This window comes from Pseudomonas sp. KBS0707 (assembly GCF_005937945.2).
In the GTDB taxonomy this organism is placed as follows: domain Bacteria; phylum Pseudomonadota; class Gammaproteobacteria; order Pseudomonadales; family Pseudomonadaceae; genus Aquipseudomonas; species Aquipseudomonas amygdali.
Genome location: NZ_CP041754.1, coordinates 3,560,001 through 3,617,671, shown reverse-complemented (window position 1 = coordinate 3,617,671; position 57,671 = coordinate 3,560,001). Strand labels below are relative to the sequence as shown.

The window sequence follows — 57,671 nt, the reverse complement described above, 5'->3', positions numbered from 1 at the left end:
ATCAACAAGAAAGTCGACGCCCTGATCGTCAGTCCTGTCGACAGCGCTGCCACTGCACGGATCACCAAGGACGCGGTCGCCGCAGGCATCCCGCTGGTCTACGTCAACCGCCGCCCTGACGATCCGAAACTGCCAGCAGGCGTCGCCACCGTTACGTCGGATGACATGGAGGCAGGTCGACTTCAGGCGCAATACATCGCCGACAAACTGAAAGGCAAGGGCAGTGTCATGATTCTTCTGGGTGACCTGGCCAACAACTCCACGCAAAACCGCACCAAGGGCATCAAGGAGGTGTTGGCCAAGTACCCGGACATCAAGATAGATCAGGAGCAGACCGGCATCTGGCTACGCCAGAAGGGCATGGACCTGACCAACGACTGGCTTACCCAGGGCCGTAAATTCAACGCGGTGCTGGCCAACAACGATGAAATGGCCATTGGCGCGGCGATGGCGCTGAAGCAGGCAGGCGTGGATGTGGATAAAGGCAGCGTGTTAGTCGCCGGTGTCGACGGTACGCCAGACGGGCTCAGCGCCGTTACCAAGGGCGACCTCGCAGTCTCCGTTTTTCAGGACGCCAAGGGCCAGGCCGACGGGGCGATTGATGCCGCCGTGAAAATGGCGAAAAAGGAAAAGGTCGAGCCCCAGGCGATCATCATCCCTTATCGCCTGATTACGCCTGAAAACGTCGCCACCTTCAAATAACAGCAATCGGCAGGCCAGGGAGGATCGTTCCTCCCGCAGCCTGCCGCTTGAGGAGTTGTGATCATGTTCGGTTCAGCTACTGCCAACCCGCCCGCACAACGCGATCTGCCGTCCAGTGACAGCGATAGCCCGACGCCGGATGCCCAGCCGCCTTATCTGCTTGAAATCAGCCATATCAGCAAGGGCTTCCCCGGTGTCATCGCGCTCAACGACGTCCAACTGCGTGTGCGCCCTGGCAGCGTGCTGGCGCTGATGGGCGAGAACGGTGCCGGAAAGTCAACGCTGATGAAAATCATCGCTGGCATCTACCAGCCGGACTCGGGCGAAATCCGCTTGCGTGGCAAGCCGATTCGCTTCGAGACGCCACTTTCGGCCTTGCAGGCCGGCATTGCGATGATCCATCAGGAGCTGAACCTGATGCCGTTCATGAGCATCGCCGAGAACATCTGGATCGGTCGCGAACAGCTCAACGGTCTGCACATGGTCGATCACCGGGAAATGCACCGCTGCACTACCGAACTGCTGGAGCGCCTGCGCATCAGGCTCGATCCCGAAGACCTGGTGGGCAACCTGAGTATCGCCGAGCGGCAGATGGTCGAGATCGCCAAAGCTGTGTCATATAACTCGGACGTGCTGATCATGGATGAGCCGACTTCGGCCATCACCGAAACCGAAGTCGCTCACCTGTTTTCGATCATCAACGACCTGCGCGCTCAGGGTAAAGGCATCATCTACATCACCCACAAGATGAACGAAGTCTTCGAGATTGCCGACGAAGTAGCGGTTTTTCGCGACGGCGCCTATATCGGCCTGCAGCGCGCCGAAAGTATGGACGGCGACAGCCTGATCACCATGATGGTGGGGCGTGAGTTGACCCAACTGTTTCCCGAGCGGGAAAAGCCGCCAGGCGAAGTGCTGCTTTCAGTCAGCAACCTGTGCCTGAACGGCATTTTCAAGGACGTGAGTTTCGATTTGCGTGCCGGAGAGATTCTTGGCATTGCCGGATTGATGGGGTCGGGCCGGACCAATGTGGCCGAGACCCTGTTCGGCATAACCCCCAGCGACAGCGGCGAGGTACGCTTTGATGGCACTACGGTACACATTGCCGACCCGCATCAGGCCATTGAACTGGGTTTTGCGCTGTTGACGGAAGACCGCAAGTTGACTGGGCTGTTTCCATGCCTGTCGGTGATGGAAAACATGGAAATGGCCGTGCTTGCCAACTATGCCGGCAACGGTTTCGTGCAACAGAAGGCACTGCGTGCGCTGTGCGAGGACATGTGCAAAAAACTTCGGGTCAAGACCCCGTCACTGGAGCAGTGCATCGACACCTTGTCGGGCGGTAACCAGCAGAAGGCGTTGCTGGCACGCTGGCTGATGACCAATCCCCGGCTACTGATTCTGGATGAGCCCACCCGCGGCATCGACGTAGGGGCCAAGGCGGAAATCTATCGCCTGATCTCCCTGCTCGCCAGTGAAGGCATGGCCGTCATCATGATCTCTTCAGAGCTGCCGGAAGTCCTCGGTATGAGCGACCGGGTGATGGTCATGCACGAAGGCGAAATGATGGGCATCCTCGATCGAGGCGAAGCGACCCAGGAAAAAGTCATGCATCTGGCCTCCGGCCACAAGGTTCATTGAGTTCGCACTACAGGGCTCGGTAGAAGAAGAACAAAAGGGGAACGAACATGAGCAACGCGATTTCGCAAAACAAACCAGCCTTGGCACCGACCAGGAACAAACGGCGGCTGCCAACCGAGCTGAGTATTTTTCTGGTGCTGATCGGTATAGGTCTGATCTTTGAGCTGTTTGGCTGGATCGTCCGTGATCAGAGCTTTCTGCTCAACTCCCAGCGTCTGGTACTGATGATCCTTCAGGTGTCGATCATCGGCTTGCTGGCCATCGGCGTGACTCAGGTGATCATTACCACAGGCATCGACCTGTCGTCCGGTTCGGTGCTGGCACTGTCAGCGATGATTGCCGCGAGCCTGGCGCAAACCTCGGACTTTTCCCGGGCGGTATTTCCTTCCTTGACCGACCTGCCCGTGTGGATTCCGATCGTGGTCGGGCTCGGAGTCGGGCTGCTGGCGGGTGCCATCAACGGCAGCATCATTGCCATAACCGGTATTCCGCCATTCATTGCCACGCTGGGCATGATGGTCTCCGCGCGTGGCCTGGCGCGCTTCTACACCGAAGGTCAGCCGGTGAGCATGCTCTCTGACTCCTACACGGCTATCGGACAGGGCGCGATGCCGGTGATCATCTTTCTGGTGGTGGCGGTGATCTTCCACATTGCCCTGCGTTACACCAAGTACGGCAAATACACCTACGCCATCGGCGGCAACATGCAGGCTGCGCGTACTTCCGGGATCAACGTCAAGCGCCACCTGGTTATCGTCTATAGCATCGCCGGGCTGCTGGCCGGGCTGGCAGGGGTGGTTGCCTCGGCACGTGCCGCAACCGGGCAGGCCAGAATGGGCATGTCCTATGAACTGGACGCTATCGCTGCCGCAGTCATCGGCGGCACCAGCCTGTCCGGTGGAGTAGGGCGAATCACCGGCACTGTGATCGGTGCGCTGATTCTCGGCGTAATGGCCAGTGGTTTCACCTTTGTCGGCGTAGACGCTTATGTTCAGGACATTATCAAAGGCCTGATCATTGTAGTGGCGGTGGTAATCGATCAATATCGCAACAAGCGCAAGACCAAGCGCTGATATTCAATAATCTGCATCAAAGGGCCTTTTCAGGCCCTTTTGTGCGTTGAATGTTGCAGGAACCGATTAGCTGTCAGCAGGTCAGAGCCTCATCAAGCAGCATGCTGGCCGTGTCTTTCGCCCGCATTTCAAGGGTTTTACGGCAATTGTTGTACAAAAATCCTTCAATTGTGTTGCCGAGCCCGCTAGCCGGCCTTAGACTGCCGCCCCTCGTAAATTGAGTGCCAGGTGGCGCTTGGAGATTATTGGTTTGCACGGCAACGTCAAGCCGCTCCTCAATGCACGTTTTTTTATAGAGAAATAAATGACAAAGGAAAAGTTGCTGGCCATGCCGGCCGATGACTACATGAACGCCGAGCAGCACGCTTTCTTCGTCGAGCTGTTGCAGGGCATGAAGGTCGAGATCCACGAGCGAATCGAGCAGAGCCGTATTGCGATCGAGAGCCTGGACACGCCTGCCGACCCTGCAGACGCCGCTTCGGTTGAAGAGGAGCGTCACTGGCTGGTCAATGTGATCGACCGCGACCAGCGCATGCTGCCCCAGTTGGAAATGGCCCTCTCGCGTATTGCCGACGATACCTTCGGCTGGTGCGATGACAGCGGTGAGCCAATCGGCCTGAAACGCCTGCTGATCAGCCCGACCACCAAATATTGCATCGAGGCGCAAGAGCGCCACGAGCAGATCGACAAGCACCAGCGCCAGGCCTGATACGCAGGCAGCAGCTGAGTGACCGAACAGGGAGGCAAGCGATTGCCTCCCTGTTTTGTTGTGCCCGGAATTTGTCCAAAACGTATTGCTCGCTACGACCAACGGGGCATGGCATAAGGCCGTTATCTAGCGTTTAATAAACGTAATAATGATAAATACAGATGGGGTGACGCAGCATGGCCGAGAACCTATCCATGGCAGCCGGATTACCACTGGCCGATGCTCGCGGCGCTGCGTCGAAGTGGTGGGTGCCAGCGGTGCAAAGTGTCGTGTTGTGCCTGCTCTTCGCCGCCATGAGCGTTATCGGTTTGTCTCTTTATATCGTCATTCCCGCAGCGCTGCTGGTCGCCTGGCTGCCGCTTTTGTTGCGCAGAAGGCAGCCTGGCCTGCAAGTCGAGGCAAGTGACAGTGATATCGCGCTGCTGACCCGCGACCTGTCGCGCACCACTAGCCACAACGCACTGTCGGCTGCTCAGGTGGCATTTTCTGTCGGGCAACTGGCGGGCAAGGTGCAGTCGCAGCTGGGTGCTGCCGGACAGATAGTCAACAGCGCCGAACAGATGATTGCGACCGAGCAGCAGACTGCCCAGTTGAGTCAACAGGCATTGGTTGCAGCCAGTGAGGCGCGCCAGCGCAGCGAATCGGGAAGCGGCGTTCTGAATGAGTCCATCGAGCGCATGCACCTCTTGAGCAAGCGTGCTGTCGGCAGTCGTGAGTTGATCGAGGCGTTGAGCCAGCGCAGTGAAGAAATCCAGCGTGTGACGCTGGTCATTCAATCTATCGCCAGCCAGACCAACCTGCTGGCGCTCAATGCGGCCATCGAAGCTGCCCGGGCAGGTGAGCACGGGCGCGGTTTTGCGGTGGTCGCTGACGAAGTACGCGGGCTTGCGGGCCGTACTGCCAGTGCTACCGGGGAAGTCGGGCAGATGGTGGCCGATATCCAGCAACGCACCGCACAGGTGGTGGAGCAGATTCGCGAGCTGTCTTCTGATCTCGATGCGGGGGTCGAGCAGGTCGAGCTGACCGGACAGCATCTGGGCAATATCGCCCGGCTTGCGATTGAGGTGGAAAGCCAGGTCAGCGAAATTGCTCAAGGCGCGAGGAGCAACCAGGACCAGTTGGCCAGCCTGTTCGATGCTGTCGAGCACATGCGCAGTGATCTTGCCGTCAGTGATGAACAAACCCGGCAACTGGCCAAAGCCTCAGTACAGATGGAGGGGCAGGCCGAGACCATCAGCCAGCGGCTGGCTCAGGTCGGTCTGGATGACTATCACCAGCGTATCTATGACCTGGCCCGCGAAGGTGCGCGGCTGATCGCGGAAAAATTCGAGGCTGACATTGTGCAGGGGCGCGTCAGCCTGGATGACTTGTTTGATCGCAACTACAAACCCGTCCCCAATACCTCACCCACCCGCTTTACCACGCGTTTTGATCGCTACACCGATCAAGTATTGCCGGCATTGCAAGAACCGTTGCTTTCGCGCCATGAAGGTCTGGTATTCGCTATTGCCTGCACGCAGCAAGGTTATGTGCCGACGCACAACAACGCTTTCAGTCAGCCTTTGACAGGCGATGCGACGGTGGACAATGCGCGTAATCGAAGCAAGCGCAAGTTCGATGACCGTACCGGCATTCGCTGCGGCAGCCATCAACAGCCTGTCCTGCTGCAAACCTACACGCGGGACACTGGCGAGTTGATGCACGACCTGTCCGTGCCTATTGTGGTCAACGGGCGACATTGGGGTGGTCTGCGCCTTGGGTATAAACCGCAAAGCCGCTGATTTTTTTAAACAGGCGGCTCAGGTTAGATCAAGTATTAAATAACCTGCCCGGCTGGTTTTTCTGTTTGGTGAAATTGCGGGTTCTGAAACCCGTTTGCACAAACGTGTAGGTGTTTGTTTATAAATAATAAATACCTGACGACAGAAGTTGTAGGAATACTCTGAATACGCGCTGCATGACTTGACTGATCACCGTCTTTAAGCAAGCTGTTTAAATCAACGTTATTTACGTTTTGATTTAAGTGCGGCCTTTTCTTGGTCTGCCTCTAAGGATGGAAAAGATATGAGCGATAAATGGAGTGTCGAACAAACAGCAGCAATCTCGGATGTGGTAACGCGGCGTGTTACCGCACGGATCGGAATTTTCTTCGACGGCACGGGAAATAATCGCGTCAACAGCCAGATCGGGGCTGACTGTCAGGCATTGATTGAAATGAATGGTGGTCAGCACATTAAAGAGTGTGCGGGTCGTCATGTTCATCCTGGCAGTAGTTATAGTAATGATCTGAGTAATATAGCCAGGCTGGTTGATCTTTATCGGCTGCAACGTGTCGCCGAAAATGACAGTGCAGGCTTGAAGGTGTACTACCCGATCTATGTAAGCGGGGCGGGTACTACCTCCGGCGGGCGTGATTCGGTATGGCCGGGACAGAGTTTCGGCCGTGGCACCACTGGTGTGATATGCAAAGTGGAAAATGCATTCAGAAAGCTTGAAACGGTATTGAAGGCATTTCCACACGACAACCCGGATTGTGTACTGGAAGCGCTTGAACTGGACGTATTCGGCTTCAGTCGAGGGGCTGCGTCGGCCAGGCACCTGGCCAACGAAATCCTGAAACAGCGGGCAGGAATGCTTGAGCCGATACTTCAAAGCCGCAAAGTCAGGCTGAGTGAGCATTTCAGCTGGCGCAACGGCAGTGTACAGCTCAAGGTTATCGGCCTGTTCGACACGGTCGCCGCCATCGGCAGTTTCAGGGATATGGGCAATACCCGGGACGCGAGCAACAGGAGGGTCAATCTGTACCTGCCGCCGGGTTGTGCCCAACAGGTGCTGCATCTGGTTGCTCGTGATGAATCACGGCGCAACTTCGCGCTTAACAGCGTCCTGCCGGAATGGCCGAAAGAAATCGTTTTACCCGGTGCCCATTCCGATATCGGCGGTGGTTATCCTCCTCAGATGGAAGAAAGCGTGTTGCTCACGCGTCCGCAAAGCAGCCTGGTCAACCGTGACAGCCCGTGTGAGGCGGCGCCTTGCTGGAAGAACGCCCAGGCCCTGTTAAGTGCCATGAGCCGGGATGACTGGATCGACCCGCTGGACAGACAGGCATTTCTGAGGGTTCAGACCTGCGAAAGCAAATGTTATCCGTGCAGAAAAAACCTGAGTGGCATGAAAACGATCGTTGCTGCAGTGGGTATGAACCGCCAGGTCTTTGGTCACTTGTCGAGGGTGTCGTTACAGGTCATGCATGCACTGGCCTGTGATGAGGGGGTACCTTTCGACCCGGTGCCGAACAGCCCTGAATTTCAGCTTCCTCCCGAGCTCGAAGGCATTTCAGCCCGCCTGATCGATTATGCGCGAGGCGGGCCTTACTTACTGGACAGTCATGAAGAGCAGCTATTGCGCTGGCGCTATATCCATCAGTCTGCGCACTGGAACGCAGTGGTGGGCAGAATGGGCACCTTTAGTGACGCTGTTTTTGTGCATGCCCCGCAACCGGGTGGCAGGACATTGCACCCCAATGTCGGCCAGCCCGGTTATCCGCAATAGGAATCAACGCCCGAGTGGTTCACTCGGGCTATTTGTGAAGGCGCACATTCAGTTCGTCGACCACCATCGCCCATTCGGCATCCTCATGCAGCTGTTCCTTTAAAAAGTCAGCCTGCTGCGGCGTCCAGAAGTCGGCATCAATCAGCTTCACGTCGTCAGGCAGTGGGTGCTTGGCGATGAACGCTTCGATGCTCTCATCGTCCGATTCCAGTCCCAATTGGGTGAACAGGTCGTTGATGGTCGTTGTAGTCTGTTCCATGTCATCTCCTCGCCGGGGGATATCCCCGTCTTCATCAGTTCTTATGGGAGTGGCCGACGTATGCAAGAGTTCGATGCATTTGGCCGTGTGAGAAGATGGCCTTTTGTGCTCTGCCTACAAGTGATATGTTTCCAGTATCGCCGAATGCACATTGATCGCCTGGCTGGAACCCGTCCAGCCTTTAAGTCGTGGTCAAGCTGGCCGCCGGTTTCAGGGCTCCAGCGCTTTTGCGACACTGCAGTGTACAAAAGGTATATATCCCGTAGCTGCCATGAGCCGGTAGAATCCGCCACCCGCCTGCACAAGGTTTGCGGTGGCGCTTTCAGCGCTTCCGCGTGCAGCGTGCCGGAAAAAATCCGGTCGCTTGACGCGGTCTATGGATTAACCACTTTCTTGACTGCCCTGACATCAGGCAGCCTCATTTTTATGTTTGAGGGTTTGTACTTTGGCTGTAAGTAATCTGGATACCCATGCCTTGTTCGTGCTCGGCGATCTCCGCGCACAGTTGGTCAAGCAGTTTCAGTCCCGTTTTGTCTACATCACCGAGCAGTCAGCCGAAGGTATTTATATCGCTGAAATCGACACCGAAACCGCTCTGGTCGTCGATGACAAGCCGCGCCTGGAGCTCAAGGTGGGCGATCATTTCCGCGCGTCGGTATTGCCAAGCCGTGAAGGCGGCAAGCTCGAATTGAAATTCCGTGAAATCAAAATGACTGTGTATGGATTGGGCGAATATGCATTCGTCGATATCCCTGAAGGCCACGGCATTGTGTTCAAGGAAGGTCAGGCTGTGGTCATGGTGTTTGCCGCAAAAGAGCAGCTGCAGACCGGTATGAGCAAGGTTCTCAAAGGCGCAGTCGGCAAGGCCGCCAAATGGCGCAAGGGCGAGCTGACCTTCAAGGCCAGCGAGTAACGCTGGCCAGGCTGAAGATTCAGCCGCCTGCCGATTCTCCATTGCCAGTGCCGCTACTGACTTCTGCGGGCACATCGTCACCGGCCATGCGCTTGCGGAACAGCGCCGTACGTGCCAGCAGCAGCGTGGTCACAGGTACGGTGATTGCCAGCAGCACCGGAATCAGCCAGGCGTGAATCACCGGCTCTGCCTTCAGCGCAGAGAAATAGATGATCGACGCCAGCGCAACGCACCAGGCGCCCAGCGTCGACGCGAGGGCTGGCGGGTGCATGCGCTGGAAGAAGTCCTTGAGGCGCAGCAGCCCGAGGGCACCGGTCAAGGCAAACAGACTGCTGGCGATCAGCAGCCCGGCGGTCAGTATCTCAGCCCAGAAGGGCACGGTGTTCGGCAGTCCGGTCATTCGATCACTTCTCCGCGCAGCAGGAATTTGGCCAGAGCGAAGGAGCCGACAAAGCCGAACAGGGCAATCAGCATGGCTGCTTCGAAGTACGTGTCACTGGCGTAACGGATGCCGAGCACCAGCATCATCAGCATGGCAATGATGTACAGGTAGTCCAGCGCCAGCACCCGGTCCTGGGCTGAGGGACCCTTGAGCAGGCGCAGCAGGGTGATCACCATCGCCAGGGCGAAGATCAGCAGGCTGATCAGGATCGCGTTGTCGAGCAATGCACTCATTGAAAGATCTCCATCAACGGTCGCTCATAGGTGGTCTTGAAGTGTTCGATGAATTGCGCTTCATCCTCCAGATCAAAAACATGCATCAGCAGCACACTGCGATCCAGCGCCAGTTCCGACCATACCGTTCCGGGTACGACCGTGGTGACCATCGCCAGCGCGGCGAGGCCATGGGCATCGTGCAGGTCCAGCGGGATACGCACGAAAGCCGAGCGTGGCGGAAGACTTTCGAGCCGCCATACGCTCAAACCGACCTGAAGATTGGACACCACCACATCCCACCCGACCAGGCACAGAAACTTCAGGATTGTGCCAGGTTTGCGGATGCGCACCGGCAGCGGGCGCAGCGGTGCCATCAGCAAGGGCGCGAGCAAGCCCAGCACCGCACCCAGTAGCAGGTGGCCGGGGCTGATCGACAGGTTCAGCACCAGCCACAACAGCCACAGTGCCAGAGAAAGCAGAGGAGCCGGAAACAGGCGCTTCATGGCTGCCCCTCCGAACTGATTTCCTGGCTGGTAGGGCCGGGTATCGGACGTGTGGCAAGGACCGACTGCACATACTGCTTGGGCTCATGCAGCGCGGCGGCGGTGTCCTGGGTATAGCGCAACAAGGGCTCGGCCTTGAACGTCAGCGCAACGCAGAGGCCCAGCAGGATGATGATCGGCAAGCATTCATTGCGGCGCAGCAACGGCGAAGGGCGCTCGTGTGGTGTCCAGAAGCGCTGTGTGCCAAGCCTGGAAAAAGCGATCAGCGACGCCAGCCCGGAGAAGATCAGCAGGCCGATCAGCATCCATGCCGGGGTCGAGAGCGCTTCGTCCTGCGTGACGTCCAGCCCCAGCGGGTTCATCAACGCGCTGAGCAGCGTGAGTTTGCCGATGAACCCCGATAGCGGTGGCATGCCGATAATCAGCAACGCGCAGGCGATAAAGCTCAGGCCCAGAAATGCCATGGTCATGGGTATGACCTGACCGACTACGACTTTCTGCTCGTCGTCCAGGTTGGTGCCGGGTGGCGGATGCAGCGACTCAAGGGTGCGGGGCAGTTGATCCACGTCGTACTCCAGAGGGATCTCGTTGGCCGAGCGGGAACGCTCGACCAATTCGCCCAGCAGGAACATTGCGCTCAGCGCCAGCGTCGAGCTGACCATGTAGAACAGCGCACCCGAAGTCAGGCTCGGCTGGGCAAAACCGACCGCTGACAGCAGAATGCCCGCTGATACCAGTATGCTCAGGCTGGCGAGGCGCTCCAGGCGCTGGGCAGCGATGATTGCAATAGCAGCGGTGAAAATCGTCGCCATGCCGCCGTAGATCAACCAGTCGCCGCCGAAGAATGCCGAGGCCCCGGCCTGACCGGAAAACAGTAGTGTCCACAGGCGTAGCAGGGTGTAAACGCCCACTTTGGTCATGATCGCAAACATGGCCGCTACCGGCGCGCTGGCTGCCGAATAGGCCGGGACCAGCCAGAAGTTCAGCGGCCACATACCTGCCTTGGCCAGAAATGCCGTGGCCAGAATGGCAGCGCCTGCATGCAGCAGGCCCAGATCGGACTCTGCCACTTGCGGGATCTTGATCGCCAGATCCGCGAAGTTAAGCGTGCCGGTTACGCCGTAGATCAGCGCAGCGCCGATCAGGAACAGCGACGAAGCCAGCAGGTTGATCGAAATGTAATGCAGGCCGGTCGACACCCGCGCCCGGCCGGAGCCATGCAGCATCAAGCCGTATGACGCTGCCAGCAGCACTTCAAAGAATACGAACAGGTTGAACAGGTCGGCGGTCAGGAATGCGCCATATAGCCCCATAAGCTGGATCTGGAACAGTGCGTGGAAACTGGCACCGGCCCGGTCCCAGCGCGCCAGCGCGAACAACAGGGCGCAGACACCGATTATGCCGGTCAGCACCAGCATCAGTGCCGACAGGTGATCTACCACCAGCACGATACCGAAAGGCACACCCCAGTTGCCTGGCAGGTAGACACCGATCGAACCACTGCTGCCGCTGTGCTGCACCCAGAGAAACAGCACCACGGAAATGCCTAGCCCGAGGATGCTGGAAAACAGATTGATACGTCCCTTGAGCGGCCGATGCTTTTCGCCCAGCCAGAGCATCAGCCCTGCGGTCAGTAACGGCAGCAGGATCGGCGCAATGATCAGTTGATTCATCCAGCTCATGCCTTGGGCTCCCGGCCATCTACATGGTCGGTGCCGGTCAGGCCTCTGGAGGCGAGCAATACCACCAGAAACAGCGCGGTCATGGCGAAGCTGATGACAATGGCGGTCAGTACCAGCGCCTGCGGCAGTGGATCAGTGTAATTGAGCAGGTCTTGGGGAATGCCGTCCTTGATGATCGGTTCTCTGCCGATGAACAGGCTGCCCATGCTGAAAATGAACAGGTTGACCCCGTAAGACAGCAGGCACAGCCCCATGACCACCTGAAAGGTGCGTGGCCGCAGGATCAGCCAGACGCCCGAGGCGGCCAGCACGCCGATGGCGATTGCAATGACTTCTTCCATCAGAGGATTCCTTGCGGGTTGGCAACGGGTTTGGGCAGTTGCGTCGGACGGTGGCTGCGCACCGACTGGTGAGCCAGTGCGGTGAGGATCAGCAGCGTCGAGCCAACGACCACGGCGTACACGCCGACATCAAAGAACAGCGCACTGGCAATGTGAATATCGCCCAGAACCGGAAAATCGACGTGCGCGGTGTGCGTGGTCATGAACGGATAACCCAGCACCATGGAACCGGCTCCGGTCAGAACCGCGCACAACAGGCCTGTGCCCATCCAGCGTAACGGGCGCAGGCTCATTTGCGCCTCGACCCATTGGGTACCTGCCACCATGTATTGCAGAAGGAACGCCACCGACATCACCAGACCGGCCACAAATCCGCCACCTGGCTGGTTATGACCACGAACGAACAGGTACATCGAGATGATGAAGGCAATCGGCAACAGTAATCGCACCAGCGCTGCCGGAACCATCATGAAACCGAGTGCGGTATCGCTGGCACTGCGCGGGTTAACCAGATCAGTCACCACGTCACGGGCCAGCAGGCGTTGCTGTGTGGGCAGCAGAATGCTTTCCTTCGGCGGGCGGAAGCGTCGCAACAGGGCAAACACTGTCAGCGCTACCGCCGCCAGCACGGTGATTTCGCCAAACGTATCGAAGCCGCGGAAATCCACCAGCATCACGTTGACCACGTTGGTACCACCGCCCTGAGGCAGCGCGCGGCTCAGGTAAAAGGACGAAATAGCGTTGGGTGTCTGACGGGTCAGCATGGCGTAGGACAATATTGCCATACCCAGGCCGACAAGAACCGCCAGCCCGAAGTCGCGTATTCGCCGGGTACGAGCGCGCAGGCGCGCGCTCAATGGGGCGACGTCTTCGTTGCGTCGCGGCAGCCAGCGCAGACCGAGCAGGATCAGTACCGTCGTCACCACCTCCACGACCAGTTGAGTCAGCGCCAGATCAGGTGCCGAGAACCAGACGAAGGTGATGCAGGTCATCAGGCCGCAGACGCTGACCATGACCAGTGCTGCCAGACGGTGATACTTGCCTTGCCAGGCTGCACCTATTGCGCAGGCAATTGCGATAAGCCAGAGCGTGACAAACACCCCGGAACCCGGAATCTTCGGCCGGTCGCCCCAGGTCAGGCCACTGAAATACATCGGGATGAAGCCGCCCAGTACGGCTGCCAGTACCAGCAGAAACAGTTGCGGCTGCAAGCGACGAGTGCTGACCTTGCGCTCGAAACGCCACGCCCAGTGCATCATCACCACCTGGCTGCGTTCGAAAAAGAGCTTGCCGTTGAGCCTGCCCACCAGCGGCGGGGCAGTAATGCGCTCGTGCTTGAGAGGTTTGCGCAGCAATAGATACAGGATGATACCGCCAGCCATCGCCACCAGGCTCATAACCATCGGCAGATTCCAGCCGTGCCAGATCGCCAGGCTGTATTCGGGCAATGTTCCGCCGACCACCGGACGTGCAGCCGCCGCGAGCAGGGGAGCGACCGATTGCGCCGGGAAAATCCCCACGATCAGGCACGTCAGCACCAGCAGTTCTACCGGCGCACGCATCCAGCGCGGCGGCTCATGCGGCAAGTGCGGCAGGTCCTTGGCGACCGGACCGAAAAACACATCGACCGTGAAGCGCAGCGAATAGGCAACGCTGAATATCCCGGCGATGGTCGCGATCACTGGCAAGGCAATTTCGACCCAGGCAGTGGCGGAAATGAACACGGTTTCGGCAAAGAACATTTCCTTGGACAGAAACCCGTTGAGCAGCGGCACGCCTGCCATCGATGCACTGGCGACCATCGCCAGTGTTGCGGTGTAGGGGAGCAGCTTCACCAGCCCACTGAGACGCCGGATATCTCGCGTTCCGCTCTCGTGGTCGATAATCCCGGCGGCCATGAACAGCGAGGCCTTGAAGGTAGCGTGGTTGAGAATGTGAAAGACCGCAGCCACCGCAGCCAGCGGGCTGTTGAGGCCCAGCAACAGCGTGATCAGGCCCAGATGACTGATGGTCGAGTAGGCCAGCAGGCCCTTCAGATCATTCTGGAAGATGGCCGCGTAGGCGCCGAGAATCAGCGTGCAGGCACCTGCGCCGCTGACGATCCAGAACCATTGCTCAGTGCCGGACAACGCCGGCCACATTCGTGCCATGAGAAACACCCCGGCCTTGACCATGGTCGCCGAGTGCAGATACGCCGACACGGGTGTAGGGGCGGCCATTGCGTGGGGCAGCCAGAAATGGAAGGGGAATTGGGCGCTTTTGGTCAATGCCCCGATCAGAATCAGGGTCAGCAACACGGGGTACAGAGCGTGGGCGCGAATCGCATCTCCGGATGCCAGCACCCTGTCCAGGTCGTAACTGCCGGCCACATGGCCGAGGATCATCATGCCGGCCAGCAGCGCCAGACCGCCTGCGCCGGTGACCATCAGCGCCATGTACGCGCCGCGCCGTGCATCGGCGCGGTGGTGCCAGTAGCCGATCAGCAGGAACGAGAACAGGCTGGTCAGCTCCCAGAAAAACACGATCTGAATCAGATTGCCGGACATCACCAGGCCGAGCATGGCGCCCATGAAAGCCAGGAAAAACGCGAAGAAACGCGGCACCGGATCATCCGGCGACATGTAGTAGCGGGCGTAGAGCGAGACCAGCGCACCAATGCCCAGCACCAGCATCGAAAACAGCCAGGCGAAGCCGTCGATACGCAGAACGAAGTTCATCCCCAGGCTCGGCAGCCAGAAGTACTCTTCGCGAATAACGCCGCCGTCGGCGATCTGCGGGAACCACAATGCCATCTGGATAGCGCCGATGAGGGCGACCAGACCGGCCAGAAACGATTCTGCGTTACGCGCGTTGTGCGGCAAAAAGGCCGCCAGACAGCTGCCGATGAAAGGCAGAAGCAGTAGAACTATCAGGGACATAGGCTTCTAATCTGCAGGGGAATGTCAAGCATCATACGTGCCAGACACCCCGATACCAAAGGGACTGTTTCCGAAATTTCCTACAAAAAGTGTCTGCTGTTTTTAAGACAGCAAAAAGTTGTCACGGGACATGTGTTTCACGGCGCGCAATAGCCGCCGTTCACTCGGCTTTGCGTATGCCATCTTCTTCAGCAAGGCTGTGTTCACCGGGGGCAGAACGCCGCTTCATTTCGCTGACGATCACCCCGGCCACAATCAGTGCTGCGCCCAGCAGGGCGATACCCGGCAAGCGCTCCCCGGCAAGTCTTCCGACAATCCCGGCCCAGACCGGTTCACCGGCATAAATCACGGTGGCGCGTGTAGGCGAAACACTTTTCTGTGCCCAGTTCATCGCGATCTGGATAATCGCACTCATCGCGCCAAGCCCCACCGCGCTGAGCACCAGTAGCCAGGAGAAATCCGGCAAGCGTTCCTGAGTCGGCACGATCATCAGAAAGGCCAGGGCGGAGGCGGTTGCCAGCTGCACCACGGTGACCCGCCGCACATCGACCTTGCCGGCATAGGCGCTGATCATGATGATCTCGGCGGCGATGGCCACCGCGCTGATCAGCGTGACGATCTCGCCGGAGTTGAGTTGCAGAGAAGCACCTTGCGGCCCTGATATCAGCATCAGCCCGGTAAAGGCGAGGAGGATGCCCAGTGTCGGCATCAGGCCCGGTCGACGGCCAAGCACCAACCATTGCAATAAAGGCACGCAGGGTACGTAGAGCGCTGTGATGAAGGCGGACTGGCTGCTTGGGATGGTTTGCAGTCCAATGGTCTGCAAGCCATAACCAAGCATGATCGCGGTGCCGATGAATACGCCGGCCTTGAGTTCAAGAAAGGTCAGTCCGCGCAGCACCTTCATTGAAAACAGCGCTACGATAAGCGCCGCTGCGGCGAAGCGCAGACCGACGAAGAGCATAGGGCCGCTGACGGTCAGCGCATGCTGTACCAGTAAAAAAGTGCCTCCCCAGAGCATGGTAATCAGAATCAGAACGGCTTCTGCCTTGCTGATGCGGGGTAATCGGCTGATAGACTTCATGTCAGCTCCAGATTCCTGTGAACGGCTATAAATGACGATGCGCCTGATGAGAGGCTGAGCACCCTGAAAATGGTCTCGAATTGGGCAGTATAATGCGCAACGGTTTGATGTGAGTACCACCATGCACAAAGAAAATTCCCCGCGCCCAGCCGTGTTGCAGCACGTCAGCCAGAACGTACGGCGTTTGCGCAACTGCGCTGACCTCAGCCAGACCGCCCTGGCAGAAAAGTCCGGGGTCAGCCGCCGCATGCTGGTCGCTATCGAGGCGGGAGAGAAAAACGTCAGTCTGGCGACGCTGGACCGGGTAGCAGAAGCATTGGAGGTGGCGTTCAGCGATCTGATCCAGGCCCCCGAAAATCGCGATTACAGCCGTATCAACGAACTGGCCTGGGCGGGTACGATTTCTGGCAGCAAGGCCGTGCTGCTGGCCCGAGCGATTGCCCGCCGGGAAGTCGAGCTGTGGGAGTTCTGCCTGGAGCCCGGCGATACCTATGTCTCGGAAGCCGATCCGGACGGCTGGAGTGAGCAGGTGTATATCGTAGAAGGGTATCTGACTCTGCGCCTCTCCGATCCTGCGGCCGTGCAACAGATCGGTCCAGGCGAGTTTTTCATGTTCCCCAGCAATCAGCCGCACCGCTATTGCAATGAGGCTGACGTGCCCTTGCGCTTTGTGCGTAACGTCGTGCTCTGACCTTCCTGTTCTTTTATCGCAACTGACCGAGGCGCTGTTCGATGAGCGAAGACCCTAACCAGACAGCTGACATTCTGATCATCGGCGGCGGTCTGAGCGGCACCATGCTGGCGGCGCAGTTGCTACGCAGGCCTGGCCAGCGCCGGATCCTGATCATCGAAACCCGCAGCGAGCTTGGCCGGGGCGAGGCCTACAGCGCAACAGAGCCGGGCCATACGCTCAATGGCAATGCGGCGCGCATGAGCGTCGACCCCGATGACCCGGACGACCTCACGCGCTGGCTGACGGCCTATCTGGCCGAGGGCGGCTGGCCTGAAGCGGCCGGGCAGAAGGTCCCGGTCGCCGAGCTGTTCCCGCCGCGCGGCGTGTTCGGGCTTTATGTCCAGCAGCGATTGCGTGAAGCCCGTGGCGCTGGCGAGGTGTTTGGCTCGACGGCAACGCATGTGCCCGGCGAAGCGGTCGATGTACAGATCGATGAACACGGCGTGAGCGTGACGCTGGCCAACGGTCGTCTATTGCGTGGCAGTCGGGCCGTGCTGGCGACCGGTATGTACGCCGCTTCACGCACACCGCAGCGTGAGTCGAACGCACTGAACGCGGCAGCGCTGGACCCTTGGAATGTACAGGCAATGCAACAGCTCGATGCACAGTGCAGGGTGTTGATCATTGGCTCGGGGCTGACCATGGTCGATGCGCTGGTCTCGCTGGAAAAGGCCGGGCACCGCGGGCCGATTCAGATCTATTCCCGGCATGGCCTGCTGCCCCATGTGCGGCGCCAGCCACCGGAATGGTCTGATTTCCTGGCGCAGGACCCGAGTATCCGCAGCACTCGCCAACTGGTACGCAAGGTGCGCGAGCAGTGCGAGCTGGCCATCGAAAGCGGCATTGACTGGCAGGCCCCGCTGGACACCGTGCGCGCCAACGTCGGCAGGCTGTGGAATCAGGCCAGTGACAGGCAGCGCCGCCAGTTTGTCCGTCATGTACGGCCATGGTGGGAGAGTCATCACCATCGCTCGCCACCACCCAGCGCCGCACTGCTGGCGCAACTGATCAGGCAAGGTCGGCTGAGCATTGACGCCGCTTCGTTGCAGGCTGTTGCGAGCCTGCCGTCAGGCCAGGTGCAGATCAGCGTGCGTCGGCGCGGTGATAGCGAACCGACGCAGATCGTTGGCGATGCCTTGATCAACTCCACCGGCATCGAGTACGACTGGCGACGCGTGGATCGCCCGTTGCCTCGGCAATTGCTGCTGCGAGGTTTGATTCAGCCCGGACCGCTTGCGCTGGGCATTGCTGCCGACGCCGGTGGCGCGGTGCTCGACGCGCAAGGTCACTGCTCGTCACGCCTGTTCGCCATGGGCCCGCCACTGCGCGGCATGTGGTGGGAAAGCACCGCAGTGACCGACGTGGCGATTCAGGCCAAGGCGCTGGCGATGCGTTTGTCGTGAAGCGCCGCGTGATCAGGAGAGGACGCAGAGCGTCCAGAAAGGCATACCCACGCGGAGCATGGGCACGATAGCGTTCTTACGGATGGCGATCGTTTCTCCCGCTCCAGCGTGGGGATGCATTGCGCGACGCTCCGCGTCACCGGTCTGGACCTTCACACCGACAAATGCAGCATCCGGTCGCCCTGTATATTTTCACCCGGCCTGCGTTTGTTGACCGCCAGCTCACCGATCTTGATCAGACGCGTACGCGTCACGTTGCGGGTCAGGCCCAGCAGGCTGGCGGTGTGTACCTGGTTGTGATGGCAATAGCGATACGCGGTCCTGAGCAGCGTGTCTTCGACCTTCTCGTGCAAGGCACCTGCCTGTTCTTCAAACAGCTTTTGGAACGCCCGATTGAGCAACTGTTCGGCTGACTCGTCAGCCGGATTCTGCTCGTCCTGACGCTCGATCCTCAGGTTCGACAGGCGCAGGTCGTCACGCTGAATGACCCCGTCGCGGCAGACCAGCAAGGTGTGATGAATAACGTTTTCCAGCTCGCGAATATTGCCCGGCCAGCTGTAGGTCTTGAGCTTGTGCTCGGCTTCGGCGCTGATGCGCACCGGGCCATGGCGCAGACGCTGGCTGTAGACCTCTATGAAATGCCGGGCCAGCGGCAGGATGTCGCCGGGCCGTTCGCGCAGCGGGCTCAATTCCAGATTGACCACGTCCAGCCGGTAGTAAAGGTCCTCGCGAAAATGCCCGGCATTGATGGCTTTTTCCAGTTGTACGTTGGTGGCTGCGAGCACCCGCACGTCAATCGGCACGCTCTTGCGCGAGCCCAGGCGGACCACTTCACGTTCTTGAAGTACGCGCAGCAGCTTGACCTGGAGAGTCATGGGCAGGTCGCCGATTTCATCGAGAAACAGCGTGCCGCCATTGGCCTCTTCGAACCAGCCGGCCTTCGCGCTGATCGCGCCGGTGAAGGCGCCTTTCTCGTGGCCGAACAACTCGGCCTCGATCAGGTTCTCGGAGAACGCGCCGCAGTTGACCGCCACGAACGGTTTGTCGCGACGGGCACTCAGTTCGTGGACGTGCCGTGCCACCAGTTCCTTGCCAGTGCCGGTTTCACCAATGATCAGTACGCTGGCATCGCTGGGCGCCACCTGGCGTACGTGAGCGAGCAGATCCTTGGATTTGGGGTCCTCGAACACCTGCGCAGTGGCTCTGATCGAGGTCGCCAGCGCAGGCGAGTGCGGTAAGGTCAGCAGTTGCCCTGACATCACTTGGCCTGCGGGGGCAGATCGTTGGCGATCATTTCGCCGAACGGGCCCGTCAAATTGGTGATGCCGCGCCCGGCGAGGCTGGCGTACGGCTCAGGCAGCAGCGGGAAGACCAGTTCGGCAAAGCGGTACGCTTCTTCCAGGTGCGGGTAGCCCGAGAAAATGAAGCTATCGATGCCCAGGTCTGCGTATTCCTTGATGCGTGCCGCGACTTCCTGCGGGTTGCCGACCAGTGCCGTGCCAGCACCGCCACGAACCAGACCCACGCCCGCCCACAGGTTAGGCGCGATTTCCAGGTTGTCGCGGCGTCCGTCATGCAGCGCAGCCATACGGCGTTGACCTTCGGAATCAAAGCGCGAGAAAGATTTCTGGGCCGCAGCGATGGTTTCGTCGCTGATGTGTTCGATCAATGTGCTGGCGGCTTTCCAGGCTTCTTCACTGGTTTCGCGCACGATGACGTGCAAGCGAATGCCGAACTTCACGGTACGACCTTTGCGGGCTGCCCGTTCACGCACATCGGCCAGCTTTTGGGCCACAGCTGCCGGAGGTTCGCCCCAGGTCAGGTAAACGTCCACCTGATCGGCCGCAAGGTCATGCGCGGCATCGGAAGAGCCACCAAAGTACAGCGGCGGATAGGGCTTTTGAATCGGTGGATACAGCGCTTTGGCATTCTGCACGCGCAGGTGCTTGCCTTCGAAGTCGACTGCTTCGCCCTGTAATACGCGACGCCAGATCTTCAGGAATTCGTCGGTGACTTCATAGCGTTCGCTGTGATCGAGGAAGCTGCCGTCGCCACGGTTCTCGTCCGGGTCGCCACCAGTCACCACGTTGATCAGCAGTCGGCCGCCGGATAAACGATCCAGCGTGGCCGCCATGCGTGCCGAGACGGTAGGGGAGATGATTCCCGGACGGATCGCCACCAGGTACTTCAGACGCTCGGTCAATGGCACCAGTGCCGAGGCGATGACCCACGAGTCTTCGCAAGAGCGACCGGTCGGAATCAATACCCCGTAATAGCCCAGATCATCGGCGGCCTGCGCCACCTGTTTCAGGTAATTGAGGGTGACGGGACGTGCGCCCTTTGTCGTGCCCAGATAATGGCCGTCGCCGTGAGTCGGAAGAAACCAGAAAACGTTCATGACAAATCCTTGGGAGTGATCAGCTGAGTGAAAGCTGACGGGACCAACTGTTGATTCGCAGACAGTTCGCCAACAGCGTTCGGGGTGGGGCCATTTATAGAACGTCTGATTTATTCCGCAAAAGAACGTTAAACCATATTTTTAGATCTTAAACGCATATGTGACTTGAAAAATCCTGCTTCTCTTTGCGCGAACCCCTCTACTACAAGGCTTTGACGTCTGTAAGCATCCCGTTAATACAGTTCGTACCAAAAGCCAAAACGTTGACAGTCAGATTGCCAAGATGAAAAACGGGCTGCGCCTGCGCGGATTTTCCGGCACTCGTCAGGCTGTCGAAACTTTTCTTCGACCGGTCCAGTCACTTTTTCAGGACCAACAGGAGTCAGACCATGGCAAGGGCAATCTGGAAAGGCGCAATCAGCTTCGGGCTGGTGCATATACCGGTCGCATTGGTGTCGGCGACAACGTCGACCAGTGTCGACTTTGACTGGCTCGACAAGCGCAGCATGGACCCGGTTGGCTACAAGCGAATCAACAAGGTCACCGGCAAGGAGGTCACCAGCGAAAATATCGTCAAGGGCGTGGAGTACGAAAAGGATCGTTATGTCGTACTCAGCGAAGAGGAAATTCGCTCCGCGCACCCCAAATCGACGCAGACCATCGACATATTCGCCTTTGTCGACAGCCAGCAGATTCCTTTGCAAAACATCGACACGCCTTATTTTCTGACCCCGGATAAACGCGGCGAAAAAGTCTACGCGCTGCTGCGCGAAACCCTTGTCGACACCAAAAAGGTGGCGCTGGCCAATGTCGTGCTGCATACCCGCGAACACCTGGCGGCGGTCATGCCGCTGGAGTCGGCACTGGTCATGGTGATCCTGCGCTGGCCTGCCGACGTGCGTGAGCTGGACAAACTGGAACTGAGCGACGCAGTGACGGACGTGCAGTTGAACAAAAGTGAACGCGACATGGCCAAGCGTCTGGTCAAGGACATGAGCGCCGACTGGCAGCCTGAGCAGTACCGCGACACTTTTCAGGAAAAGATCATGCACCTGGTCAAAACCAAGGCAGACGAAGGCGAGATCGAGGATGTCGAGACGGATCCGGCTGAGGAAGAGCGCAAAAGTGCCGATGTCATTGACCTCACCGACTTGCTGCGACGCAGCCTGGCGGGCAAGGGGGGCGCCAGTAAAGGCAAAGCGAGCAAGCCCGCAGCAAAAGAAAAACCTGCTGACAAGGCCGCGGCCAAGCCCAAGCGGCCTGCAGCCCCCAAGAAAACCAGCAAAGCCTCTTGAGCCAGACGGAGACACCGGACATGGCCAAGCCCGCCAGTGAATACACGCGCAAGCGCAATTTTGCCATCACCTCCGAGCCTGCCGAAAGCACGCGCAAAGGCAAGTCTTCGTCCAAGGCCAAGGCGCTGGGTTTCGTGATTCAGAAGCATGACGCACGCAACCTGCACTACGACTTTCGACTGGAGCTGGATGGAACGCTCAAGAGCTGGGCGGTACCCAAAGGACCGAGTCTGGACCCGAAGCAAAAACGTCTGGCAGTGCATGTTGAAGACCATCCGCTGGACTATGCCGATTTTGAGGGCAGCATCCCGAAAGGGCAGTATGGCGGCGGTGATGTGATTGTCTGGGACCGTGGCGTCTGGCAGCCGCACGGTGATCCGCAAAAAACCTATGAGGAAGGCAAACTCAAATTTACCCTGGTCGGCGAGAAGCTCAGCGGCGACTGGGCGCTGGTGCGCACGCGGCTCACGGGCAGCGGCAGCAAGGAGCAGTGGCTGCTGATCAAAGAAAAGGACGCCATTGCGCGACCTGCCGCCGAATATGACATCACTCTGGAGCAGCCGCAGAGCGTGATCAGCGGCGCGCACGTAGGGGCAGGGCGTGCAGCGCCAGCGAAGCCAAAAGCCAGCGCCGCAAACGAAAAAGCCAAAGCCGGTGCAGCGAAGCCTGCGCGCAAGCCCGCGCAAAAGAAGTCGAAAACGGTTTTCCCGGAAACCCTTTCGCCGCAACTGGCCACGTTGGTAGATGCACCGCCAGCGGGTGACTGGCTGTATGAGATCAAGTTCGATGGCTATCGCATTCTGACCCGCATTCAGGGCGACGAAGTGAGCCTGTTCACCCGTAACGGCCACGACTGGACCGAACGGCTGCCCGAGCTGGTCAAGGCGCTCAAGGGCCTGAAATTGCAAAACAGTTGGTTCGACGGCGAAGTAGTGGTTCTCGACGAGCAAGGGTTGCCCGACTTTCAGGGGTTGCAGATTGCCTTTGACGCAGGGAACAGCAAAAACATCCTGTATTACCTGTTCGATATGCCGTTCCTGAGTGCGGAGGATCTGCGTGAAGTACCCCTTGAACAGCGCCGCGACGCCTTGAAACAAGTGCTCGACGCCCAGCGCAGTCGCCTGCTGCGTTATTCGGATGCGTTTCAGGCCGGGCATCAGGATATCGTGAAAAGCGCTGCGGCAATGGGCCTGGAAGGGGTCATCGGCAAGCGGGCCGGCAGTGTTTATATCGGCAAGCGCAATGCCGACTGGATCAAACTCAAATGCCGGTTGCGTCAGGAACTGGTGATCGTCGGCTACACCGCCCCACAAGGCAGCCGCTCCGCATTCGGGGCCTTGTTGCTGGCGGTCAATGAAGGCGATGAAGGGCTGGTCTATGCCGGGCGGGTGGGTACCGGCTTCAGTGAGGTGACGCTTGAACAGCTTTATCAACAACTCAAACCGCTGCAGCGCAAGGATTCGCCCCTGGCGAAAAAACTGACCTCGGCTCAGGCCCGCGGCGTGCAGTGGGTAGAGCCGCAGCTGGTCTGTGAGGCGGAATTCGCCCAGTGGACCCGCGAAGGCATTGTGCGACAAGCCGCATTTGTTGGGTTGCGCAGTGACAAGCCTGCCAGTGAGGTGGTGCGCGAAGACGCTCACCCCGCCAGGGTTGCCAGCCAGACCCGGACGCAATCGACATCGGCAGCGCCGCGTTCAGGCAAGAAAACCGCTGCCGGCAAAGGCAAAGTGGACGTGGCGGGCACGGGCATCAGCCATCCGGATCGGGTGATCGACAGCAAGACCGGCACCAGCAAGGTCGAACTTGCGCAGTTCTACGCGTCTATTGCCGAATGGATTCTGCCGTATCTGAACAAGCGTCCTGTGGCATTGTTGCGTTGCCCGGAAGGCATCGACGGCGAGCAGTTCTTCCAAAAGCACGCCGAGCATCTTGCGATTCCACACATCAAACAGCTGGATCGTGCTCTGGACCCCGGGCATGCCGCGCTGATGGAGATCGATTCATTGCAGGCGCTGGTCGGTGCCGCGCAAATGGGGGCCATCGAGTTGCACACCTGGGGCGCTACGCGTGACAGGATCGAAACGCCGGATCATTTTGTACTGGACCTTGATCCCGACCCGGCGCTGCCCTGGCGCAGCATGATCGAAGCCACGCAAATGGTGCTCGCCGTGCTGGAGGAACTTGGGCTGGAAGCTTTTCTCAAGACCAGCGGCGGCAAGGGCATGCACATCATCGTGCCATTGGCGCGGCAGGCTGACTGGGACACGGTTAAAGCCTTCGCCAAGGCTATCGCCGAATTCGTCAGCCGTCAGTTGCCCGAACGCTTCACCGCGACCATGGGGCCGAAAAACCGGGTAGGGAAAATTTTCATTGATTACCTGCGCAACAGCCGTGGCGGCAGCACCGTGACTGCGTATTCGGTGCGCGCCCGGCCAGGTTTGCCGGTCTCGGTGCCGATTGCTCTGGATGAACTGGCAGGCCTGAAATCCTCGGCGCAGTGGGACATCACCAACCTTGAGCAGCGTTTAAAGAAACTCAAGGCCGACCCGTGGGCAGGCTACAGCAACCGCCGCAAAATCACGCAAAAGATGTGGAAGCAGTTGGGGGCGAAACGGCCCTGATACACCCTGTTTCTTTGGTTGTATGGCCGACATGCCAGGCGTGTCGGCCTCAGGCTTGAGGGTCAGAGTATCCGGTACAGCAATCGCTCGACCCGCACACGGCTGACGCGCTTGAGGAATTTGCGTACCCCTTCGGGATAATTGGCCAGTGTGTCGAGTTCGTCGTACTGGTTGACGCGTTGGGTGTTGCGCATCAAATGGGCGATTTCCGCCTCGCGCGTTTCGCTCCACTGGCCCTGCGGATCATCGATCAGCAAGGCGTTTTCCAAATCAAGATTGAAGGCGCGAGGGTTCAGGTTGTTGCCTGTCAGCAGTGTATAGCGCTGATCGACCCAGATGCCTTTGAGGTGGAACGTATTATCGCCGTGTTTCCACAGGTGCACGTTGAGGCGGTTCTGCGCGATTGCCTTCTGATGCTTGTGGGCAAAGCGTCGCAGGCTGATTTCATACAGATAGGGCAGGGCCGAGATCACCTTGAACGGCTCGTCCGGGTCGATGAAGAAGTCGTTGGCGGTTTTGTCACCAATGATGATATCCACCTGCACACCGCGCTTGAGCGCCCGATTGATTTCGCGGGTGACCGCCACCGGCAGGTTGAAATACGGCGTGCAGATGGTCAGCTGGATCTTGCTCGAGGCGATCAGGTCGCAGATGGCACGATTCAGATTGTTACGCGGCCCGACGCCCAGCAGCGGAATCACCCGCAGCTCGCCGTTTTCCTTTTCGCCTGCTGAAGTGTCGTACGCAGCGCGTTTCAGATCCGCACGAAAAGCGCGAATCTCGCTGCGAATGCTGCGCGAGCCAGGTGGCGATTGCAGGTCGAGGCGGTGCACCGCCGGTGAAGGGAGTATTTCGCGCTGCACCAGGTTCTGGAAAGCGTCGGCCAGTGGCGCACTTTCGATCAGGTGGTAACGGTCCAGACGGTATTTGTCGAGCTTGTGCAGGTAGACGTTATTGATGCTTGCGCCACTGTAGATCACACAATCGTCGATCACGCTGCCCTTGAGGTGCAGCACGCCAAATAGCTCACGGGTTTGCACCGGCACGCCGTAGATCGGCACTTCTTCATCGTATTCAAGGTTCTGCGCCTGATACTAGGTCGAGTTGCCCGGTTGCCGCCCGGCACCGATCAGGCCCCGCTGCGCGCGGAACCAGTCAACCAGCACCACGACATCCAGCTCAGGCCGTGCAGCCTTGGCCGCGTATAGTGCGTCGAGGATCTCCTGACCAGCTTCATCCTGTTGCAGATACAACGCGATGATATAGATGCGCCGGGTGGCCGAAGCGATCCTTTCCAGCAGACAGCGCCGATAGTCGGCGGCAGAAGGAACAATGGAGATTGCACCGCTTGGCAAGGCAAAACCACGAAGTGCTGCCAGTGTCGAGCGTCGGAAAGTGGATTGCATAGGCCTCTCGATGGGAAAACCAATAGCGTACGAGCTTACACGAGAGTCGCACTCAGGTGGCTGTCCCCTAGCTGTTTCAAAGCATTGCTGTGTGAGACGTAGCAATGAGCGTTGGTTATGTGACGCTCTGCACATAAATTAATGATAAGCATTCCCAGTAACATATGGTAGCATTTCGCATCCACTGAGTCGGTCATCTCCAGGAAGGTTTCTTCCGATCTCGCTCATCTCGTCAGCAGGACCTTTTCATGCACACCCCATCGATCCCGATGCGCCTCACGTTGCTCGCATTTTGCTGTTCCATTGGTTCTCCGGCCTGGACCGCTACTGCTGCCGCCAGTCAGCAGGAAGGCCCGATGGTTCTCGGAGAGACCGATATCAGTGCCGACAAGGCCGACCCGCACGCGCTACCGCCCGTGTACGCAGGAGGGCAAGTGGCTCGCGGCGGGCAGTTGGGTGTTCTGGGCAATGCCGACGTCATGGACGTGCCGTTCACCATGACCAGCTACACCGAACAATTGATCGAGGACCAGCAGGCTGAAGACATCGGCGATGTGCTGCTCAATGATGCATCGGTTCGCCAGTCAAGCGGCTATGCCAACGCCTCGAAGATCTTCGTCATTCGTGGCCTCAAACTGACCACCGATGATATTTCCTACAACGGCCTTTACGGCGTGCTGCCACGCCAGATCATCTCCACCGATGCGCTGGAACGGGTTGAGGTTTTCAAAGGCCCCAATGCCTTCATAAACGGCGTAACACCGACCGGCTCCGGTATTGGCGGCGGCGTAAACCTGCAACCCAAGCGCGCTCAGGACACGCCGACACGGCGTTTTACCACCGACATCAGCAGCGACGGTCGGGTCGGCGAGCACCTGGACCTCGGCCAGCGCTTTGGCGAAGGCAATCGATTCGGCGCACGCCTCAACCTGTCTCAGCGCGAAGGCGAGACCGGCGTTGAAGACGAAGAGCATCGCAGCAAGCTGTTCGCGCTGGGGCTTGATTATCAGGGTAACAACTTCCGTCTTTCCGGCGATTTTGCCTACCAGAAGCAGCGCATCAATCAGAATCGCAACATGGTGTTCGTTGGCAGTGGCCTGACCCGTGTGCCGCATGCACCGGATGCCGACACCAATTACGCGCCGAACTGGACCTGGACCGAAACCGAAGACACCTTCGGCATGAGCCGGGCCGAATACGACCTCAACGATGACTGGACGCTGTACGCTGCAGCCGGTGCCAAGCACACCCGTGAAAACGGTATCTATGGCTCGCCGACTATCAATGACGCCGCAGGCAACATCACGGCGTCACCGTCTTCCATTCCGCATGACGAAGACAACAAGACAGCCATGGCCGGCATCAACGGCAAGCTGCAGGCCGGCGCGGTCAGTCACAAGGTCAACTTCGGTCTGTCCGGCATCTGGACCGAGCAGCGCAGTGCCTACCTGTTCGGCAGTCCGGCTGGCAGCAACCTGTACAACCCAGTGGAAACAACACGTCCTGCGCTGGACAGCTTCTCGGGTGGCGATCTCAGTGACCCCGGTATCATCGGCAAGAGTCGTATGCGCAGCGTAGCGTTCTCCGACACGCTGGGCTTTTTCGATGATCGCCTGCTGCTGACCGCAGGCCTGCGTCGCCAGCAACTGCGCGTCCAGGGCTACGACTATGGCAGCGGCCCGCGCAACGCACTGTATGACGAGGCAATCACCACGCCGGTCTACGGGCTGGTGTTCAAGCCTTGGCGCTATGTGTCTTTCTATGCAAACCGCATTGAAGGCCTTGCGCAGGGGCCGACGGCGCCGAGCACCGTGACGATCAACCCTGGCGAGGTGTTCGCGCCGGCGCGTTCAAAACAGATTGAAGCGGGCGTGAAGCTGGACATGGGCACCTTCGGTGCAAGCCTGGGTGTATACCGTATCGAACAACCGACTGATGGCTACCAGATTCAGGATGGCAGCGGAACGCGCTACGTCCGTGATGGCGAGCAGCGCAACCGTGGCGTGGAAATGAACGTGTTCGGCGAGCCTGTCAGCGGCCTGCGTCTGCTGGCCGGTCTTACTCTGATGGACACCGAGGTGAGCGGCACGTCGGGTGGCAGCAACGATGGCAACAGGGCCATTGGTGTGCCGACCTTCCAGTTCAACGCGGGTGCCGACTGGGATGTGCCAGGCATCGCAGGCGCAGCCATCAACGCGCGCATGCTGCGCACCGGCGGGCAATATGTCGACGCTGCCAACAATCTGAGCATTCCGACCTGGAACCGTTTCGATCTGGGCGCGCGCTATACCTTCAACGTAGCGCAAAAGGACGTCACGCTGCGTGCCAACGTCGAAAACCTGATGAACAAAGATTATTGGGCATCGGCCAATGGTGGCTATCTGACTCAAGGCGAGCCACGCACCTTGAAGCTGTCCGGCACCATCGATTTCTGATCAATCGGCGCTGGCCGCATCGCAGGATGCGGCCAGCCAGTCGATCAGTAGCCGTTACGCTTCAGAATCGTCTCGATGCTCTCTTTCGCTGGCCGCCCGTAGAACTTCAACAGTTCGGCAGTGCGGTTGGTGAAGAAACCGTCAACTCCATCATTGCTGATCCGCTTGAAGTCCTCTGCGTCGTCCACCGTGTAAGGGTGGATCACCATGCCTTTCTCGTGGGTCAGGTTGTTCATCCAGGGTTTGACCAGGTCCATGTAGCTCTGATCGCCACCCTTGGCCAGTTGCGAAGAAGGGCCGGTGCCGATCGCACCATGAGCCTTGGCCCAGTCAATCCACTTCTGGAATTCCTCCGGCGATTTGACTTCCTGCGCTGCGTAGTAGCTGGCCTTGTCCTTGGCCCCCGAGTCTTTGAACGCGACGCTGGATTTAGGCTCTATCGAGCCTTCGCCAATCCACAGCAGCATGACCTTGGGCACTTTCGGCATTTCTTTTTGCAGGAGTTCCAGGCTCTGCTTCTCGAACGTCTGCAATACCACACGCCCCGGCATGTGCGCGACGTTCACATGACCGGCCGCAGCAGCAGGTCGCTGAGCCAGCCAGCCACGTTTGGTCAGCACCTTTTTAAGATCGGCTTCGACACCGGGAAACTTGTTCGGCACCTTGGTCTCGATATACAGCCCAGGCTTGTTCGCGCCGCCTTCGGCGATGTCGATGACCTCATCCAGCGTCAGGATCTGCAACCCGCTGTAGCTTGCGCGCGCCCGGTCGGGGTAAGCCTTGTTGAACCATGAGCCGGCGTCCAGTTGCTTGAGCTCCGCCAGGGTGAAGGTGCTGACCGGGTCCTTGACCCGTGTCGGGAACACTTCGGCAATATTGGTCGTGCGTTCCAGTACGTCATCGTGCAGCGCTATCAGCACGCCATCTTTAGTGCGCTGGATGTCCATCTCCAGATAGTCCGCGCCCAGGTCGCGTGCCAGGGTATACGCCGGAATGGTCTCCTCCGGAGCGTCGAACGAAGCTCCGCGATGGGCGATCACGGCTGGCCAGGGCAGACCGTATTTTTCGCTCAGCACCTTGCCCGGTGCATCCGCCGCCGCTGCCATACCGGATGACAGCATCAGGCCCGACATGACCGCTGCGGCCAGGAAGGTCTTTTTCAACAGGGTTGTGGTCGACAGAGTGGCGGAAAATCCTTGCATGGGCGGTTGGTTCCTTATGGTTGGAAGGTGTTCGACTGCACCAGCCAATACCGTTACTGGTCACAGCGTTGCACGCAACGATAGCGCACTATCGCGTTGGCGAGGTTGCTTGTAACGCAGTCTGTCCGGCAAATGCGTCCACTTCATGAACACCTGGTGTTATCGCGAAAGGTTTTTTCCAACGAGCGCCATTGTCTGTGCAATTGGCTCTGCACAAGCGCACGAAGTCGCGTTACTGTCAGCGTTTTGCTGACCGAACGGGAGTGCGCATGACAACGGTATTGGTGCTGGTGGAAAATCTGGACATGTATTTGCCGATTCTGGAAAGCAGCGGTTATCAGTTGATTCGTGCGCCGACGGCCGAACTGCGCGCCCAGGCAATTGCTGCACACGGGAAGAGCATCAGCGCCGTGATGACGCGTGGGCCACTGGGTTTTTTCGCCGAGGAAATGGATGCACTGCCGAACCTGCGCATCATTTGCGTGAGCGGTGCCGGCTACGAGAAGGTTGATTTGCCCGCCGCGCAGGCACGCGGCATCACCGTGACCAATGGTGCAGGCGTCAACGCCGCCACAGTGGCTGACCATACGCTGGCGCTGTTGCTGTCGCTGGTACGCGACATCCCGCAGGCCGATGCGTCGGTACGCCGTAGCGAATGGCGCAAGGTGGTTCGACCGTCGCTGGCAGGCAAGCGCCTGGGAATCGTCGGACTGGGGGCGGTTGGGCTGGCGATTGCCAGGCGTGCAGCCGCGTTCGACATCGCCATCGGCTATCACAATCGCAAACCGCGCACCGACTGCGATTACACCTGGCACGCCACCGCACAGGCACTGGCTGCGGCGTCGGATTTCCTGATCATTGCCACACCCGGTGGCAGTGGCACGCAGCACCTGATCGATGCCGGTGTGCTTGAAGCGCTGGGCCCTGACGGCTTTCTGGTCAACATTGCGCGTGCCAGTGTGGTGGATACCCATGCGCTGGTCAGTGCACTTCAGAACGAGCAGATTGCCGGGGCTGCGCTGGATGTGTTCGACGATGAGCCCGCTGTGCCGGACGTACTCAAAACGCTGGGCAATGTTGTGCTTACGCCCCATGTTGCAGGCCTGTCGCCCGAGGCTTCCAGAGACAGTGTGCAAATGGTCAACGATAACCTGCTGGCGTTCTTTTCCGGGCAGCCGGTGCTGACGCCGGTAACTGGCTGAAGAAACGTGCAGCGCTGCACGCCAGGCATTGCTGCAATGCCCATTCTGCTGGTTTTGCTGCCTGTTTATAGTCCGCCCGGGTTATACGAAAATCGAACAGGGGGCAGGGCATGGGCACAATCAATAACGTACGCAACACTTTGCAGATCGGGCTGGTGGGCGATTTCAACGCCGATGTGCCAGCCCATCAGGCCATTCCGCTGGCGTTGGCGATGGCGGCTGAGACCGTTCACGTGCCGGTCAGCTTCGAATGGCTACCGACGCCACGGATCGGCAGCGGTGCACGGCTTGGCGAATTTGATGGGCTGTGGTGTGTACCGGCCAGCCCGTACCTGGACATGCAGGGCGCGTTGACGGCCATCCGTTTCGCACGCGAGCGTCTCGTACCGTTTCTGGGGACGTGCGGCGGCTTTCAGCACGCACTGGTGGAGTACGCCCGCAATCAACTGGGCTGGGCAGACGCCGAGCACGGCGAAACTGCGCCGCAGGCGGCAAACGTCATCATCGAACCATTGAGCTGCTCGCTGGTTGAATCCGTGGCGGCGATTCACCTGCAACCCGACACTTTGATTGCCCAAGCCTACGGCACGCTGAATATCGAGGAGCGTTATCACTGCCGCTACGGTCTGCGTCGTGAGCTTGAGCCAGCGCTGTTCGGCGATGCATTGAAAGTCAGCGGCCGCGGCCCTGAAGGCGAAGTGCGCAGTATCGAATTGCAGGGCCACCCGTTCTTCGTCGCCACGCTGTTCCAGCCGGAGCGGGCTGCGTTGCAGGGCAAGGTATCTCCTGTGGTTGCTGCGTTCGTCCGCGCGTGCAGCCAGGCCGCGCAGAGGAATCGATCATGATGGCAGCGCGCTTTCCCACACCCTACTTTGCGGTGGTGTTCACCTCACTGCGTACGTCTGAAGAGGGTCAAACGTACGCAGACGCGGCGCAGCGGATGGTAGAACTGGCCAGGCAGCAGCCCGGCTTTCTGGGCGTGGAATCGGCTCGCGACGAACACGGACTGGGCATCACCGTGTCCTACTGGAGCGACGAAACCGCGATTCTGGCCTGGAAACAGCAGGCCGATCACGCCCAGGTCCGTGAGCAGGGACGCGCGCGCTGGTATCAGGCGTTCACCACGCGAATCTGCAAGGTCGAGCGTGATTACTCGTTCAACGGCTGACGATCAGGGCATTACCGGTGGCGTATAGACCAGCGTAGTGCCCAATGCCCAGAGCAGAAACAGCACCAGCGGCGTGTGGACCAGCAACTGCACGAACGAGAAACCGATCAGGTCACGTGCCTTGAGGCCCAGCACGCCCAGCAGCGGCAGCATGTAGAACGGATTGATCAGGTTGGGCAGCGCTTCGGCTGCATTGTAGATCTGCACCGCCCAACCGAGGTGATACTGCAGGTCGTTGGCGACTTGCATCACGTAAGGCGCTTCAATGATCCACTTGCCGCCGCCCGACGGAATGAAGAAGCCCAGAATGGCCGAATAGACGCCCATCAGAATCGCGTAGGTGTCGTGGGAGGCAATGCTGGTAAAGAATGTCGAGATGTAGTGCGCCAGGGTCTGCGCATCAGCGCCTTTGACTGTGGTCAGTAACGCAGCGATCGAGCCGTAAAGCGGGAATTGAATCAACACGCCGGTGGTGGTGGGCACGGCCCGCGCTACGGCATCGAGAAAGCTGCGTGGTCGCCAGTGCAGCAACGCTCCGAGCATGATGAACAGAAAATTGTAGGTGTTGAGCCCGGAGATTGCGGTGATCGCCGGTTTGCTCGAAAACTCGCTGAACAGCCAGCCGACCCCCAGCAGCACCATCAGGATGATCAACAGCGGGCTGTATTCCAGCCATTCGCCGGGCCGTGTGCGAGGTGCCAGTGGCGGCAGGCTGAATGCCGGGTCGACACCGCAGGCTTTGGCGTCCCGGGCGCTGTTCGGGCCAGGGGCGGTGGCATAGGCCACGATCAGCGATATGACTACCAGCGCGGCGAGCATGACCCCGGATTGCCAGAGAAAGATGGTTTCAGTGAAAGGGATCACGCCGGTTATCGCCAGGATCGAAGGCGGCAGACTGGCCGGGTTGGCCTGCAACTGTGCCGCCGAAGACGACAGCCCCAACGCCCAGACTGCGCCCAGCCCCAGATACGCGGCAGCACCGGCTGCACGATAATCCATGCGCAGGTCGGTACGGCGGGCGAGGGCGCGCACCAGCAGGCCGCCGAACACCAGTGACAGCCCCCAGTTGAGCAGCGAAGCCAGCATGGAAATCAGCGCCACCCATGCCACTGCCGAACGACCGTTACGCGGCACAAGGGCCAAGCGGTCGATCAGGCGCACCGCGGGCGGCGAACTGGCCACGACGTAACCGCCGATGACCACGAAGGCCATTTGCATGGTGAACGGAATCAGGCTCCAAAACCCGTCACCGAACGCTTTGGCAGCCTCGGCCGGACGTGCGCCAATGGCCAGTGTTGCCAGTGTGACGATGACCACCGCCAGCGCGGCAAATACCCATGAATCGGGAAACCAGCGTTCAGCCCATGCGGCGCAGCGCAAGGCGAATCGGGCAGAGCGGCTTTCTTCTATGTTGGCGTTGGCGGCCATTGGGGGCACCTCTTTTTGTAATTATTATCGGGGAGTTACTTGAACAGCCGACTATTGCGGACGCAGAGCGTCCAGAACGACAAATCCTGTGAGAGCGCAGAGGCCAGTACAGTCCCTGGATATCGAGTGTTTGAACCAACGTCTTCGTGAGCAAGCTCACTCCCACAACTGTCCGGAATCTGTGGGAGCGGATTTGTCCGCGAACTGCCGGGAACCGGCAGCAAAACGAAATCATAGAATCTCCCACAGAGATGTATCCATCCTGCTCGAAGATGCCCGCGTTCAGAAACTCATCTCGATCACATCATTCGGCACAATCAGCCTGCCCGCGGTTTTTGCCACGATTTCTTCTACGCTGACCCCCGGCGCACGTTCGCGGAGGATGAAGGCACCGTTGTCGATTTCCAGATACGCCAGGTCAGTCAGAACCTTGCGGATGCAGGCCGCGCCGGTCAGTGGCAGGCTGCAGCGGGGCAGCAGTTTGGATTCGCCATCCTTCGAGGCATGGGTCATGGTCACGATGATGTTGTCGGCACCTGCCACCAGGTCCATCGCGCCGCCCATGCCTTTGACCAGCTTGCCGGGGATCATCCACGACGCGATATTGCCCTCGACATCCACCTCGAAAGCGCCGAGCACTGTCAGGTCTACATGACCGCCGCGGATCATGGCGAAGGATTCGGCCGACGAGAAAATCGACGCGCCGATACGCGCCGTAACCGTCTGTTTGCCAGCATTGATCATGTCAGCGTCTATGGTGTCTTCGGTCGGAAATGCGCCCATGCCCAGCAGACCGTTTTCCGACTGCAACATGACGTCGATGTCGTCCGGTACATAGTTGGCCACCAGGGTCGGAATGCCAATGCCCAGGTTCACGTAATAACCGTCCTTGAGTTCACGGGCGACGCGTTGAGCCATTTGTTCGCGAGAAAGTGCCATGGTCTGAAATCTCTTTGTTGTTGTATGGCCGAGCTGCTCTGTCAGGATTTTCTGACGGTGCGCTGTTCAATGCGCTTTTCGAAGGTGCCCTGAATCACCCGGTCGACGTAAATGCCAGGCGTGTGGATCTGCGTCGGCAAAAGCACACCTGGCTCGACGATTTCCTCGACCTCAACCACCGTGATTCGTCCAGCAGTGGCTACTACCGGGTTGAAGTTCTGCGCGGTGTGACGATAGATCACGTTGCCGAAGTGGTCGGCTTTCCAGCCCTTGACCAAGGCGAAGTCGCCGGTGATGGCCTCTTCCAGGATCACATTGCGGCCATTGAACTGCCGGGTTTCCTTGCCTTCAGCCACTGGCGTGCCATAGCCGGTCGCGGTGTAGAACGCAGGGATGCCCGCGCCGCCTGCGCGCAGTTTTTCTGCCAGGGTGCCTTGCGGGGTGAGTTCAACTTCCAGCTCGCCGCTGAGCAACTGCTTTTCGAACAAGGCGTTTTCGCCCACGTAGGACGAAATCATTTTCCGGATCTGCCGGTCCTCAAGCAGGATGCCCAGGCCGAAGCCGTCAACGCCACAGTTGTTGGAAACGACGGTAAGGCCCTTGATGCCCATACGCTTGATCTGCGCGATGAGGTTTTCCGGAATGCCGCACAGACCGAAGCCGCCGCAGAGTACCGTCATGTCGTCGGTCAGCCCGGCAAGGGCTTCTTCGTAGGTCATTACTCGTTTATCGAGTCCAGCCATGATGATCCGCCTTTTATAGTTGTTGACCGACAGTCGCACTGTCGGAGGATCGGGTGACTTGCATCTTCTCTCGCAGCGACTGATTTGTTAATTTTGTTTTTCTGATCAATTGATAAGAAAAACAAATATATGAACGTCAAGCAGCTTCGGGCTTTTCTGGCAGTGGCGCAGTACCTGAGCTTCGCCCAGGCCGGGGAACGACTGAACATCTCGCAACCGGCGTTGAGCCTGACCATCAAAAGCCTGGAGGAGGACCTTGGCGGGCAATTGCTGACACGCACCACTCGCAACGTCGGCCTGACACCCGAGGGCGAAACCCTGTTGCCGCTGGCGCGCCAGTTGCTGGCTGACTGGGACAACACCGAAGAGCTGTTGCGACAGCGGTTTACCTTGCAAACGGGCCGGGTTTCGGTCGCCGCCATGCCGTCGTTTGCCGGCAATCGATTACCGGCAGCGCTGAAGGTGTTTCGCGGGCGCTACCCACGGGTCAATGTCGCGGTGCATGACGTGATCAATGAACAGGTGCTGGAGATGGTGCGTCACCGCCGTGTCGAGCTGGGCATCGGCTTTGAGCCCGAGTCGAACAACGCGTTGTCGTTCACTCCGTTTTATATGGATCGCTTCGTGGCTGTGGTCTCGAAGGATTCGCCGCTGGCCGGGCTTGGCGAAGTGTCCTGGGCCGAGCTGTTGGGCGAAGACTTCATTGCCCTGCAAAGGCCTTCGGCTGTGCGTTTGCTACTGGAGCAGGCCATCGAGCCGATGCACGGCAAACTGGCGGTGGCGTTTGAAAGCCATCAGCTGTCCACCATCGGGCGCATGGTTGCCAATGGCTTGGGTGTCAGCGCGGTGCCGTCGCTGTGCATCGGGCAGATGCAGGAACTGGGTGCTTGCTGCATCGCGCTGGTAGAACCGCGTATCGAGCGCCGTATCGGCCTGATGATGCTGGCCGATCACAAGCTTTCCGCTGCGGCTCAGGCGTTGCGCGAGGTATTGATCGAGGATGCTCGCAATAGTCGATAGCGACTATCACGGCGGATGATTTTTGCTGCGTCGGGGGCGGGCGTAACCTTGCGTCATTACTGAATGAAGCCTGCCCCGGAGGCCCCAGATGAACCGTATACTTGCCCTTGCGCTTGTCCTCACATTCACCGTTGCACTGCTCTCCGGCTGCTCCACCCACCATGCTGTCGAGCAGCGTCCCTTCAGCGCCGAAGAAAGCCATCAACTGGCGCTTGAAGACCTTAACCGGCGCGGCCTGTCGTTTGATGAATACCAGGCACGCAAGGCGCAATTGATGGCTGATCCGCAGGCACAGCAGGCGCGCGAATTCGATGATAAAGGCGAAGCAAGCGTTGACCTGAATGTGACTGGCCAGCAGCCACAAGGCTAACAGTCCGCTTTTAAAAGAGTTTTTTATCAAACTGTACGGTAATAATTACCGGTCAACTGTCCGTGTGTTTCTTGCAGCGCCTTCTATAGGGTAAGTGCCTGACTCACTGATCTGGACAGGCTGTATGGTGCTCTCTTTCGATTTGCTTCTTGCCTTCACACTCTTCGCGTTCGTCACCTCTATTACCCCCGGCCCGAACAACATGATGCTGCTGGCCTCGGGCGTCAATTTCGGTTTCAGCCGTACGTTGCCGCACATGCTGGGTATCAGCATCGGTTTTTTTGTCCTGGTGCTGGCCGTCGGTTTCGGGCTGGGTAGTGTGTTCAAGGCATGGCCGCTTCTCTACACCATCCTGCGCTATGTCGGCGCCGCTTATCTGTTGTACCTGGCGTGGAAAATCGCCACGTCAGGTCCTGCCTCCGATAACGTCGACAGTCAGGGCAAGCCGCTGAGTTTCATGAGTGCAGCGCTGTTTCAATGGGTCAACCCCAAGGCCTGGATCATGGCGATTGGTGCCATTAGCACCTACACGCCGATGCAGGGCTATTTCTACAATGTGGTGGTGATCTCGGCGGTGTTTGCGCTGATCAACCTGCCCAGTGTCGGCATCTGGGCAGGCTTTGGCAGTTTGTTGCGCAATGTTCTGCGTGACCCGCTGGGGTTGCGCATCTTCAACGGCGTGATGGCCGTGCTGTTGGTGGCCTCGTTGTATCCGCTGTTTGTCGAGCATTGATGCCGGGCTATAAAGCCAGTTGCAAATGCCCGCCGGCCTGCTTGTGACGTGCTTGCAAACGACGTTGCAGGCCGTGATGGAAGTGCTCCAGCCCCTCATGCAGGCGCTCGGTGAGGATTTCGTCCAGGGTGCCGCCTTCTTCGTTGTCGTCGTAGCTGATCTGGGTATCGATGGCGAAGATGCCGTGTAGCACTTCCTGCGATTTGAGCGCCGACAGTACCGGTTTGAGCGCGTAATCCACGGCCAACATGTGCGCGATACTGCCGCCGGTGGCCAGCGGCAAGACCACTTTGCCATGCAGTGCACGCTCGGGCAGTAAGTCGAGCAGGGTTTTAAGTGCGCCTGAAAATGACGCCTTGTAAACCGGCGTACCAATCAGCAGGCCATCTGCGTGCCTGACCGCTTCAATAAATTCCAGCACTTGTGGGCTGTCGAAGCGGGCAAAAAGCAGGTCCTCGGCATTGAAGTCGCGTATGCGCAGCGTGGTGACTTCAACCCCGCGGCTTGTAACCAGCGGCTGGCATGAGCCAGCACTACGCCGGAACGGGATTTGGGCGAAGGGCTGCCGGAAAGTGAAACAACGAGCATATGGGATTTCCTTGCGATAAGCGTGCGTCTGTAAAGCAGCTTGTGTGCCAGCCTTCGCAAGGTCCGGCGATGGCTCGCAGACATTGGGTTTGCGCGCTTTTCATACCGATGGTGCGGCGTTGCCATGCTGACGAAAAGCCAGCCAACTGTTGAACCACTGTTGCTCAGGCAACAGTTTTGCATTGTTCGGCGGGCCAAAAAAAATCCCGCAAAACTGCTTGCAGGAAGATTTTCAAAGCTTCGTCAGAGTCAGTTGCGGAACGCTGCGCCGGTCTGCACCACACTGGCCGAACCGAGCAACTGACTGATGAATCGGCTCCAGCGGGTGATATCGGCCGGGCCGACAAATACCACGTCCTGCGCCTTGAGCTCGAACTGCCCCGCCAGCAGGTAGGCGGCGGGCTTCTTGGCATTGAGGTGGTAAACGGTAGACGTCGCTTCGGCAAAGTTTTCCGCGCCGCGTATCACATACACCGCATCGCCATCTGCGCTGTCCGGGCTGAGGCCGCCGGAGTTGCCCAGTGCCTCCAGCAACGTCAGGCGCGTGGTGCCGAAGGAGATCACTTGCGGGTTACGTACTTCGCCCAGCACGTAGATCTTGTTTCGCGAATTGCTGTTCAGGTGCAGGTAATCGCCATCCTTCAGGAAGATTCTGCTCAGTTGCGAGTCTCTGCGGTTCAGCGAATCGATGTCGATCAGGTAATCGCGGCCATCGCGGCGCAGGGTCAGACCGGCCAGATTGGCATCGGTCAGGTTAACGCCCGCGACACTTACGGCCTGCACCAGGCTCAACGGAATATTGGTAATAGGTTGCGGGCCGGGCACTTTGAAGGAGCCGGACAGGAGTATTCGCTGACTGTTGTAGCGCAGCACTTTGACGTCGACCTTGACCTCGGTGTATTGCGGCGCCAGCCCCATGCGCAATTGCTCGCGCACCTCGCTCACCGTTCTGCCGCTCGCGCGGATGCGTCCGACGTAGGGGAAGTAGAGCGTGCCATCGTTCAGCACCTCCCGGGTGTTGGCATCCAGCTGATCCTGCGAGCCCGGCGCGGTCAGCTCCGGGTGTTCGAACACGGTGACCAGCAAGGTATCGCCAGCGCCGATCACGTATTCGGGAGTCTTGTAGTCAAGCAGCGCCTGCGGCAGTGCCTTGGCATCTGCGGTGGCGCGTTGTTGCTGTTGCTGAAGACTTTTCGGTGTGACCTCGATCAGTTGCGCCCAGGGCTCGTCCGGTTTGCCAGTGGTAACGTCGTCCGGCGTCATGTGCTGCCCCGGGGCGAATGCGCAGCCATGCAGCGCCAGGCTGGTGAGCAGTAAAGCAACTAACCTTGGATTCATTGCGTTTTTCCTTTCATGGCATTGCTCCTTTCTTTCGGCGTACCGACGAATTTCGGCGCGTTCGTTCACTCAGGGGAAGCGTCAGAAGGCGTTCTTGTTGACGAAGCCTTTGAACAGCGTCAGCAGAATGATTTTGAGGTCGAGCCAGATCGACCAGTGCTCGATGTATTCCAGGTCGAATTCCACGCGCATGCGCATCTTGTCGAGTGTGTCGGTTTCACCGCGCCAGCCATTGATCTGCGCCCAGCCGGTGATGCCGGGTTTGACCTTGTGGCGCAACATGTAGCCGCTGACCTGCTTGCGGTACTGCTCGTTATGGGCGATGGCGTGAGGGCGCGGGCCGACGATGGACATATCGCCGTGCAGCACATTGAAAAACTGCGGCAGTTCATCCAGCGAAGTGCGCCGCAAAAATGCCCCCAGCGGCGTTACCCGCGCGTCATTGCGCGTTGCCTGAAGCACCACATCGGCGTTTTCCTGGACGCTCATGCTGCGAAATTTCCAGACCATGATGGAACGGCCGTCCAGCCCATAGCGGCGCTGGCGAAACAGCACCGGGCCCGCAGAGGTGAGCTTGATGGCCGCCGCGATGGCCAGCAGTGGCAGGGCGATCAGCAGCAGAATCAGACTGGACAGGACGATGTCTTCGGCGCGCTTTACCAGGCTCCAGGCACCGTCCATGGGCGAATCAAAAATGCTGATACTGGCCAGGCCATTGATGCTTTCACTGCGGGCATGCAGCAGGTCGAACATGAACACGTCGGGAATCAGGTACACCGAGGCGGTGGTGTCGCTCAAACCGGTAATCAGCTCGCGCAATTGCGGCTCGGCGCTGAACGCGAGGGTGATGTACACCTTGTCTAAACGGCCTGCACGGGCATCCTCTATCAACTGGTCCAGATCACCCAGCACTGGCAGACGACGTTTTTCAGCCTGCAGATTCATCTGCTGCGGGTGCGAGTCGTAAAACCCCAGCAGGTTCAGTCCCATCCACGGCGCGAGGGAGATGGAGCGGGCCAGTCGCTCGCCGACCTGACCGGTCCCGACAATTGCCACCCGGCGCGTATTGAAGCCGTGCCGACGCAGAGTGTGCAGGGCCAGGCGGATCAGCAGTCGATAGCCGCACAGCACCGCAAGCGTCAGGGCGAACCAGCTCATCTGGCCGTTATCGGGCAATTGCGTCTGGTTGAGCAGCAGGCTGTTCAGTGACAGCAGGGTAATGAAGGTTATCGCCCAGTAACTGAAGACCTTGGTCAGTTCGCGCAGGATGCGCTCGCCACGCCATGAACCATATAGCTGGTGATATTCGCTGACCCAGTGAAATACCAGTACCGCGAGGATAATGTGCGACCAGGCCTCGGTGCTGTCGGTGACCTGCAGCCCGGTTTGCCAGTAACCGATCAACACGATGATGATCAGGTCCAGCAGACGATGGGCGAGCGACAGCGCTGACTGATGGGCATGCAGAATGCCGCGGACGGAAGTGCGCATTGGAGGGGCTCGCTCAGACGGTTTTTATGGGGACGACACGGCCTGGCAGTTCGCTGCCCGGGACCGGCGCTGGTTGAGCGACGCGGTGCGGGTGGGGCAGGCGAGCCAGATGCACAAGATGCGAGGTGGCCAGACGGTTCTCGACGAAGGCTTTGATCTCCTGCTCGAAACGCGCCACCGAAAACCGTTCGGCGTTGGCCCGGCAGGCCTGCGGCGAGATGCGTGATTGCGCAGCTTCAAACTCGCCGATGGCGGCGCTCAGCGCTGCCACGGTTTGCTGCCGGTAGAGCACGCCGGTCGGTTGCGGTTGATCCAGGCCGTGCACGGTCTCCATGATGCCGCCCTTGCCGAACGCGATTACCGGCGTGCCGCAGGCTTGGGCTTCAACCGGGCTGATGCCGAAATCCTCCTCGGCGGCGAAGACGAACGCCTTGGCGCTGCGCATATGTTCCAGCAGTACCGCGCCAGGCTGGAAACCCAGCAGCGTTACGTTGGGCGCCTGCCTGGCAATGGCCTGCGCCTTGGCCAGGTCCGGTCCGTCACCGATCATGATCAGGCGTTTGTCCGGCATGGCGGCGAAGGCTTCGACGATCATTGGCATGCGCTTGTAGGGCACCATCCGCGATGCACACAGGTAGAAGTCCCCACGCGCGCCTTGGGGGGTGAAACCGAGCGTGTCCACTGGCGGATAGATGACGGTGGAGTCACGTCGATACGCCTTGGAGATGCGTGCGCCGATAAAGCCCGAATTGGCAATGAATGCGTCCACGCCGGTCGACGTACGTTGGTCCCACAGGCGCATGTAATGCAGGACCAGGCGCGCCAGACTGCCCTTGATTCCCTTGCCCAGCCCTGATTCCTGCAAGTACTGGTGCTGCAAGTCCCAGGCGTAGCGAATTGGCGAATGCACATAGCTGATGTGCAGTTGGTCCGGGCCGCAAAGCACGCCCTTGGCCACTGCGTGGCTGCTGCTGATGATCAGGTCGTAGCCGGAGAGGTCCAGTTGCTCTATGGCCAGCGGCATCAGCGGCAGGTAGCGTGAATAATGTTTGCGCGCGCCGGGCAGCTTCTGGATGAACGTTGTTCTGGCTACCTTGCCGCGCAGCTGCGCGCGGTCCTGATCGCTGAGAAAGTCGATGACTGCAAACAGATCCGCATCGGGCCAGATGTTTATCAGGGAAGCAAGCACGCGCTCGGCACCGGCGTAACTCACCAGCCAGTCGTGGACAATAGCAATTCTCATGGGCGTTCCTTGCTGTAATGGCCCGCGCTACTGCGGATGCGACAGGGCGCATCCTGGCGTTACTGTTGTGGGTTCAGGGTTTGCCGGCGGACGACTCGGGTACGACGTGCTGCTTGCTTGGCGACGCAGGAGCAGACTCCAGCAGCGCATCGATACGCTGGGAAAGGCGCTGCGCGGAAAGGTCCCAGGAAAAACGCTGCACGTTATGCAATCCCTGAACACGCAGCGCATTGCGCAACGGCGCATCCACCAGCACGCGCTGCATTGCTGCGGCCATGTGGCTGACGTCCAGCGGGTCGAAATACAGTGCGCTGCCTTGCAGGACTTCGGGAATCGAAGCGGCATTGGCGGCCAGCACCGGGCAACCGCAGGCCTGTGCTTCAAGCGGCGGAATGCCGAACCCCTCGTAAAGCGAGGGAAATACGAACGCTGTGGCACCCTGATATTGGCTGATCAGCTCGGCATCGCTGAGTCGCCCCAGAAAACGGATGCGCGGGTCACGGCAGGCGAGGTGTTGCAGATCAGGGTCGGCGAACAATGCGCTGGCTGCGCCGACAATATGCAGTTGCAGGTCGGTGTGGCCACGCAAACTCAGAAATGCCTGAATCATCCGGTTGAAATTCTTGTGTACGGCGGGTGAGGAAACTGCAAGCAAGTATTTCGGCTGATCGACAGGTGTCGGCCTCGGCGTGAATTCGTCACTGACCGCAGCGGGCACGACCAGCACCTTGTCCTCGGCGTAGCCATAGAACGAGGTTATTTCCCTTCGCGAGAAGTTGCTGCCGGTGATCAGCGTTCTGGCGCGTGACAGCAGAATCGGGGTGATGGTCCGATAGGCCAGACGGAATAGCCGGGTGTAGCTTTGCGGATAGCGCACATAGGTGATGTCGTGGTGAGTCGCTATCTGGTTGCCATAGAACATTGGCCCTGTGTTGCTGACTGAAATCAGCAGCGGGCTGCCCTGACGTTTCAAGTGAAGCGGCAGGTCGATCTGCTCCCACATATGCCCGGTGGAATGACCGATGCACTGGGCCTCCAGTGCGCTGGCACAGTCATGCAGCCTGATGGTGCGCGGAGCGACGAATACCAGATCGTCGCGCAGCCGCTTCAGGGCTCTGCACATTTGCTCTGCGTAACGCTGTACACCACTGACATCCTGGGTGAGGAACCGTGAATTGATGACAATCATCTCGAGCATCCTGCTGATGAGGGTGATCTGGCTGGTGCCAGATCCTGTCCTTGAACGGGCTTGATGGGGCAGATTGCGCCCCTTCACTGTGTGACGTACGTGCGGCGGTCCTGCAGGGTCTGGGCAAAGATGCTTTCGTACTGGTCCAGCATGAGGTCCAGGTTCATCAACGACGCGACGCTGTTGCGCGCCTGGCTGCCGAGGCGCTTAAGCAATTCGGTTTGCTGGTGCAGTTTGAGCATTGCCATCCCCAACGAGTCCGGGTCATCGGGGCTGCACAGCAGGCCGTTGAGCGGTTCCTGAATGATTTCCGTCAACCCGCCCATGCGGCTGGCGATGACTGGCAGAGCATGTGCGCAGGCCTCGACGGCCACCATGCCGAACGGCTCATTCCACAGGGAGGGGACGATTGCCACGTCGATCTGGCGGTAGAAGTCTTCGGGCTTCTGGACGCCGACAAAGCTGATGTCCGGTGATGTGGCCATGGCCCTGAAGTGCTTTTCATCAGATGCCTGCCCACGCCCGGCAATCTGCAGGGTGGCTTTGAACGGCAGATGCTGAAACTGATCAATCAACCATCCCAGCCCCTTGTTTGTGGACAGCGTGCCCAGGTAACCGAAGCGCAACGGTGCATCATCGGCGGGTGCCTTGGGCTGCCCCGAAATCGGTGGAGTGAACGGGCTGGCGTTATGCACTACGTAACCCCGCGCGCCTTTGAAATAGCCCTGCGCCTGCAAGGTGTCGAGCATGAAGCGGCTGACACCCACGACCGTGTCGACCTGTTCTGACTGCTGTGCATGATTGCTGCGCAACTGCGTGCACATCGTGCATTGGAGCTGGCAGTTATGACCCTTCTTGAACATGGTGCTGGCCGGGCAGAGCAAGTAAAAGTCATGCAGGACCTGCACGATCGGGCGATTGGCCCCGGTTATTTCGTCCCACGCCGACACCGACCAGCCAGTCAGGTTATGGCACACCACCAGCTCCGGTTGCTCCAGTTCCATCACCCGCCCTACGTATTCGCGCATGCCGGCGTTGTAGCGATCACGCCAGTGCCAGGCAAGCCGCGCCAGACGGCCCGGACGCTGGGCCATGAAGTGCCAGTACCGGTTAAGCAGGCCTGCGCGATAGACCTTGACCCGATTGACCTCTGCCAACTGCAAACCGGGCCGGTCGGTGGTGGCCAGCACGGCGACGCTGTGCCCGCGTTGCTGCAAGCCCTCGACAGTACGTTGCAGAATGATCTCTGCGCCGCCGCCGATATCGGGCGCATAAAGGCTGCTGATAAACAGAATTTTCATAACGGGTAGGCCTTGTTCAGGCCCAGCACGCTGGCTTCCCCATCGTGAATGGCGTCGTTGAGCAGGTTCAGGCGCGCATCGGCGTCATAGCGCCAGGCATACAGGCTCAACAGGCAGAGAAATACCAGGCGATTGACTTGATAGAGCAGTGGGGAGGACGCCCAGATATGCCTGTCGAACCACGCCTGGTTACGCGCGGCGTAATAAGCGCGCAGGTCTGATCCGCCCGACAAGTAGCTTTCATAGACGTTGCGGGTGCGCGCCTTGATGTTCCATGAATCCTCGAGATCCTCCAGCAGCGCTTCGGGGACCAGAAATATCTTCCCGCCACCGTCGGTAATGCGCCAGGTGTATTCGGTGTCATCGCTGTACAGCTTGAGCGCGTCCAGTGGCAGTCCGATCTTCTTGTACAGGCTGCGATGGGCCAGTAACCCCCCGTAGGTGGCGAAAGGGAGCTGCACCCGTTCCGGCATGGGCACGCTGGCACCGGGCTTTCCGAAGGGCAGGCGTCGCCAGATCTTGTATGGCAACTGGGCGATGTGAAAGCCGAAGAAGCTTGAGCGCCGCTGAATTGCGTAACGCAGCGGTACACCCGCGGCGATGTCCGCTTGATGCGTGGGGCGAAAGCCGAGCACTGCGCAATTGTCCCTGCCGTCGATCGTTTCACGTTCATGAAGAGACCGGTGTAACACCTCAATGGCATGGGTGGTCGGCGCGTTATCGTCGTCCATCAACCAGATGTAATCGTCGCCGGTTTCCAGCGCGGCCTTGATGCCTGTCGAATAGCCGTTGGCCGAGCCGGTGTTGTCAGGCAGCCAGAGCACCTGAACCCGGTCGGGCCACTCATCGCACAGCGCCTGCAATGGTGCAACGGAAGCATTGCTGACAATGATCACACGACCGATCAGCGGGCTCTCCAGCGAGCGGCTTATCAATGTGTGCAGATAGCTGAAACGGTCACCATAGGTGAGCGTCACCAAGGTGGTCTGGTGGGGCATGGTGTGGTTCCGGGGCTGGTTAAGCAGGCTGAGACGCATGTTTCAGGCACACGCCTTGGGCAGTTTCCTACAGGTGCGGCAGGCCTTACGCGCGGGCTTCGACCCTTGACAGGCTGCTGATGGGCAACCCCATTTTTTGCTGGCGTTGCAGCATGTTGAGCAGAATCACCGCACGCTCGGTACCGTCTTCGCTCAGAAAGATGGCTTCCACATCACTCCAGCTGCCCGTCGTGATCATTACCGGATCACCTTGAATAAATCGTGCTTTGGGCGCAGGTGTGGAGAGTCGCTGGCGGATCTGCTCGATCAGATGATCGCGGACCGGCACCGGGTGCCCGCCGAACGTCACAATGCGCGAGACTCCGCGTGTGGAGCGAATCGGGTACCAGTTGTCCTGTACCTGATCCATCTGAATGAACAGGTAACCGGGAAACAAAGGCTCGTCGGCCTGAACCCTGGCAGCGGTTTTTTTCACATCGACCTGCAGCGGTCGGTAGCACTGGAAATGCTGGCGTCGCAAATGCTCTTCGGCGCGGGCTTCCTGACGCGGTTTGGTCTGGATCAGATACCAGCGAGCTTCCTGGGCGGAGAGGGCCATGATTAATTCCTTTTAAATGAAACAGCTCAGTGAACGGCAGGCGTCAATACGGGTCATCGGGGCGCAGGGTGGTAGTTGTAGCCATAGGCCGCGTAGTCGTAATCGGACGTCGTGGCCTTGCGCACCACCGCGTTGAAAATGGCACCCTTGATCAGAATTCCGTTCTGGCCCAGGCGGCGCTTGCAGGCTTCGATTTCCTGGGCGGTGGTCATGCCGAAACGAGCAACCAGCAGACAGGTTCCTGCCTGGCGACCCACCAGCGTCGCGTCGGTCACAGCGAGGATGGGTGGCGTGTCAATCAGGATCAGGTCATACAGCGGCGACAATTCGGCCAGCATCTTGTTGAAGTTGTCATGCATCAGCAGTTCCGAGGGGTTGGGTGCAGCGAAACCACAGGACATAAAATCCAGACGCCGGACCCGCGTCTGATGGATGACTTCGGTGCACCGCAAGCGGGCGGCCAGCGTGTCGGACAGACCGTGTTTGGGCTGCAGGCCAAAGAGGCGATGCAGGTAGCCTTTGCGCATATCGGCATCGATCAGCAGAACCCGCCTGCCGGTCTGGGCAATGATGGTTGCCAGATTGCTCGATACAAACGATTTGCCGGCGCCTGGTGTCGGGCTCGATATCATCAGTACGTTGTTACGCGCCTCCAGCATGGCGAAGTGCAAGCTGGTACGCAGGCTGCGCAGCGATTCGATGGCCAGCTCGCCGGGTGCGGCAATGCTCAGCAGTCTTGAATCCTTGCTATCCTGATCGCGCTTTTCCAGGCGTTCCTGCTGACGCGAGTGGGGGAGTGATGCGTAGACCGGCATGCCCAGACTTTCGATGACTTCGGCGCTCTCGATGCCCCGATAGAACGCCTGGCGCACGAATACGATGGTCATCGCGACCAGTGCGCCGATCAGCGTGGCGATCAGCACAATCAGCGTCTTCATCGGTTTGACGGGTTTCTCGACATTGGTGTCGGCGTTGTCGATGACCCGCACATTACCAATGCTGCCAGCACGCAGAATGTCCTGCTCCTGACTCTTGTTGAGCATCAATGTGTAGGTCTGGCTGATGACCTGCATATCGCGGGTCAGACGCAGCAACTCCTGCTGGGTCATGGGCAGCGCGTCGATCTTCTTCAACAGGCCTTGTTTCTGTTGTTCCAGCTGGTTCATCTGGCTCATCAGGCTGCGATAGGTCGGGTGCTCACGGGTGTACAACCGTTCCAGCTCTACGCGCCTGAGTTTCAGTTCGGAAAGCATCGAGTCGAGGCTGACTACCTGATCAAGCACGCCTTTGGTTTCGATGCTCAGGTCCACCGATCTGGCGCTGGTCTGGAAGTTGTTCAGCGCAGTCTCCGCGTCCTCCAGCTGTTTGCGCACGGCAGGCAACTGCGAGCGTAGAAACTGCAGCCGTTGCGCGGCCTCGGCCGAACTGCGCTCCACGTTCTGGCGTACATAAAGATGGCTGACTTCGTCGAGAATCCGGTTGGCCCGCTGTGCGTCCTGGTCCTCGATGGACAGGTAGATGATGCCCGAGTCCCGGCCGGCTTCGGCGATTTTCAACCGGTTCTGATAAACCAGCGCGGTGCTGAGCGTGCGCTGTCTGGAGACACTGAAATCGGTACCGGGACGCGCCCGCAGCGCAGCGACCTGAATCTTCACCCCGTTGCCTTCGACAATGCGGTTGATGGTGCCGCCAAGCAGCAGATTGTGCTCGTTGTCGTAGAGCGAGAACTGGCCAGGCTTGCCTGCGATGAGGGTGAGTTTTTCGCCCAGCAGGTGCTCCGGCACCTCCAGTTGGAATACCTCGATTTTCTCGCCACCCCACGCGTATTGCGTCAGGCCGAATAACGGCTTAGCCAATTCACCGTCGCGCACTGGCTTGAAGGTACGGTATAGGTAAGGGCCGATTACCGGAAAGAAATCAGGTGTCTGAAGCGTATTGAGCTTCAGATCGTCGACGACCTTGCCCAACAATGCGCGCGACTTGATCAGCTCGATCTCGGTGGTCGCCTGCGACACTGACAATGGCTTGGCGCTGACCTCCGGGGTGCCCTCGATGCCGATTTTTCGGGGCTCTATCTGGATCATGGCGGTGGCCTGATACACCGGCGTGGCCAGAATGGCATAGCCCAGACCGATCAGAAAAAACAGGCTGACGGTCCACAGGATCAGCGCTTTGTGATCGAACAGCATGCGCAGGACCGCTGCCAGATCAATCCGGGAGTCCTGGTGGAAATCCAGCGAAGGACGGTTCATGACGGTCATTTATCCTGTTGCTCCTGACTGAAAATGAGGAAGCCAGTCGTCAATGCAGCGTGAGAGCTGCGTGTAGGTCTGTTCAAAGGCTGATGCGGGACGTCGGTAAGGGTCGGCGATGTCGAGCGGGTGCTGCCATTTACCGATCAGAAAGGCTTTGCCGCGTACTTCGGGTGCGAGTTTGAGGACGTCGGCAAAATGTGCCTGCTCCATCAGCAGAATCAGGTCGGCCTGGCGTAGCAGATCACGGCTCATCTGCCGAGCTGCATGGCGCTGCGGCTGTACCCGGTGCGTTTGCAGAACCTGCCGAGCCGCCGGGTCGATGGACGAACCTGACAGCGCGGCGATGCCTGCTGACTGAACGCGTACCTGCGTGGCCTCCAGGCGTTGATGCAGTATCGCGACGGCCATCGGGCTGCGGCAGATGTTGCCGACGCACAACACCAGTACGTTACTGAACATGTGCTTTGCCACTGGTCTGGAACAGGCGTCTGCTCAGGTTGACGACAACATTGCCGGCCACTTTCCACAACGTCTGCAGTTTGTGGCGGGGCGCGAGCGCGGCCAGCGAGAGGCACACCGTCTGCATCAGGAAGTGTTCGTACAGCGGCTGATTGCCCAGACGATTGTAATAGTTGGCCAGGCTTGAACAGGTCTGCAGGTTCATATGCAATTTGCGTTTGTCGCTGCGCATGGAAAACACGCCGCCGGGGTGCAGCCGATAGGCAGCCGGCTTGATCTGCGCCATGAACTTGCCTTTGCCGTAGGCCCCCAGCAATGACCACCAGCACATATCGTTCAACGGTGCACCGCACATGCTCAATTCGGGCGGCATTGTGCTGAACACATTGCGAAAGCAGACGGTCAGCGTCGACAGGCGTCTGGCCTGTTGCAGCTCCAGCGCCGTAGCATCGTTGCGCAACAGGCCTTGCAGTTGCACGCCGTACTGGCCGTATTCGTCGAAGGCGAACGCGTCGTGATAGGTGATGACGTAATCGGCATGGCTCTCGAGAAAGTCCACTTGCAGCTGCAGCTTTCGCGGATCAGTCCAGTAATCGTCGGCTTCGCAGTAGGCGATGTAACGGCCGCGGGCTTCGGCGAACAGGCCCGGAACGCAAGGTGCGCCCTGACTGTACTGGTTGACCTGTTGATAGAAGGGCCGAATGATCGTCGGATACCGCTCGGCGTAGTGCGCAATGATGCGTGCAGTGCTGTCCGTGGATGCATCGTCGTTGATCAGGATTTCAAACCTGAAATCGGTCTGCTGTGACAGAAACCCTTCCAGTGCCTGAACAATGAAGGCCTCCTGGTTGTAGGCGGGGCATATGATGCTCAGCAACGGCGATGCCACGCAGGGTTCGCCGGTATTTTTTGCAGTGTCGTCCATGGCTCAGGTACTCGGTTTGCTGAACAAAACATAGATTTTTGACGCTAGCGGCCCATGGCTTGCCGCCACCAGTGCCAGAGTGACAAGGCTGCTGGCGGCGAGCGCCAGCAGCAGGCTGCCACGGCTTTCATCGGCAATCAGATGGAACACAGGCGCGCTGATCGCCAGGCCCGCAGCGGTCATCGCACTGATACGCAGAATGTCGCTCAACCATTGCCGATGAAGACCCGGTGCCAAGTGCTGATGGACGATGACGGGCCATATGGCGAAGGACGTCGCACGCAGGAAAAACCACGCCAGCGCTGCGCCGTAAACGCCTTGATAATGGATAGCCACGAACGTTACAGGCACGCTGATCAGTGTCGAAATCACGCTGTACCACAGGTGCAAGTGCATTCGGCCATAGGCGTATTGCAGGTAGAACTGGAAAGCACTGGCAGCCATGATTGCGCTGCCCAGCGCGTACCAGCCCAGCACCGGTCCACTCCAGCGCGCAGCTGTGTGATCACCCGTCCAGGCGATAATCAGCGGCTCGGCATACAGGGCAATTACGCCTGCCAGAGGGAACAGAAAGGTACAGGCAAGGCGATTGGCTGCCAGAAACAACGTGTGCATGTCGTCGCGCCTACCTTCGGCCACCAACACAGTCAGGCGCGGCAAGAGCGTCTGAACCAGCGGGTTGCTCAGCATCACGATGCCCGTGGCGATCAACGCAACCAGTGAGAAGTAGCCGTACTGGTCCAGTGGCAGCAGATTCGACAGCAGCACCTTGTCCACCTGAGTCAGCACAATCCACAGCACTGCGCTCAACGACAGACCGGCGGCGAACGGCAGCAGCGGCTTGATCAGTTGCCAGTCCAGGCCGGTCAGCCAGCGCGGCGCAGGCATCTGCCTGCGGGCTTTGCTGGCAAAAAGCAGGGCTTCGAGCAGCCCGACCACGAGCTGAAATACAAAAAAGTCTTGTGGGTCTCGGGAGAACTGACTGACCAGCAGCAAGCCGCCGAAGTAGCGCAGCGTTGCAATCGACACATTGGCAGCGTTCAGCCAGGCGTGCTGCTCAAGGCCCTGAATGGCGCTTTTATAGAGTGTCGAATACAGGCGCAAGGCGATGACGATGCCCATCAAGGTGATGCAATGCGCCAGAGTGTCGGGTTGCAGCGTATTGGCGTTCAACCATTGTGCTGCGATCCAGGGACTGGCGACATGGACAAGCAGGCCGCAGAGCATCGTGATCGGTAGAAATATCAGTTCGAATGAGCGCAGTAGACGGCCCAGGCTTTTCTCGCTCACGGGAGTGCCTTGCTGATGTGCCACTGCGCGCACCAGGCTGGGAGACAGTCCCGCGTCCAGCAGTTGCAGCCAGGCTTGCAGCAGGGTGAAGAAACCGATCAAGCCGTAGGCCTCGGCACCCAGATGGCCCAGATAAAACGGCATGATCAGAATCCCGACCAACATTACATAGGCCTGTCCGCTGTAGTTCAGGACGGTGTTGCGAATGATCGAGCGGCCGCGAATGACCGGGCTTGTGTCACGCATGATAGTCAGCAGACCCTGGCAGCGGAGCAAGCCGGGTAGTCCATATCAGTCACAGCACAGGTTTCGATCAGCGTGCGTATGACCAGGTCCTGCTCGCTTTTCAGCAGGCCGGGATAGATCGGCAGGCACAGCACTCGTTCGCTCAATGCTCTGGACACAGGCTGGCCGGGCTGTGGCTGCAGGTATTCAAGGGTGTCCAGTGAGGGGTAAAAATAGCGGCGAGGGTTGATCTTGCGCAGGTTGAGCGCGGTGCGCACCGTCAACAGCTGTTGCTCGTTACGCAGCGCCACCGGGTAATAGCTGTTATTGAGTTCGCTGTCGGCCTGGGGTTTTTGCAGATCCAGGTAGCTTTCCAGCGCTGACGTATAGCGGTGAGCGATTTGCGCGCGCTCTTCAAGGATGTTGCCTATGTTGTCGAGAATGCATAGCCCCATGGCTGCGGAGAATTCGTTGAGCTTGGCATTGATGCCGATGCCGTCGATTCGGTCTACTCCCGATATGCCAAAGTTGCACATCAGGTGGGCGCTTCTGGCCAGTTCGTCGTCGTTGGTGATGATCGCGCCGCCTTCAATCGTGTGGAATAGTTTGGTGGCATGAAAGCTCAGGGTGCTGATATCGCCATGATTGAGCACCGACTGGCCGGCATGACGCACGGCAAATGCATGTGCGCCGTCATAGATCACCTTGAGCTTATGTTCGCGGGCAATCTGCTGAATGGCTTCTACGTCGCAAGGATTGCCGAACACATGGGTGCCCACGATTGCCGTAGTGTCTTCGGCGATGCTGCGTTTGATGTGCTGTGGCGAGATATTCCAGGTGTCCGGATCAATATCGGCAAAGACCGGGCGAATACCTTCCCATTGCAGCGAGCTGCTGGTGGCGACGAAACTGAATGGCGTTGTAACAGCGCTGCCACTCAAGCCCAGAGCCCGATAGGCAATCTGCAGGGCCAGGGTGCCATTATTGGTCAGAATAATGTGTTTGACGCCCAGATAGTCCTTGAGCCGGTCCGTCAGATCCTTGGCCAGCGGGCCGTGATTGGTCAGCCAGCCGCGGGCGTAGATACCTTCAACGTAGCGTTTGAACTGGTCGATATCACCCAGATAAGTCTTGGTCACATTAATCATCGAAGCCTCCATGTTTCTCTGAATCGGGGTGTTGCCGAGTGAGTGACCAGACATCTTTTTCGCGTACGGGCGCTGCATTGCTTCAGGCAACGCTACCGCCACACCGAACGTGTTCAGTACTTTAAAAATAGAATGGAGAGTCAACAGACATCCGCCGACGCCTGCTGAGCACCGTGGAAATAACTGAAAGCGTGGGACGGAACAGCGGTCAACTTCGGCTTGATTATCCCGACGCTATGCTCTGCGGCATGTGCGTGACAACGGAATGCGCCTGACGGCCCTATATATCGGTCGCGGCAGGGTATCTGTCAAATTATTTCGTCATCTTTCTGTTAGATTTTTCATAAATGGCAAAGCAGATTTCATAACTAACTGATTTATAAAGGTGTCAAAAAAATATCATCTTGCAGGTGTATTTAAATGACACGCTGAACGTGCTCTGCAAGACGTCAATAAGTCGCTTTATTTTACAATCTGCGCCTCTTTATATTTCCAATTGATCTATTTAAATATCAATTAATAATTTTTGGTTCTATGCGGTTTGGTGCATGATCGTGTTCATGGACTGCAGGCAGGAGAACGAACATGAAAGAGCCAGTGCTGTATTTTGATTACGCCGCCACTACGCCTGTGGACGAGCGTGTTATCAGGGTCATGGTCGATTGTCTGGGGGTGTCAGGCAATTTTGGCAACCCTGCATCCAGCGCTCATTCATTCGGACAAAAGGCCCGCGTTGCGGTAGAGATTGCCCGTGAGCAGGTTGCCCGTCTGGTAGGTGCTCAGGCCTCGCAGATCATCTGGACCTCCGGGGCCACCGAATCCAGCAATCTGGCGCTCAAGGGCGTGGCTCAAGAACGCGCGAAGAGGCAGGCAGCATTCGCCGGAGGCAGATCCGGTCATATCATCACCAGTCAGATCGAACACAAGGCAACCCTTGATACTGCGCGGCAACTTGAGGAAGAGGGCGTCGAGGTTACCTGGCTGGCACCGGACAGCGATGGCCTGATCAGCGCCGACGCAGTCAGTGCCGCTTTGCGCGATGATACGTTTCTGGTCTCGCTGATGCTGGTCAACAACGAACTGGGTACGGTCAACGACATCGCGGAAATCGGCAGGCGGGTAAGGGCTCACGGCGCATTGTTGCATGTCGACGCTGCGCAGGGCGCTGGCAAGTTGCCGATTGACTTGAGTCAGCTCGCGGTAGACCTGATGTCGCTTTCTGCACACAAAATCTATGGGCCCAAAGGGATTGGCGCGCTGTATGTCGGCCCGCGCGCGCAGCAACGGGTTCTCGCCCAGATTCACGGGGGCGGGCATGAATGTGGTCTGCGCTCCGGCACCCTGGCGACGCATCAGATTGCCGGGATGGGTGCGGCCTTTGCCCTGGCGGCCGAAGTGCTTGAAGAAGAAGTTGTTGAAATACAGCGGCTCAACAGTCTTATCTGTGAGCGACTGGCCGATATTCCGGGTGTGTGTATCAACGGCAGTCCCACCCAGCGGATTGCCCACACCCTCAGTTTTACATTCACCCACAATGATCTCGACGTTGCAGCGCTGGGTGACAAACTTGCCTTCTCTTCTACCTCGGCCTGTAACTCTGCGAAGAACCTGCCTTCACACGTCCTGCTGGCTCTGGGGCTGAGCCCGCAGGCTGCCGGTCAGACCATACGTCTGAGCCTGGGGCGCTTCACTCGTGATCAGGATATCGAGCGTGCGGCCGAGTCGATTCATGCCTGTCTGATTCAGCCAGCGTTCTGGGCGGTTGCTCAGTCTCGATGAGTGCTCCATTATCTGAACCGGTGAAAGCAGTCAATTTCCGGGTCAGCAGGAGAGTCAATGAGCACGCAATCCAATGCCAGTTCAGAAGTGGCAGAACGTTTGGCGCAAACCCGCGCCTTGATGAGCAGGGAGCGCATCGATGCCTATCTGGTGCCGTCAGCGGATCCGCACCTCTCCGAATACCTGCCCGGCTATTGGCAGGGGCGCCAGTGGCTGTCGGGTTTTCACGGTTCGGTCGGTACACTGATCATTACCCAGGACTTTGCAGGCATATGGGCTGACAGTCGCTATTGGGAGCAGGCAACCAAGGAACTGGCAGGTAGCGGTATCGAGCTGGTGAAACTGTTGCCGGGCCAGCAGGGGCCGCTTGAATGGCTGGCGGACGAAGCCAAAGCCGAAAGTGTAGTTGCCGTAGACGGTGCGGTCCTGGCCGTTGCCTCTTCGCGCACTCTTGCAAGCAGGCTTTACGCGCGTGGTGCTCGCCTGCGCACGGATATCGATCTGCTCACCGAGCTGTGGCAGGACCGTCCTGCCTTGCCGTCTCACCCAATCTACGAACACTTGCCCCCTCAGGCATCTCTGGACCGTGCTGAAAAACTGGCTCGTGTTCGCCAGATCGTTGCCGAGCGAAACGCTGACTGGCACTTCATCGCAACACTGGATGACATAGCCTGGCTGTTCAATCTGCGTGGCGCTGACGTTTCTTACAATCCGGTTTTCATCGCCTTCGCCTTGATCGGCCCGCATAGCGTCACGCTGTTCGTGGACTCAAGGAAAGTGCCTGACCCGGTGCGCTCGCGTCTGGAGCGCGACGGCATCAATCTCATGGAATACACGCAGATTGGCGCAGCCTTGCGCGAGCTGCCGAAAGACGCACGATTGCTGGTTGATCCGGCGCGTGTAACCTGCGGCTTGCTCGATTACCTGGACAGTGAAGTCACCCTGGTTGAAGGGCTTAATCCGAGTACGCTGCTGAAATCGCAAAAAACCGAGACCGATACAGGTCACATCCGTCAGGCAATGGAGCAGGATGGTGCGGCGCTCTGCGAGTTCTTCGCCTGGCTGGACAGTGCGCTGGGACGTGAGCCCATCAGCGAAGTGACGATTGATGAAAAGCTTACTCAGGCACGGGAGCGACGTCCTGGATATGTTTCACCCAGCTTTGCAACCATTGCAGGGTTCAATGCCAACGGCGCGATGCCGCATTACCGAGCAACTGAAGCTGAGCACGCGCAGATAGAAGGTGATGGCTTGCTGTTGATCGACTCGGGCGGTCAATACCTTGGTGGCACCACCGATATCACGCGCATGGTTGCGATCGGAACGCCGAGTGCCGAGCAGAAGCAGGACTGTACGCGGGTTCTCAAAGGCGTTATTGCGTTATCGCGCACGCATTTTCCCAAAGGCATTCTTTCGCCGTTGCTGGATGCCATTGCCCGAGCGCCAATCTGGAGTGAAGGCGTCAACTACGGTCATGGCACCGGGCATGGTGTCGGGTATTTTCTGAACGTCCACGAAGGGCCACAAGTTATTGCCTATCAGGCACCTGCAACGCCGCAGACAGCAATGCTCCCAGGCATGATCACGTCTATTGAACCTGGTACTTACCGGCCCGGGCGCTGGGGTGTGCGCATCGAAAACCTGGTGATTAATCAGGAAGCGGGCACTACCGAGTTCGGCGAGTTCCTGCGTTTTGAAACCCTGACGCTTTGCCCGATCGATACGCGTTGCATCGAGGTCTCGATGTTGAACGAGGAAGAGCGCACCTGGTTGAACGATTACCACGCTCACGTTCTCGCGCGATTGAGCCCTCTACTGCAGGGTACAGTGCTGTTGTGGTTGCAGGCACGCACGGTCGCTGTCTGATATCTCGAAGCGCGTTACCGCAGGCTCAGTCCTGCGGTAACGGATCCGTCAGTGGTGTGCTTTTTCTGCAGACGATAATCATGCTGCGGCTGGTATAGCCTGCGGGGTTGAGGCCGAACGGATAGTCTTCCGGCTCTTCGGTGGCATCGCCCGATTTTGCGATGACCTTGAACGTCCTTGACGCACAGGCGTTGGTCGCAAGCTCGTAGCATTTGGCCCAGGAGGACGTCAGGCCGGAGCAGTTGATGTGAATGCCGCGCTTGCTTTGCTTGACAGGCTTGGATGTGGCTGCACAACCTGCCACAGCCAACATGGCCAATACGATAAAAATGTATTTCATTCCTTTCCTTAGCAAGCCATTGCTAATCGCGATCCATCCGGATGACTGGATCATGAGTCGATAAAACTGTAACGCAGAACTCTCGAGCATCTGTAGGTCAGGTGTCAACATGGCGCATGCGCTTAACAAATGCTAGTGCCATGTCGCTTCTTGACCTTATGACCGCGTGGTCAGTTCAGTCGGCAGGGACCAATTGAGGTTTTGTGTTTGCAGAACCAAGGGTGGCACCGATGGATGCGAAGATGATTGCGCCAATTGCCAGCCATTGGGTCAGCGAAAGGCTCTCGTGAAGAAACACCAGACCTGACAGCGCTGCGAAGACAGGCTCCAGGCTTGCCAGTGTGCCAAATGTGCGTGCCGACATTCGCGTCAGAGCGATCATTTCCAGGCTGTAGGGCAGGGCGGTCGACAGAATGGCGACACCCAGCGCTGCCGGTACCAATGAAATGTCAAATAATGCAGAGCCTGCGTGTATCACGCCGACAGGTCCGATGAAGAGTGCGGCAATCATTACGCCAAGCGCGGCGGTCTGTACGCCGTTGTCTGCACCTGCTTTATGCCCGAACACTGTATAAGCGGCCCAGCACACTCCGGCCCCCAGGGCATACGCAGCGCCGAGCAGATCAATCGCTTCGTTCGAGGCCCCGAGGGGGATCAATAGCAATAAGCCGATGACTGCCAGAGAAACCCATAGAAAATCGATGGGCTTGCGCGAAGACAGCAGAGCTACAGCCAGTGGACCGGTGAACTCCAGCGCGACCGCGATTCCCAAAGGCACAGTCTGCAACGACATATAGAAAAGGAGGTTCATGCTGCCCAGCGCAATGCCGTAGATCACCACAGTGCGTAGCGATTTTGCGGTCAGATTCGCTCGCCATGGGCGCAGGATGGCGATAAGGATAAGGCTCGCAAATACCAGCCTCAAGGTCGTGGTGCCTTGCGCGCCTACTACGGGGAAAAGACTCTTTGCCAGTGACGCGCCGCTTTGAATGGAGATCATGGCGATCATCAGCAGCCCTAGGGGGAAAAGGGCGGACGCTATAGTGTGGGGTTTCTCAGACATTTTGGTTGTATATCCTGGGTGTGATCCGGGCACTGATAATCGAACATGATGCGCAACAATCGATGCATGGGCAATATATTGCGCAATCTTTGCTTTTCCTTCTATATAGGTAATCACGAAACGGGCAATTTCGGTGATTTTGAAATTAACGGTTGACGCCCTCTGTGATCTGTCTATAATTCGCCCCACTTCCGGCGCAGACGGAAACGAAAAAACCTTGTAGATCAATAGGTTGCAAGGGTTTGGAGTGAAGAGTCAGCGAGAAAGGAGGTCGAGTCTGCAGTGATCGACAGCGGTGAGAAAAAAGAGTTTGACACGCGGTTGTAACGCTGTAGAATTCGCCTCCCGCTGATGAGCAACTGAAGAGTTGATCGAAGCGCAAGTGGTTGAAGTTGCAAAGGAAACTTTGAAAACTTCTTAAAATAACCGCTTGACAGATACAAGAGAC

General features: G+C 58.7%; 48 protein-coding genes and 2 pseudogenes (1 of these 50 only partly in view). 20 read left to right on the top strand and 30 right to left on the bottom strand.

The window, feature by feature from the left end; all coding sequences use genetic code 11:
* From FFH21_RS16955 to FFH21_RS16930, 6 genes are all read left to right on the top strand, one after another.
* On the top strand, positions 1–702 hold the 3' portion of the coding sequence (locus FFH21_RS16955; protein ID WP_011168998.1) for a sugar ABC transporter substrate-binding protein. The gene continues 240 nt to the left of window position 1, outside the view; only the last 702 of its 942 coding nucleotides appear in the window; the start codon falls outside the window, past its left edge; the stop codon is at positions 700–702.
* 63 nt (positions 703–765) lie between these two features.
* A complete protein-coding gene (locus FFH21_RS16950) occupies positions 766–2,343 on the top strand; it encodes a sugar ABC transporter ATP-binding protein (RefSeq protein WP_011168997.1) in 1,578 nt (525 codons plus the stop codon).
* Between the two features lie 47 nt (positions 2,344–2,390).
* The gene (locus FFH21_RS16945; RefSeq protein WP_011168996.1) at positions 2,391–3,416 is read left to right on the top strand and encodes an ABC transporter permease; all 1,026 of its coding nucleotides are present in this window, start codon (positions 2,391–2,393) and stop codon (positions 3,414–3,416) included.
* A 304-nt stretch (positions 3,417–3,720) separates the two neighbouring features.
* The gene (locus FFH21_RS16940) at positions 3,721–4,125 is read left to right on the top strand and encodes a TraR/DksA C4-type zinc finger protein (protein WP_002554078.1); all 405 of its coding nucleotides are present in this window, start codon (positions 3,721–3,723) and stop codon (positions 4,123–4,125) included.
* Positions 4,126–4,301: 176 nt separating this feature from the next.
* Positions 4,302–5,906 carry a methyl-accepting chemotaxis protein gene (locus tag FFH21_RS16935; protein ID WP_011168995.1) on the top strand — a complete coding sequence of 535 codons (1,605 nt, stop codon included), beginning with the start codon at positions 4,302–4,304 and terminating at the stop codon, positions 5,904–5,906.
* A gap of 283 nt (positions 5,907–6,189) precedes the next feature.
* A complete protein-coding gene (locus FFH21_RS16930) occupies positions 6,190–7,674 on the top strand; it encodes a DUF2235 domain-containing protein (RefSeq protein WP_004665730.1) in 1,485 nt (494 codons plus the stop codon).
* A gap of 28 nt (positions 7,675–7,702) precedes the next feature.
* Here FFH21_RS16930 and FFH21_RS16925 read toward each other — a convergent pair whose 3' ends face one another.
* Positions 7,703–7,933 carry a DUF2789 domain-containing protein gene (locus tag FFH21_RS16925; protein ID WP_004656835.1) on the bottom strand — a complete coding sequence of 77 codons (231 nt, stop codon included), beginning with the start codon at positions 7,931–7,933 and terminating at the stop codon, positions 7,703–7,705.
* A 445-nt stretch (positions 7,934–8,378) separates the two neighbouring features.
* Here FFH21_RS16925 and FFH21_RS16920 point away from each other — a divergent pair, with 445 nt between their 5' ends.
* Positions 8,379–8,846, top strand: a complete 468-nt coding sequence (locus tag FFH21_RS16920) for a hypothetical protein (protein WP_002554073.1) — start codon at positions 8,379–8,381, stop codon at positions 8,844–8,846.
* A gap of 19 nt (positions 8,847–8,865) precedes the next feature.
* On the opposite strand, the gene FFH21_RS16915 is transcribed toward FFH21_RS16920, so the two are convergent.
* The 7 genes from FFH21_RS16915 to FFH21_RS16885 all read right to left on the bottom strand — a co-directional run bounded on the left by FFH21_RS16915 (position 8,866) and on the right by FFH21_RS16885 (position 16,031).
* Complete coding sequence (locus tag FFH21_RS16915) at positions 8,866–9,246, bottom strand: Na+/H+ antiporter subunit G (protein ID WP_002554072.1); 381 nt, start codon at positions 9,244–9,246, stop codon at positions 8,866–8,868.
* The gene (locus FFH21_RS16910) at positions 9,243–9,521 is read right to left on the bottom strand and encodes a K+/H+ antiporter subunit F (RefSeq protein ID WP_002554071.1); all 279 of its coding nucleotides are present in this window, start codon (positions 9,519–9,521) and stop codon (positions 9,243–9,245) included. The genes FFH21_RS16915 and FFH21_RS16910 overlap by 4 nt, the downstream gene beginning before the upstream one ends.
* Positions 9,518–10,006 (bottom strand): Na+/H+ antiporter subunit E, encoded by a 489-nt coding sequence (locus tag FFH21_RS16905; protein WP_011168993.1) that lies wholly within the window; start codon positions 10,004–10,006, stop codon positions 9,518–9,520. The genes FFH21_RS16910 and FFH21_RS16905 overlap by 4 nt, the downstream gene beginning before the upstream one ends.
* Positions 10,003–11,688, bottom strand: a complete 1,686-nt coding sequence (locus FFH21_RS16900) for a monovalent cation/H+ antiporter subunit D (protein ID WP_054073061.1) — start codon at positions 11,686–11,688, stop codon at positions 10,003–10,005. The genes FFH21_RS16905 and FFH21_RS16900 overlap by 4 nt, the downstream gene beginning before the upstream one ends.
* On the bottom strand, positions 11,685–12,029 hold the full coding sequence (locus FFH21_RS16895; protein ID WP_002554068.1) for a Na+/H+ antiporter subunit C: 345 nt from the start codon (positions 12,027–12,029) through the stop codon (positions 11,685–11,687). Before FFH21_RS16895 ends, FFH21_RS16900 begins: the two co-directional genes overlap by 4 nt.
* On the bottom strand, positions 12,029–14,947 hold the full coding sequence (locus FFH21_RS16890; protein WP_011168992.1) for a monovalent cation/H+ antiporter subunit A: 2,919 nt from the start codon (positions 14,945–14,947) through the stop codon (positions 12,029–12,031). The genes FFH21_RS16895 and FFH21_RS16890 overlap by 1 nt, the downstream gene beginning before the upstream one ends.
* Before the next feature lie 160 nt (positions 14,948–15,107).
* The gene (locus FFH21_RS16885) at positions 15,108–16,031 is read right to left on the bottom strand and encodes a DMT family transporter (protein ID WP_011168991.1); all 924 of its coding nucleotides are present in this window, start codon (positions 16,029–16,031) and stop codon (positions 15,108–15,110) included.
* A 121-nt stretch (positions 16,032–16,152) separates the two neighbouring features.
* Here FFH21_RS16885 and FFH21_RS16880 point away from each other — a divergent pair, with 121 nt between their 5' ends.
* Together FFH21_RS16880 and FFH21_RS16875 are read left to right on the top strand one after the other, a co-directional pair.
* Positions 16,153–16,722 (top strand): helix-turn-helix domain-containing protein, encoded by a 570-nt coding sequence (locus tag FFH21_RS16880; protein ID WP_011168990.1) that lies wholly within the window; start codon positions 16,153–16,155, stop codon positions 16,720–16,722.
* A gap of 41 nt (positions 16,723–16,763) precedes the next feature.
* Positions 16,764–18,167 carry an FAD/NAD(P)-binding protein gene (locus FFH21_RS16875; protein WP_004665724.1) on the top strand — a complete coding sequence of 468 codons (1,404 nt, stop codon included), beginning with the start codon at positions 16,764–16,766 and terminating at the stop codon, positions 18,165–18,167.
* 152 nt (positions 18,168–18,319) lie between these two features.
* On the opposite strand, the gene FFH21_RS16865 is transcribed toward FFH21_RS16875, so the two are convergent.
* Positions 18,320–19,426 (bottom strand): sigma-54-dependent Fis family transcriptional regulator, encoded by a 1,107-nt coding sequence (locus FFH21_RS16865; protein ID WP_004665723.1) that lies wholly within the window; start codon positions 19,424–19,426, stop codon positions 18,320–18,322.
* On the bottom strand, positions 19,426–20,565 hold the full coding sequence (gene ssuD, locus FFH21_RS16860) for an FMNH2-dependent alkanesulfonate monooxygenase (protein ID WP_004656807.1): 1,140 nt from the start codon (positions 20,563–20,565) through the stop codon (positions 19,426–19,428). Before ssuD ends, FFH21_RS16865 begins: the two co-directional genes overlap by 1 nt.
* A gap of 389 nt (positions 20,566–20,954) precedes the next feature.
* Between ssuD and FFH21_RS16855 the strand changes: the two genes are divergently transcribed.
* Complete coding sequence (locus FFH21_RS16855; RefSeq protein WP_011168989.1) at positions 20,955–21,860, top strand: Ku protein; 906 nt, start codon at positions 20,955–20,957, stop codon at positions 21,858–21,860.
* 20 nt (positions 21,861–21,880) lie between these two features.
* Positions 21,881–24,481, top strand: coding sequence for a DNA ligase D (ligD, locus tag FFH21_RS16850; protein ID WP_011168988.1), 2,601 nt, complete (start codon positions 21,881–21,883; stop codon positions 24,479–24,481).
* Positions 24,482–24,543: 62 nt separating this feature from the next.
* Here the strand turns inward: ligD and pssA are convergent.
* A pseudogene (pssA, locus tag FFH21_RS16845) lies at positions 24,544–25,887 on the bottom strand (CDP-diacylglycerol--serine O-phosphatidyltransferase).
* Between the two features lie 248 nt (positions 25,888–26,135).
* On the opposite strand from pssA, the gene FFH21_RS16840 reads away from it, so the two are divergent.
* Positions 26,136–28,322: a TonB-dependent siderophore receptor gene (locus FFH21_RS16840; protein WP_011168987.1), complete on the top strand. Its 2,187-nt coding sequence runs from the start codon at positions 26,136–26,138 to the stop codon at positions 28,320–28,322.
* A 44-nt stretch (positions 28,323–28,366) separates the two neighbouring features.
* Here FFH21_RS16840 and FFH21_RS16835 read toward each other — a convergent pair whose 3' ends face one another.
* Entirely contained in the window at positions 28,367–29,524 is a 1,158-nt protein-coding gene (locus FFH21_RS16835; RefSeq protein ID WP_004656799.1) for a glycerophosphodiester phosphodiesterase, read from the bottom strand.
* Between the two features lie 269 nt (positions 29,525–29,793).
* On the opposite strand from FFH21_RS16835, the gene FFH21_RS16830 reads away from it, so the two are divergent.
* The 3 genes from FFH21_RS16830 to FFH21_RS16820 all read left to right on the top strand — a co-directional run bounded on the left by FFH21_RS16830 (position 29,794) and on the right by FFH21_RS16820 (position 31,894).
* On the top strand, positions 29,794–30,726 hold the full coding sequence (locus FFH21_RS16830; protein ID WP_004665719.1) for a 2-hydroxyacid dehydrogenase: 933 nt from the start codon (positions 29,794–29,796) through the stop codon (positions 30,724–30,726).
* Positions 30,727–30,836: 110 nt separating this feature from the next.
* Positions 30,837–31,571, top strand: a complete 735-nt coding sequence (locus tag FFH21_RS16825) for a CTP synthase (RefSeq protein WP_011168986.1) — start codon at positions 30,837–30,839, stop codon at positions 31,569–31,571.
* On the top strand, positions 31,568–31,894 hold the full coding sequence (locus FFH21_RS16820) for an antibiotic biosynthesis monooxygenase (protein WP_004643066.1): 327 nt from the start codon (positions 31,568–31,570) through the stop codon (positions 31,892–31,894). The genes FFH21_RS16825 and FFH21_RS16820 overlap by 4 nt, the downstream gene beginning before the upstream one ends.
* A 3-nt stretch (positions 31,895–31,897) precedes the next feature.
* Here the strand turns inward: FFH21_RS16820 and FFH21_RS16815 are convergent, their stop codons facing one another.
* The 3 genes from FFH21_RS16815 to FFH21_RS16805 form a co-directional block, all read right to left on the bottom strand.
* Entirely contained in the window at positions 31,898–33,322 is a 1,425-nt protein-coding gene (locus FFH21_RS16815) for a short-chain fatty acid transporter (RefSeq protein ID WP_004667748.1), read from the bottom strand.
* Positions 33,323–33,604: 282 nt separating this feature from the next.
* Positions 33,605–34,261 carry a CoA transferase subunit B gene (locus FFH21_RS16810; protein WP_004665716.1) on the bottom strand — a complete coding sequence of 219 codons (657 nt, stop codon included), beginning with the start codon at positions 34,259–34,261 and terminating at the stop codon, positions 33,605–33,607.
* A gap of 41 nt (positions 34,262–34,302) precedes the next feature.
* Entirely contained in the window at positions 34,303–35,004 is a 702-nt protein-coding gene (locus FFH21_RS16805) for a CoA transferase subunit A (RefSeq protein ID WP_011168985.1), read from the bottom strand.
* 129 nt (positions 35,005–35,133) lie between these two features.
* Here FFH21_RS16805 and FFH21_RS16800 point away from each other — a divergent pair, with 129 nt between their 5' ends.
* From FFH21_RS16800 to FFH21_RS16790, 3 genes are all read left to right on the top strand, one after another.
* Positions 35,134–36,024, top strand: a complete 891-nt coding sequence (locus tag FFH21_RS16800; RefSeq protein WP_004661015.1) for a LysR family transcriptional regulator — start codon at positions 35,134–35,136, stop codon at positions 36,022–36,024.
* Between the two features lie 88 nt (positions 36,025–36,112).
* Positions 36,113–36,394 carry a hypothetical protein gene (locus tag FFH21_RS16795; protein ID WP_002554048.1) on the top strand — a complete coding sequence of 94 codons (282 nt, stop codon included), beginning with the start codon at positions 36,113–36,115 and terminating at the stop codon, positions 36,392–36,394.
* Positions 36,395–36,518: 124 nt separating this feature from the next.
* Complete coding sequence (locus tag FFH21_RS16790) at positions 36,519–37,127, top strand: LysE family translocator (protein ID WP_004661013.1); 609 nt, start codon at positions 36,519–36,521, stop codon at positions 37,125–37,127.
* A gap of 7 nt (positions 37,128–37,134) precedes the next feature.
* On the opposite strand, the pseudogene ssuE reads toward FFH21_RS16790, so the two are convergent.
* The 13 genes and pseudogenes from ssuE to FFH21_RS16725 all read right to left on the bottom strand — a co-directional run bounded on the left by ssuE (position 37,135) and on the right by FFH21_RS16725 (position 52,175).
* Positions 37,135–37,715 (bottom strand): annotated as a pseudogene (gene ssuE / locus FFH21_RS16785) (NADPH-dependent FMN reductase).
* Between the two features lie 249 nt (positions 37,716–37,964).
* A complete protein-coding gene (locus FFH21_RS16780; RefSeq protein ID WP_011168983.1) occupies positions 37,965–39,053 on the bottom strand; it encodes a polysaccharide biosynthesis/export family protein in 1,089 nt (362 codons plus the stop codon).
* Between the two features lie 81 nt (positions 39,054–39,134).
* Entirely contained in the window at positions 39,135–40,544 is a 1,410-nt protein-coding gene (locus FFH21_RS16775; RefSeq protein WP_004665712.1) for an undecaprenyl-phosphate glucose phosphotransferase, read from the bottom strand.
* 13 nt (positions 40,545–40,557) lie between these two features.
* On the bottom strand, positions 40,558–41,787 hold the full coding sequence (locus tag FFH21_RS16770) for a glycosyltransferase family 4 protein (RefSeq protein WP_002554042.1): 1,230 nt from the start codon (positions 41,785–41,787) through the stop codon (positions 40,558–40,560).
* A gap of 73 nt (positions 41,788–41,860) precedes the next feature.
* Positions 41,861–42,976 carry a glycosyltransferase family 1 protein gene (locus FFH21_RS16765; protein WP_011168982.1) on the bottom strand — a complete coding sequence of 372 codons (1,116 nt, stop codon included), beginning with the start codon at positions 42,974–42,976 and terminating at the stop codon, positions 41,861–41,863.
* 83 nt (positions 42,977–43,059) lie between these two features.
* Positions 43,060–44,277, bottom strand: a complete 1,218-nt coding sequence (locus FFH21_RS16760; protein WP_011168981.1) for a glycosyltransferase family 4 protein — start codon at positions 44,275–44,277, stop codon at positions 43,060–43,062.
* Positions 44,274–45,275 (bottom strand): glycosyltransferase, encoded by a 1,002-nt coding sequence (locus tag FFH21_RS16755; RefSeq protein ID WP_004665709.1) that lies wholly within the window; start codon positions 45,273–45,275, stop codon positions 44,274–44,276. The genes FFH21_RS16760 and FFH21_RS16755 overlap by 4 nt, the downstream gene beginning before the upstream one ends.
* A gap of 85 nt (positions 45,276–45,360) precedes the next feature.
* Positions 45,361–45,873, bottom strand: a complete 513-nt coding sequence (rfaH, locus tag FFH21_RS16750; RefSeq protein WP_011168980.1) for a transcription/translation regulatory transformer protein RfaH — start codon at positions 45,871–45,873, stop codon at positions 45,361–45,363.
* A gap of 53 nt (positions 45,874–45,926) precedes the next feature.
* On the bottom strand, positions 45,927–48,134 hold the full coding sequence (locus tag FFH21_RS16745) for a polysaccharide biosynthesis tyrosine autokinase (protein WP_011168979.1): 2,208 nt from the start codon (positions 48,132–48,134) through the stop codon (positions 45,927–45,929).
* On the bottom strand, positions 48,135–48,587 hold the full coding sequence (locus tag FFH21_RS16740; RefSeq protein WP_002554036.1) for a low molecular weight protein-tyrosine-phosphatase: 453 nt from the start codon (positions 48,585–48,587) through the stop codon (positions 48,135–48,137).
* Entirely contained in the window at positions 48,577–49,512 is a 936-nt protein-coding gene (locus FFH21_RS16735; RefSeq protein WP_004660988.1) for a glycosyltransferase family A protein, read from the bottom strand. The genes FFH21_RS16740 and FFH21_RS16735 overlap by 11 nt, the downstream gene beginning before the upstream one ends.
* A gap of 3 nt (positions 49,513–49,515) precedes the next feature.
* Complete coding sequence (locus tag FFH21_RS16730) at positions 49,516–51,048, bottom strand: lipopolysaccharide biosynthesis protein (RefSeq protein WP_011168977.1); 1,533 nt, start codon at positions 51,046–51,048, stop codon at positions 49,516–49,518.
* Positions 51,049–51,053: 5 nt separating this feature from the next.
* Positions 51,054–52,175, bottom strand: coding sequence for a DegT/DnrJ/EryC1/StrS aminotransferase family protein (locus tag FFH21_RS16725; RefSeq protein ID WP_011168976.1), 1,122 nt, complete (start codon positions 52,173–52,175; stop codon positions 51,054–51,056).
* 585 nt (positions 52,176–52,760) lie between these two features.
* Here FFH21_RS16725 and FFH21_RS16720 point away from each other — a divergent pair.
* Both FFH21_RS16720 and FFH21_RS16715 read left to right on the top strand, forming a co-directional pair.
* Complete coding sequence (locus FFH21_RS16720; RefSeq protein ID WP_011168975.1) at positions 52,761–53,954, top strand: cysteine desulfurase family protein; 1,194 nt, start codon at positions 52,761–52,763, stop codon at positions 53,952–53,954.
* A gap of 57 nt (positions 53,955–54,011) precedes the next feature.
* The gene (locus FFH21_RS16715; protein ID WP_011168974.1) at positions 54,012–55,820 is read left to right on the top strand and encodes an aminopeptidase P family protein; all 1,809 of its coding nucleotides are present in this window, start codon (positions 54,012–54,014) and stop codon (positions 55,818–55,820) included.
* Between the two features lie 25 nt (positions 55,821–55,845).
* Here the strand turns inward: FFH21_RS16715 and FFH21_RS16710 are convergent, their stop codons facing one another.
* Entirely contained in the window at positions 55,846–56,160 is a 315-nt protein-coding gene (locus tag FFH21_RS16710) for a hypothetical protein (RefSeq protein WP_002554031.1), read from the bottom strand.
* A 175-nt stretch (positions 56,161–56,335) separates the two neighbouring features.
* Positions 56,336–57,223 carry a threonine/homoserine exporter RhtA gene (gene rhtA / locus FFH21_RS16705; protein ID WP_041924590.1) on the bottom strand — a complete coding sequence of 296 codons (888 nt, stop codon included), beginning with the start codon at positions 57,221–57,223 and terminating at the stop codon, positions 56,336–56,338.
* Positions 57,224–57,671: the final 448 nt, after the last annotated feature.

Coding starts and splice junctions, on each gene's coding strand:
- rhtA (WP_041924590.1), bottom strand. CDS start 57,223: ATGTCTGAGAAACCCCACACTATAGCGTCCGCCCTTTTCCCCCTAGGG.
- FFH21_RS16935 (WP_011168995.1), top strand. CDS start 4,302: ATGGCCGAGAACCTATCCATGGCAGCCGGATTACCACTGGCCGATGCT.
- FFH21_RS16710 (WP_002554031.1), bottom strand. CDS start 56,160: ATGAAATACATTTTTATCGTATTGGCCATGTTGGCTGTGGCAGGTTGT.
- FFH21_RS16915 (WP_002554072.1), bottom strand. CDS start 9,246: ATGACCGGACTGCCGAACACCGTGCCCTTCTGGGCTGAGATACTGACC.
- FFH21_RS16835 (WP_004656799.1), bottom strand. CDS start 29,524: ATGCAAGGATTTTCCGCCACTCTGTCGACCACAACCCTGTTGAAAAAG.
- FFH21_RS16925 (WP_004656835.1), bottom strand. CDS start 7,933: ATGGAACAGACTACAACGACCATCAACGACCTGTTCACCCAATTGGGA.
- FFH21_RS16775 (WP_004665712.1), bottom strand. CDS start 40,544: ATGCGCACTTCCGTCCGCGGCATTCTGCATGCCCATCAGTCAGCGCTG.
- FFH21_RS16760 (WP_011168981.1), bottom strand. CDS start 44,277: ATGAAAATTCTGTTTATCAGCAGCCTTTATGCGCCCGATATCGGCGGC.
- FFH21_RS16910 (WP_002554071.1), bottom strand. CDS start 9,521: ATGAGTGCATTGCTCGACAACGCGATCCTGATCAGCCTGCTGATCTTC.
- FFH21_RS16805 (WP_011168985.1), bottom strand. CDS start 35,004: ATGGCTGGACTCGATAAACGAGTAATGACCTACGAAGAAGCCCTTGCC.
- FFH21_RS16865 (WP_004665723.1), bottom strand. CDS start 19,426: ATGTCAGGGCAACTGCTGACCTTACCGCACTCGCCTGCGCTGGCGACC.
- FFH21_RS16895 (WP_002554068.1), bottom strand. CDS start 12,029: ATGGAAGAAGTCATTGCAATCGCCATCGGCGTGCTGGCCGCCTCGGGC.
- FFH21_RS16885 (WP_011168991.1), bottom strand. CDS start 16,031: ATGAAGTCTATCAGCCGATTACCCCGCATCAGCAAGGCAGAAGCCGTT.
- FFH21_RS16770 (WP_002554042.1), bottom strand. CDS start 41,787: ATGAGAATTGCTATTGTCCACGACTGGCTGGTGAGTTACGCCGGTGCC.
- FFH21_RS16815 (WP_004667748.1), bottom strand. CDS start 33,322: ATGGCCGCCAACGCCAACATAGAAGAAAGCCGCTCTGCCCGATTCGCC.
- FFH21_RS16930 (WP_004665730.1), top strand. CDS start 6,190: ATGAGCGATAAATGGAGTGTCGAACAAACAGCAGCAATCTCGGATGTG.
- FFH21_RS16855 (WP_011168989.1), top strand. CDS start 20,955: ATGGCAAGGGCAATCTGGAAAGGCGCAATCAGCTTCGGGCTGGTGCAT.
- FFH21_RS16825 (WP_011168986.1), top strand. CDS start 30,837: ATGGGCACAATCAATAACGTACGCAACACTTTGCAGATCGGGCTGGTG.
- FFH21_RS16735 (WP_004660988.1), bottom strand. CDS start 49,512: ATGGACGACACTGCAAAAAATACCGGCGAACCCTGCGTGGCATCGCCG.
- FFH21_RS16725 (WP_011168976.1), bottom strand. CDS start 52,175: ATGATTAATGTGACCAAGACTTATCTGGGTGATATCGACCAGTTCAAA.
- FFH21_RS16740 (WP_002554036.1), bottom strand. CDS start 48,587: ATGTTCAGTAACGTACTGGTGTTGTGCGTCGGCAACATCTGCCGCAGC.
- FFH21_RS16790 (WP_004661013.1), top strand. CDS start 36,519: ATGGTGCTCTCTTTCGATTTGCTTCTTGCCTTCACACTCTTCGCGTTC.
- FFH21_RS16720 (WP_011168975.1), top strand. CDS start 52,761: ATGAAAGAGCCAGTGCTGTATTTTGATTACGCCGCCACTACGCCTGTG.
- ligD (WP_011168988.1), top strand. CDS start 21,881: ATGGCCAAGCCCGCCAGTGAATACACGCGCAAGCGCAATTTTGCCATC.
- FFH21_RS16765 (WP_011168982.1), bottom strand. CDS start 42,976: ATGATTGTCATCAATTCACGGTTCCTCACCCAGGATGTCAGTGGTGTA.
- FFH21_RS16880 (WP_011168990.1), top strand. CDS start 16,153: ATGCACAAAGAAAATTCCCCGCGCCCAGCCGTGTTGCAGCACGTCAGC.
- FFH21_RS16900 (WP_054073061.1), bottom strand. CDS start 11,688: ATGAGCTGGATGAATCAACTGATCATTGCGCCGATCCTGCTGCCGTTA.
- FFH21_RS16820 (WP_004643066.1), top strand. CDS start 31,568: ATGATGGCAGCGCGCTTTCCCACACCCTACTTTGCGGTGGTGTTCACC.
- FFH21_RS16745 (WP_011168979.1), bottom strand. CDS start 48,134: ATGACCGTCATGAACCGTCCTTCGCTGGATTTCCACCAGGACTCCCGG.
- FFH21_RS16940 (WP_002554078.1), top strand. CDS start 3,721: ATGACAAAGGAAAAGTTGCTGGCCATGCCGGCCGATGACTACATGAAC.
- FFH21_RS16875 (WP_004665724.1), top strand. CDS start 16,764: ATGAGCGAAGACCCTAACCAGACAGCTGACATTCTGATCATCGGCGGC.
- FFH21_RS16795 (WP_002554048.1), top strand. CDS start 36,113: ATGAACCGTATACTTGCCCTTGCGCTTGTCCTCACATTCACCGTTGCA.
- FFH21_RS16730 (WP_011168977.1), bottom strand. CDS start 51,048: ATGCGTGACACAAGCCCGGTCATTCGCGGCCGCTCGATCATTCGCAAC.
- FFH21_RS16780 (WP_011168983.1), bottom strand. CDS start 39,053: ATGAATCCAAGGTTAGTTGCTTTACTGCTCACCAGCCTGGCGCTGCAT.
- FFH21_RS16905 (WP_011168993.1), bottom strand. CDS start 10,006: ATGAAGCGCCTGTTTCCGGCTCCTCTGCTTTCTCTGGCACTGTGGCTG.
- FFH21_RS16800 (WP_004661015.1), top strand. CDS start 35,134: ATGAACGTCAAGCAGCTTCGGGCTTTTCTGGCAGTGGCGCAGTACCTG.
- FFH21_RS16755 (WP_004665709.1), bottom strand. CDS start 45,275: ATGCCCCACCAGACCACCTTGGTGACGCTCACCTATGGTGACCGTTTC.
- FFH21_RS16840 (WP_011168987.1), top strand. CDS start 26,136: ATGCACACCCCATCGATCCCGATGCGCCTCACGTTGCTCGCATTTTGC.
- FFH21_RS16830 (WP_004665719.1), top strand. CDS start 29,794: ATGACAACGGTATTGGTGCTGGTGGAAAATCTGGACATGTATTTGCCG.
- FFH21_RS16715 (WP_011168974.1), top strand. CDS start 54,012: ATGAGCACGCAATCCAATGCCAGTTCAGAAGTGGCAGAACGTTTGGCG.
- FFH21_RS16810 (WP_004665716.1), bottom strand. CDS start 34,261: ATGGCACTTTCTCGCGAACAAATGGCTCAACGCGTCGCCCGTGAACTC.
- FFH21_RS16890 (WP_011168992.1), bottom strand. CDS start 14,947: ATGTCCCTGATAGTTCTACTGCTTCTGCCTTTCATCGGCAGCTGTCTG.
- FFH21_RS16945 (WP_011168996.1), top strand. CDS start 2,391: ATGAGCAACGCGATTTCGCAAAACAAACCAGCCTTGGCACCGACCAGG.
- FFH21_RS16950 (WP_011168997.1), top strand. CDS start 766: ATGTTCGGTTCAGCTACTGCCAACCCGCCCGCACAACGCGATCTGCCG.
- ssuD (WP_004656807.1), bottom strand. CDS start 20,565: ATGAACGTTTTCTGGTTTCTTCCGACTCACGGCGACGGCCATTATCTG.
- rfaH (WP_011168980.1), bottom strand. CDS start 45,873: ATGGCCCTCTCCGCCCAGGAAGCTCGCTGGTATCTGATCCAGACCAAA.